This window comes from Paenibacillus turpanensis, assembly GCF_011421635.1.
Taxonomy (GTDB): domain Bacteria; phylum Bacillota; class Bacilli; order Paenibacillales; family YIM-B00363; genus Paenibacillus_AK; species Paenibacillus_AK turpanensis.
In genome coordinates this window covers 173,015-230,685 of sequence record NZ_WTLI01000002.1, presented here as the reverse complement: position 1 = coordinate 230,685, position 57,671 = coordinate 173,015, and the positions used below count along the sequence as shown (strand labels likewise).

Genomic DNA, 57,671 nt, shown 5'->3' with positions numbered 1-57,671 from the left:
TCCAGAGCTGATCGAAGCGGGCGTGGACAGCTTCAAAATCGAGGGACGGATGAAGAGCATCCATTACGTCGCTTCGGTCGTTAATGCTTATCGGCAGGCGATCGATTCGTATATGGCTGATCCGGAAAATTATACGCTGAAGCAAGAATGGCTGGAGGAAATTCAGAAGGCGGCTAACCGTCCGGTGAATACAGGCTTCTTCTTTGACGAGCCGGATCATGAGGACCATATTTACGGTCCGGAAGAGAAAGCAGCGCCTTACGACTTTGCCGGCGTTGTGCGCGGGTATGACGAGGCGGCGGGCGTGGCGATCGTAGAGCAGCGCAACCATTTCCGCATCGGCGCCGAGGTGGAGTTTGTTTCCCCGGGAGCGGACACCTTTAAGCAGCAGGTTGAGGAAATGTGGGATCATGAAACGGGGGAACCGTTGTCCGTTGCCCGCCACCCGATGCAGCTGCTGCGGATTAAAGTGAAGCAGCCGGTGAAACCATTCGACATGATGCGCAAGAAAATATAGGTCCTTTCCAAAACCGCGGCTGCGAAGCCACGGTTTTTTTGTGCCAATTACAGGAAAAACGGATCAGTATTGTAGTGCTTTTTCCCTTATTTATTTCCAAAAAGTGGGGTTCCACTTACAGGAAATACGAATTCATGAAATAAAATAGTATCCAATGTCGAAAAATGCGTTTATAATAGTGACAGATGTAAGTGGTTTCATCCATACATAGGCAAACGGGAGGCTTTTATGAAACGCAAACTTCCACGGATTCAATTTAAATTTAAACTTCCAAAAGAGAAACTTTCAAAATTATCGAATGTGAAATGGGGTCGAGCTCTTGTAAGCGCTGCAAAGCAGACAGCAGCACTCGTACGGAAGGCTCGGATTCCGGAGCGCACAAAGCCATTACTTCAGAAGCTCCTCCAAAAGAACGGAGAAGTGAAGCTTTCTTCTATGAAGGGCTTCAACCCGCTAAAATCCGTTGGAACACAGCTTTTTGTGTTATTTTTAGCAAGCATCCTGATCTGTGTGTTGACAGTCGGTTTGCTATCCTATTCGAAATCGAAATCGATTATTGAGGAGAAGGTAGCCGGCGCCTCTCACCAAACGATCACGCAATCTGCAGAAAAGCTTGATTTAATTTTTAAACAATTTGATCAGCTCTCATTTCAAATTTTTCTTGATCCGCAAATCAAGGGTAATTTAGCAAATATGAAGGATCCAAATTTTTCGGATTACGATAAGATGCTGGCGGGAAAAGCCGTTGAAGAGAAGCTAAGCTCCTTTATGTTTTCGAATAATTCAATCAGTGGCATTTATATGATCTCTTTAAAGCCCGAGCTGCGTAACCTGTACAGCTCCGGATCGATTTCCAGTTTTGACATGTCAAATGAGCCGTGGTTCCAAAAAACCAAGGAGCTCGATGGAAAGCTGTATTGGGTCGAAACGAAGAAAGAGGGTCATATCGTAAAGAATAGTCCTACTTTCGGTGCGGCTAGAGTCATTAAGGACGCAAATTCAGGCTCCGGCGATTATGTGATGTTCCTTGAAATTAAGCTCGATATGCTTTCGAAGGAGATCGAATCTGTAAATTTGGGCGAGGGCAGCGAAATTTTCATGGTTGGTACGAGCAATAACATTATATTGTCCTCTCATGTCGATCAGATTGGCTCTGCATCAAGCATCGAATTAAAAGCGGACTCCGAGGATGTACCAGGAGAGAGCAAACAGGACGGAAAGCTGATTGTGTTTGATCCGTCGGAATCCACAGGCTGGACGCTGGTCGGTCAGATTCCGGTGAACGTACTCGTGAAAGAAGCGCAGTCCATATTTACTTTGACAATGATCATTGCCGTTATCGCTGCGATCATGGCTGTTGCCATTGGTTTTCTGGTTGCACGCCGGATCGGTACTCCTCTTGTACAGCTTAAAGAGCTTATGCAGCAGGGAGAGCAGGGCGACCTGACGGTTCGCTCGAACTTCAAGCGTGAAGATGAGATCGGTCTTGTCGGAGACAGCTTCAATCAAATGATGGACAAGATTACGCTGCTGCTGCAGCAAACGGCGAATACGGCACAAAGCGTGCTGGATACGGCTGGCGAGCTTTCCGATGTATCGAAGAAAACGGCGATATCGGCCCGGGAAATATCAGTCGCTACGGAAGAAATCGCAAGCGGCGCGTCCAGCTTGGCTACGGAAGCAGAGCGCGGCATGGATTTAACGACCATGATTGAGACCCGTGTCAAGCAGGTAGTGAGCGCGAATGCGCATATGGCCGGCGCTTCCCAAGAAGTCCAGCAGGCAAGCTCCAAGGGAACAGTCTACATGGTGGAATTAACGGCGAAGACGAATCAGACAGAGGAAATGACCCGTTCCATGGTGGAGAAGGTCGATAAGCTCAAGGAAAGCACACAGTCGATTCGTAAAATTTTGGAGATGCTGACTGGGATCTCGAAGCAGACCAATATTTTGTCCCTGAATGCCACGATCGAGGCGGCTCGGGCTGGTGCAGCCGGTAGAGGCTTCATGGTCGTTGCCGATGAAATTCGCAAGCTTGCGGATCAATCGAGGGAGTCCATCGATGTCGTCGGACAAATTACGGATAAGATTCAAGTGGAAATCGATGAGACGGTTAGTGTGCTTACGGAAGCTTATCCGATGTTCCAGCAGCAAATTCAATCCGTGAAAGAAGCGAGCGAGATCTTTGACCAAGTGGAGGAACGGATGGCCGGCCTCGTAACGCAGCTGGATGAGGTGACTGGATCGGTATCTGACCTGGAGAAATCGCAGCGCGTTCTGACGGATGCAATGAGTAACGTAAGCGCTGTGGCCGAAGAGTCGTCTGCAACCTCACAAGAGGTGGCGTCGCTGAGCACGGAGCAGCTGAGCATCAGTGAAGGCCTGGTACGTTTGTCGGACAAGCTGGAATCGGTGTCGGTTACGCTGCGCGAATCGTTGTCCCAGTTTAAAGTATCGTAATGGCATGCATAATCGGGAGGCGGCTAGGAAAAACTGGAACGGATATTTCTTGATCCGAAGGGTGATTCCGAATGCGCCAGCACCGAATATTTATTGCACTTCTATCTATATGCATCGTTTTTGCCGTGCTCGCGGGGAGGCTGCTTTGGCTGCAAACCGCGGGCACGGCTCTTTTATCGAGGGCATCCGTTGACCAGCGGAAAGCCGGTTTTATTTTGGATACCGGGCGGGCGCAGTTTTACGATCAGAGCGGCGCTCCGTTGACCGGGTACCTGGAACATCGGGCAGCGCTTTTTCCAGTTCTAGAGCAGCGCTCGCTGCAGCCTTCGCAGCACAAGGACATAGCGCGGGTGCTTAACGTTCCGGTGCGGCAGTGGATTACCTTCTACCAAGAGGTACAGAGAACACTGCAGCCGGCCATGTGGAGTGCAGCTTTGACGAAAGACCAGCAGCGCCAAATCCGGGAGGCGGATTTTCCCGGCCTCCGAGTGGTCGAGGTGAACCGGCGCTACGCTCAGGACGGGCTTGCTTCCCATCTAATCGGTTATATGAGCGAGCAGCCGATCCTGCTAAAGCAGTATAAGGAGGATCTTCAACGAGGGATTTTGCGCGAATCGAGTCCTTTGGGCGCATCGGGGCTGGAACGTTCGCTGGATCGGCTGCTTCATGGCATTGGTCCAACCACGGTATTCTTCTATACCGATGGCTTAGGAAGGCCGATGCATGGACTCGATTTGCGATATTCAGCGCCGCAAAGCAGTTATTATCCGTTAAAGGTCATGACCACACTGAATAAGGAGCTTCAAGCGGACGTCGAACGCATATTGCAGCGTAATGGCATCCGGCAAGGAGCGGCAGTAGTGCTGGAGGCGGAAACCGGCAGCGTTGCCGCTATGGCCAGTGTGCCTGAATTTACACCGGAATCCGTCGATCCGGATGACGAGCATTGGGCAAATCGCGCGTTAAAGGCAATTACCCCGGGATCCGTCTTTAAGCTTGCCGTCGCGGCTGCGGCGCTCGAGCATCATGTCGTCTCGCCGGATGAGCAATTTGAATGCAGCGGGGAGTGGGGCAAGTACGGCTTTTCCTGCTGGAAAAAAGGCGGTCATGGACAGCTTAGCTTCGAAGAAGCGTTTGCGCATTCGTGCAACATTGTGTTTGGCAAGGTCATGCTTAGGCTTCCGGAAGGCGCTGTATCGCGCGCGGCGGAACAGCTGGGGCTGGTTCATCCGGTCGGATGGAAAACCGATGCGTTCCGCGATGGGCAGCCGCTCGTTCAATTTGCCGAGGAGGAAAGCGGCACGATTTTTGCCGGAGACGTAAGCACAACAGATGAAGGGATCCTGCTGCAAACGGCCATCGGTCAGCGGGATGTACGGATTACGCCGCTGCAGGCGGCAAATGCAGCCGCCTCCATCGCAGCGGGGAAAGCTCCCCAGGCAGTGAGAGCCGTTCAAGAAATTCGCTATGCGGATGGACGCCTGCAGGCCAGATTCCCTTCTCAGCCTGCGCGAGAAGGCATTTCGCCTTTGTCGGAGGCGACTTACTCGGCACTGCGCCGTATGATGCGGCTGACGGTTACCGATGGTACCGCATCCTCGCTGAAGAGCAGCATGCTGCCGGTTTCCGGCAAAACAGGAACGGCCCAGGTTGGCGGCGGTTCGGATCGGGTGCATCAGTGGTTTGTCGGGACGGTAGAGGTGAAGGGAAGGCGCTACGCATTGGCTGTCGTTGAGGAAAACCGCAGCCCGAACAGTGCGAGCGCGGCCTTGGCCGCGGTGAAAGATATTGTCTCTGTCTTGAAAAGTAGGCTATAATGACTAGGATAGCGCACCACGAAGGGAGAACAAGCAGTGGGCAATCTGCTGATATGGCTCTTTTATTTCTTTTCGTTATATGCCTTTTTGCCGGGGCTGGTCAGCCGTTTGTTCGGTTACAGGGTGTTGAAACGGGGAGGCGTGGGTTCGGGCATCGCACTGACGTTTGACGACGGCCCTGACCCCGTCTATACGCCGATGCTTCTGGATTTGCTGAAACGGCACAAGGTGAAGGCAACGTTTTTCATCATTGGCAGAAATGCTGAGCTTTACCCCCACATCATTAAACGGATGCACGAGGAAGGTCATATCATCGGCATACATAACTATACGCATCGCAGCAATTGGCTAATGCAGCCAAAAACCGTTAAGCAGCAAATTGCGAAGACAGCCGAGATCATCCATTCGATAACAGGAGCTCAGCCTGTTTTCTACAGGCCGCCTTGGGGGATTTTAAATCTTTTCGATTTTGCCACCCGCCACCATTACCAAATTGTATTATGGTCCGTGATGGTTGGAGATTGGAGGAGCAGGGTCGGGACGAAGCGTTTGAAGGAGCGGCTGCTGAAGCGCCTCCGCGCCGGTCAAATTATTCTTCTGCACGACTGCGGCCTTACCTTTGGGGCAAATGAGGATGCACCGAAGTACATGCTTGAGGCGCTGGAGGAGTACATTCCCGAAGTCACTCGGCAGGGATACCGTTTTGTCGGTGTAGACAGCTTAGTGCAGGATCGCAGCTCCGCACCCGGACGTCTCAGCTTGTTGGGAAAAGAATTGCTCGTTTCGCTGTGGTTGGGCTGGGAAAAGGTTTATCATGTCTTATTTAAGCTCAAGCCCGTGTCGCCGAAGGACAGCTTCCTGCATTTACGGATAACAAGGTATTCCGGTCCGCCGATCCGTCTCAACAACGGTGAAGTGCTGCAGAGCGGTGATAAGGTGGCGGAAATTCATCTCGACAACGGAATCCTTTATCAGCTTGGATCGAAATCCCGTTCGTCCATGCATTTGGCGATTCAGCTGATTCGAGCGATGGATCGGGCCTTGCCTCACTTAGTTGTGATGCTGCGGCAGCGTTCGGATCTCGCGCAAATTAAAGCATTGTACGGAGTTACGATGATTAACCGGGGGGTAGAGCAGTTCGGTTTTACGGTGACTGAACTGCCCAAAGGAACATTTGCGGTCTTATCGAAATGGTATTTAACACTTCTTATGAACGTCATTCATCCACGGGGGAAAGAACGTCTTCATGAACGCAGCGAGCTGCTCGTTCCGAAAATTTTAGCGATGTCTATGACTGAGCTTACCGCACGGTACGGGGCGCAGGCCGAATCGGCGGCTACCCGAACTGCGCAATGATAGGCGGCCGACGGGGCCGCTTCTTTTTTTGTCTTGGTAGAAAGGCATTTTCTGGGGATACTAGCCCCATAGGATAGGAGAAGAAAACGACTATGGAAAACAATCATGAAAATGGACAAGCGATAACCCTGTATGAACATATTGGCGGGGAAACGACAATACGCCGTTTGGTGGATGCGTTCTACGACCGTGTGGCAGTCAATGAGGTTATCGGCCCCTTGTTTACCGGTGGTTTCGAAGAAATCAAACGGAAGCAATTTATGTTCTTGACCCAATTTACAGGTGGTCCTGCGTTGTTCACGATGGAATTTGGACATCCGATGATGCGCGCCCGCCATATGCGGTTTCCAATCACACCGGCCGCGGCCGAAGCTTGGCTTTCGTGCATGCGTGGAGCGATGGATGAAATCGGTTTGGAGGGGGAAGCGCGCAGCTTTTTGTACGAGCGGTTAACACAGGTTGCTCACTTTATGGTGAATACAGCAGAGGGAGGCGAAGCTTCGCAGTGATTCATGCCTATACACATGTGAAATGGTTTACGGGAAAATGGCAGGACCCGCTGCCCATGCCGGATGTAGTGACGGGCTCGTTTTTGTTTTGGCTCGGCGTAACGCTGGCAGGGCTTTTATTGTCCGCTGTGTTTAACGAACCGCTGCAGCGAATTTCCTTCATTGCGGGGATTCATCGCAGGCTCGACAGCGCTCAGCCGTATATTGCAGCAATCCTGCGCATTGGGCTTGCGCTTAGTATTGTGTTTCAGCTGATCACGAACAGCTTTCTTTCACCTGAGCTTGTGGCCGACCAGCCTTGGATAACGGTGCTGCTGGTGCTGGTATTGGCGGGGCTCGTGCTGCAAAGGACGCTGCCTTTAAGCGCTCTGTTCCTCAGTATCCTGTACGGAACAGCGATCGCTAAGTACGGCTTGTTCCATGCGCTGGACTACGTGTTTTATGTCGGCATCATTTACTTTTTGGTGGTATGGAATACGAAGCTTCGGCCCACGGCAACACCGGCTTTATATTTTTTTACGGGGCTTTCCCTAGCTTGGGTTGCTTTGGAAAAAATGACGATGCCGGAGCTTGCCTACGATATCGTGGTTGGGCACGGCATCCCGACCTTCGGCTTTTCGGTTGAGGATTTTGTACTGATCTCCGCATTTATTGAAATGGGGCTTGCTTGGACATTCATTGTGGGAATCTTAAGCCGGTTCATTTCGATCGTAGTGACGCTTGTATTTATTGCAACAACAACGGTGTTCGGCTTTAAAGAAATTGTCGGGCATACGATCGTTCACACCCTGCTCATTATGTTTCTTATCGAAGGAGAAGGGACTTTTAAAACTCCGTTTCAATTTCATCGCTCTCCGGGACTGCGATACTTGTTTGTATTAGTTAATTTTTGCCTACTGTTGTTCGGTTTAATGGCGCTTTACGTGGCGATGGCGCCTCAATCATGATAAAATGAAAAAATCAAACACTGGTTAACTATTCCAAGCCGTAGGAGGAAATACGTTGAGAGACCCTCGTTTCGTCACCTTTGCGAAAAATATTTTGAATTATTCTGTTCGGCTTCAGCCAGGCGAAAAGCTGCTGATCGATTTAATCGGGCTGAAAGATCATGAGGTTGCAAAATGCTTTATCGAAGAAGCTTACGCCATCGGTGCGCAGCCATTTGTACATATCCAGGACCCATCGTTAAACCGTTCGTTGTACATGAAAGCGGGCGAAGAGCAATATAAAAAGCAGGCTGAATTTGACCTGTACCGGATGAAGCAAATGGACGCTTATGTGGCTGTCCGCAGTGGAGATAACGTATCCGAGCTGTCCGATGTGCCCGAAAAGCAGATGCAGGCGTTCCTCAGCTTTGCACAGCGTCCGGTATACGACGAACGAATTAATAATACCAAGTGGTGCGTGATGCGCTACCCGAGTCCGAATATGGCGCAAATGGCCGGCATGAGCACGGAAGCGTTCGAGGATTTTTATTTTAAAGTGTGCAATTTGGATTATGGTAAAATGTCGGAGGCGATGGATCCTCTTGTGGATTTGATGCAGCGGACCGATCAAGTCCGAATTACAGCACCTGGCACGGACCTGACCTTTTCGATAAAAGGCATTCCGGCGATCAAATGTGCAGGCGCAAACAATATCCCGGACGGCGAGGTGTTCACGGCGCCAGTGAAAAATTCCGTAAACGGCACGATCACCTACAACACGCCAACGGTGTACGAAGGCTCGAATTTTGAGAATGTAAAGCTTCGCTTCGAAAACGGAAAAATTGTTGAGGCGACAAGCAGCGATACGAAGCGGTTGAATGATATTTTGGACACGGATGAGGGCGCTCGATTTATCGGAGAATTCGCAATTGGCGTAAATCCGTTTATTCAAAAGCCGATGCGCGACATCCTTTTTGACGAGAAGATTGACGGAAGCTTCCACTTTACCCCAGGTAAGGCATATGAGGATGCGGATAACGGCAATCGTTCTTCCGTCCATTGGGACATGGTGCAAATTCAGCGTCCGGATTACGGCGGCGGCGAAATTTATTTTGACGGCGTGCTGATCCGTAAGGACGGTCGGTTTGTTATCCCTGAGCTTCAAGCGCTGAATCCAGAAAACTTGAAGTAACGAACAAAAAGCGGTTACCGGAGGCATCGTCCTTGTCCGGTCCGCTTTTTTTAATACAGCTCTGGTTTTTTGATGTGATCATGCATCATGTCGATATAAATGCCGCCCTGCGCATCAAGCTCCATTAAAAAAATGCGCTCCGGCCGTAAATTACCGCGTATGCGAAGCGTATCATGAAGCCACTCTGTGGTAAGGTTAGCATACTTTAAATTGTTATATTGGATTTCACCATCCAGCACTAGAGGCAAACAGATGCTTTCCTTTGGAGTCGGAAGCTCGAGATCCTTCGCTTTTAATGGGCGCTCCTGCGACTTAGGGATAACCGACAGACTTCCGTTCGGTTCGATTAAGGCAAATTCGACCTCCGAGATGCTGGAGTATCCTTGGGAGCGAAGCATGGATAAGAAGAACGGAAGGTTGATATTTGTTTTGCGCAGCGCTTTTCGGTCAATTTTTCCTTGGACTACGATGACATCCGGCTGCGAATCCAGCTTATAAAACCATTTGCTGAGCGCCATCCAGCTCACTAGATAGGTGCAAAGGCTAATGACTAAGACGCCGATCGTTGCCTTAAAGGGCACCTTATAGGAGATCGGCTCGGCAGCAACCGTGGCCAGCAGAAGCAGCCCTGCGAGCTCATAACCGGTCATCTGGGCGATCGTTTTTTTGCCGAGAAAGCGAATGCCCGTCCAAGCGGCGACAAACATGACCAGGCAGCGGCTAATGTAAACGATCAATTCGGACAGATCGGCTGCACACTCCTTTGGCTCAAGGTTCGGGGATCCACTTCAGCAGCGTCTTCCATTTCTCCTGCATCACATGTGCTTCAATGACTGCCTCGGCTTCATCTTTGGAACGGACGGAGCCTTGCAATCGGCTTAAGCTGTCCTCAATCGATTCAAAATCTTCTGTTGCGAAATGAAACATGGCCAGCATCCGCAGACGGCGCCACAATTGGTTTGTCTCCTCCACGGTTTGTTCCGCTTGATCCCACGCCTGCTCCTGCGATTCCTGAATTAGGTTATCCATGTAAGTAAGCAGAGTGGGCTCCTTTCGGAACAACGTTTGCTGCACCGCAAAGAACCCGCCGAATAGAAGCAAAATGAAAGTAAGAAGAGAAAAGGTAATCCATTTGGTGCGCAAGAGTACCAGCCTCCATTAATGGGTCTCTTGTCCGAAAATCGGGTTATTTTCACCCGGATTGAGCTTATCGTGATTTTTTAGAACCTGCTCCGCATGCTCAGAAGCATTACGAGTATCGGTCTTCGCCTTCGGAGCGTTCATATTTTTGTTTTTGTTCATACGATCACCTCCCATCGATGAGAGTAGTTTTTGTAACCATCGTAAAAATATGTAATAGGATGAAGGCCAAAAAATCCGCTGACCTGTAATCAGCGGATAGGCTTGGAAACTTATTGATGCATGTGGTTGTTCATGCCATGCATCGTGTTCATTGTATTCGGGGAACGCATTGCATTTGTATTCATCGTATTGTGCATGTTGTTCATGCCCATACCGCCCATGTGCATCGCATTCATCCCCATCATTGCACCTTGAGACGGCTGGTAAGCTTGAATCATGTTTTGCGTCGTTACTTCTTTCATTGTCGGAACTTGATAGTATCCGTTTTGATTCATGTATTGCCATACTTCATATGCCATTTCCGCACAATTTATTGCACTTTGCTGCATGATGCGGCGAAGATCAGGGTCGGAGCACTCAAGCGCACCGATCATTTTGAAAGCAGCGCCGGATTTATGCAGGCTCAGCATTGCGCAGGAAATATCTTGATCGTTTAATTGATTCATCGATTGGTTCGGCGCAAGCGGACCTGGGTTGCGCAGGCCGTATTGCGGCTGGAAATTTTTCGGCGCACGGTAAGGTACTGCATCAACGCGGCCTTGACCGTTTAATGCTTGAACCATCAAGTTGTATTCATCGTTGACAAAAGCGAGCTGATGGTCGAGGATTTGCGCCAGTTTTGCGTCCTGAACATGCGGACGGTACAACTGTAGGTTGTTGATCATGTTAATGCCTTCGGACAAAACCTCATGGACTTCCAATACTTCATGTGCGCCTAACTTATGGTTCATTCGGGTATAGCCTCCTACATTAAATTGGTATTTCTTACCGTCAAATAGTATTCACGGAGATAGGGTCAACTATTCATCTCAGAATGCATTTTTCTAGTGAGCCTTTCTAAGTAAGCTATTACTGCAAATGCTTCGGAACGGGCTTGGCATGCTGCTTTGTTTGGGTTTCTACAAACAGCGGCGGGTAGTCGTTGCTCGGAAGCTGGGCATCCGGCTTTGGCAAATGCAGCTGTTCGGCCAGCCATAATTTAAGATTGTCCAGATCTTCTTTGGTAGCGGGCTGTTTCGCCGGCTTCAAGGAATAACCGAGCTGGCCATTCGTTTCCAGTGTTGCGTATGCGACGTCATCGATCGATTTGATGCCGTTTTGTCTCAACCTTGTTTCTAAGCGGTCAACGGAAATGCGCATTTTTTTCATTTGCTTCTCTTGAATTTTTCCGTTGATTACGATAGGGACGCCTTTGCCTGTAACGAGAGATTCAAACCAGTCGACCTTAGTTTCCAGGTATTCGGTAAGTACCATAGCGAGGACCAAAATAAGACCGACCCCGAAAGTAACACCTAAGCCTTGGCCGGTCAGCGGCTGAATCAGTAAGGAGCCGATACCGATCATTACAACAACCTGTGCAAGATTCATTTGTGAAATGGACTTTCGTCCGCCGATCCGCAATAGGAGCGTGCCCACGAAGAAAACGAGAAGTGTTTGCCACACCCAACTCCATTGCATAGTGCGTATCCCTGCCTTTCTGTAAGGTTGAATTTTACAATTAGCGTTTCCCTTTCCAGAAAACGAGATACATTCGATGAAAACTTTGACCATTCGGAGAAAATAATAGTAACTATTTTTGAAATATGTCGAATTAGAAGGTTTGAGTGAGCTTTGTGTCGAATCCTATAGGATTGCAAAATTATGACAGCCGGGAGTGAATGTTTATTTATGTCATTAATGTCGTCGGAACAATTCGTGGAGCTGCACAAAAGAAACAGATTGATGATTATGTTACTATTCGGGGCTATTCTCCTTGGAATGGGGGTAGCTTCAGTATCGATTAAAATCACGCTGGCGATCTTCGGTTTGCCTGTTGGAGTCCTTTGCTTGATTTTGAATTGGAAACGAATCGCCGTGCCTTATATCATGTATTTAGTATCCTTAGGGCTAAGTATTTTAACATTTTTCTTCATTAAAGACGCTGCTCAATTCAGCAATTTATTAATTTTATTTTTTGCCTTCGCGCTTATTTCGATTTATCAGAACTATCGTCCGCTGCTAGTCAACGGTGTGATGGGCATTGCCATGATCAATTATTTTTTACATACGAATGAAATTTTTCAAGCAGAAAAAGCACTGTATATGAATGTGTATTTGGTCATTATATTGGCTTCCTTACTGGCACAGTGTATCATTGGCGAGAAAATAGCAAGGAGACAGGAGGCTGCGGCCGCCGCATCGGAAGAGGCCAAAGCGCGTGTGGAGAAAGTGTTGACGGAGGTTAAAGCTTCCGTCGAGGTGTTAGGGAAATCGGTAGGGATACTTAATAAAAATGCGACAGATACAGGGGAAATCACGAATCAGCTCGTCTCGGCGTTCGACGAAATCGCGAGAGGAATTGAAACACAATCGGCAAGTGTATCAGATATCTCTGATGCCATTCAGCAGGTAAATGACAATGTGCGCACGGCAACGGACGCCTCTATTCAATTAAGCGATAAAGCAATAACGACCTCGGCATATACAACGGAAGGACAAACAAAGATGGAGGAGCTGTCCGGGAAAATCGAAGAAATTAACGACATTGTTGTCAATACTTCCGGTGTAATGAATGAGGTGAATGAAGAAAATCAAAAGATCGGGAGCATTGTATCAACTATCCGGGAAATCGCGGAACAAACCAATCTATTGTCCTTGAACGCTTCCATAGAAGCCGCGCGGGCAGGCGAGCACGGGCGCGGATTTTCGGTTGTCGCCACGGAAATTCGCAAGCTGGCGCAGCTTGCGCAGGATGCATCGACCGATATATCGGGCATTCTCGGCTCGATTCAACAACGTGTGCAGCATGCCTCTTTGCTCGTGCAGAACGGACTGGACGCTACGGAAGTAGGGAAAGCCTCGGCTCATAATGTAGAACGTTTATTCGCCGAAATTAATCTCAATACGGCTGAAGTGATGGAGCAGGCGGAGCAAATCCGCGATCAGAACAGCAGGCTGCAGCAGTCTTCGCAAACCGTTGTGCAGGAGGTATCCACGGTTGCAGCATTTACAGAGCAAACGGCCGCATCGGTTCAAGAGGTATTGGCAAGCTCCACAGTACAGCAGCAGCATATGAATGAAATTGTGGAATCGATACATCGGCTGAAGGATATGATGAGAAGATTAGAAGAGGTTGTTCAGTAGGTTCGGTATTGAATGTTAACGAGCTTTCTTGTGAACGAACAGTAGCGAATGGATACGGCTAGAATACAAACGGAGTGCAGACGTCTTTGGTCCGCACTCCGTTTGTTTTTTACGTTATCTATAATCGAAAATGGTTACTTTCTCCAAGCCGCTTCATTCCAGCGGAGCTCGCTGCGGAAACGAACCGGGGAGGTGTCTTTGTCGATCACGACGGTCTCGATCCCCATCATTTCGGCCCAATCCAACAGCTGCTCGGTAGTTACTTCGTAGGAGAATACCGTGTGGTGTGCGCCGCCGGCGAGAATCCAAGCTTCCGCAGAATCGCGCAGAGACGGCTGCGGCTTCCACAGCACGCGAGCAACCGGCAGGTTCGGCATTTCCTGTGTCGGCTCTACAGCATCAACCTCGTTGACGAGTAAGCGGAAACGATGGCCGATATCGATAATGGAGGCGTTCAAGGCTTTGCCGCTGCGGCCGTTAAAGACGAGACGCGCCGGATCGGCCTTGCCGCCGATGCCGAGCGGATGCACCTCAACCTTCGGCTTCGTCGCCGCGATTGTCGGGCAAATTTCCAGCATATGTGCGCCAAGCACAAGCTCGTTGCCCGGCTCCATATGGTAGGTGTAATCTTCCATGAAGGAGGTGCCTTCATTGCCGGCAATGATTTTCATCAAACGGACTAGCGCCGCCGTTTTCCAGTCACCCTCGCCGCCAAAGCCGTAGCCTTCGGCCATGAGACGCTGTACAGCGAGACCAGGGAGCTGCTTCATGCCGTGTAGGTCCTCGAAGGTGGTCGTAAAGGCGCCGAAGCCGCCTTCGGTCAGGAATGCTTTCATGCCGAGCTCGATGCGCGCCTGCTCGCGGATCGAATCGCGTACAGCGCCGTCCGTGCGGCCTGCAGGAACGATGTCGTACAGCTCCGCGTATTCGTCCATGAGGCGGTTCACCTCAGCGTCCGAAATTTCGTTCATCTTGGCGACAAGATCGCCGATGCCGTAGCCGTTCACCGACCAGCCGAAGCGGATTTGCGCCTCCACCTTGTCGCCTTCGGTCACGGCGACCTGGCGCATATTGTCGCCGAAGCGGGCGACCTTCAGCTTGCGGCTTTCCGTGGCAGCGACAGCCGTACGCACCCAGCCGCCGATGCGGGCGCGAACCGCAGGGTCCTCCCAGTAGCCGACGACAACTTTACGGGCAACGCCCATACGCGCGCCGATAAAGCCGTATTCACGGTCGCCGTGCGCCGCTTGGTTCAGGTTCATGAAATCCATGTCGATGGAATCCCACGGAATATCGCGGTTGTACTGCGTGTGCAGGTGAAGCAGCGGCTTACGCAGCTCGGAAAGGCCGGCAATCCACATCTTCGCAGGGGAGAACGTATGCATCCACGTAATGATGCCTGCGCAGTTTTCGTCTGCATTTGCTTCGAGGCAAAGCCTGCGGATGGCATCCGGTGTCGTCAGCACCGGTTTAAATACGATTTTGCAGGGGATTGCCGAATCCTGGTCCAGACCCTCGGCCATTTCGCGGGAGTGGGCCGCGACCTGCTCGAGCGTTTCCGGGCCGTACAGATGCTGGCTGCCGGTTACAAACCAAAATTCATAAGCCTTAATAATATCGATCATGGATGATTCCTCCTTAAATAATGACAGCGTTATGCTGGAGAATGGAGAAGCTTGGATGAAAAGTGGATCAAAATGGATCAAAACGGGTTACGCCGGTGCCAAGTGCCGAGCGCCGAATGGCGAGTGCTGAGCCCCGGGCACCAGACGGGTTGAAGCTATAAATTAGGAACGTGCCAAATCACGGATCGATTTCAAACGCTTCATCACATCATTGGCGCCGCGTCCGAAATAATCATGCAGCAGGCGGTATTCCTGATACAGCTTTTCGTAAATTTCCGCGTTTTCCTTAATCGGCTTGAACGTTTCCTCACGAACGCGGGCCATCTTCTGCGCCGCTTCGACGATCGTATCGTAGCCGCCGTTCGCCGAGCCGGCCGCGACCGCGCCGAACATCGCTGCGCCAAGCGCCGGAGTCTGCTTCGAATCGGCGATCTTTATTTCGCGGTTCGTTACGTCCGCGTAAATCTGCATGAGCAGCCGATTCTTTTGCGGCAGGCCGCCGCAGGCGTACAGCTCGTGTACCTCCACGCCATTGGAGTGGAAAGCGTCGATAATCGTGCGCGTGCCGTAAGCCGTCGCCTCAAGCAGCGCGCGGTACATTTCCTCCGGCTTCGTCTGAAGCGTATAGCCGAGCATTAGACCGCTCAGCTCGGTATCGACGAGAATGGAGCGGTTGCCGTTCCACCAGTCGAGTGCGAGCAGCCCGGATTCGCCCGGACGATACTGGGAAGCCTGCTTCTCCAGCCAAACGTGCACGTTCACGCCTTCCTTTGTAGCCGCCTCATGCACGTAAGCGGGAACGCACTGCTCCACGAACCAGGCGAAAATATCGCCGACGGCGGATTGGCCGGCCTCGTACCCGAGGTAGCCCGGGATAATGCCGTCCTCGACGACGCCGCACATGCCCTCCACACGCTGCTCCTTCGTGCCGAGCAGCATGTGGCAAATCGAGGTGCCCATCGCCATCACGAGCTTACCTGGGGTAACCACTCCGACGCCCGGCACAGCCGCGTGGGCGTCGACATTGCCAACGGCCACGGCGGTGCCTGGGCGAAGGCCCATATGCGCGGCCATCTGCTCCGTGAGGCCGCCAGCCTTGGTGCCGAGCGGCACGACCTCGCCGCGCAGCTTCGTTTCGATCAGCGTTTCCAGCCGCGGATCGAGCGCCTTCAAAAACTCGGCCGCAGGGTAGCCGTCCTGCTTATGCCAAATCGACTTGTAGCCGGCGGTGCAGCTGTTGCGCAAAATCGTACCGGTCATTTGCGACACAACCCAGTCCGTCGCCTCGAGGAATAGATCCGCCTTCTCGTATACGTCCGGCGCTTCGTCGAGGATTTGCCATACCTTCGCAAACATCCATTCGGACGAAATTTTGCCGCCGTAGCGCGGCAGGAACGCTTCGCCGCGCTCCTCGGCGATCTGATTTAAGCGGTTCGCCTCATCCTGCGCCGCGTGATGCTTCCACAGCTTTACCCAGCTGTGCGGGTTGTCCTTCCACTCCGGGGCAAAGCACAGCGGCTCCCCCTGCGGATCCACAGGCAGCATCGTGCAGGCCGTGAAATCGATGCCGATGCCGATGACATCGTCGGGGTTCACGCCCGACTCTTGCATGACTGCCGGCACGGAACGCTTCAGCACCTCAAGGTAATCGTTCGGATGCTGCAGGGCCCATTCATGCCCGAGCTTAATGCCGCTTTCCGGCAGCGCCTCGTCGATGACGCCGTGCGGGTAAGGCGTCACATGCTCGGCAACCTCTGTGCCGTCGGCCAAGTCAACTAATACCGCGCGTCCCGACTCCGTCCCGTAGTCGACTCCAATTGCGTATTTTTTGCTCATTTTGTGATCCCTCCGGTTTGTCCGTAATAGGCATTGGCGCCATGCTTTCTAAGGAAATGGCGGTCGAGAAGCACCTGCTGCATCGGCTCAGCCGCCGGGTTCAGCGCGAACGTATGCAGCGCCATCTTGGCGACCTCTTCCAACACGACCGCGTTATGCACCGCGTCGTGCGCGTCCTTTCCCCATGCAAACGGGGCATGGGAGTTAACCAGCACGCCGGGCATCTGCACCGGATCGATTCCCGCCTCGCGGAACGTCTCAATGATGACATGGCCGGTTTCCAGCTCGTATGCTCCCTGGATCTCCGCCTCGGTCATGCGGCGGGTGCAGGGGATGGTGCCGTAGAAGTAATCGGCGTGGGTCGTACCAAGCGCCGGAATGTCCTTGCCGGCCTGCGCCCAGCTCGTTGCCCAAGGGGAATGCGTATGCACGATGCCGCCGATTCCAGGAAACGCGCGATACAGCGCGAGGTGAGTCGGGGTGTCGGAGGAAGGCTTCAGGTTTCCTTCGACCACTTCACCGTCTAAATTAAGTACGACTAGGTCGTCTAGCTTCAGCTTTTCGTAGGGAACGCCGCTCGGTTTAATGACGACGAGACCGAGTTCACGATTGACACCGCTTACATTGCCCCACGTAAACGTAACGAGGCCGTACTTTGGCAGATCAAGATTTGCTTCCAGTACGGCCTCTTTTAGCGATTTGAGCACCATAGATCAACTCCTTAAAAAGGTCGTGAATAGATTCTATGGTCATTATACACTTGTACGTACAACTTGACTACAACTTTTTTGTGGAGTTCCGTACAATCAGCTCCGGCTTATACAGCTTACAGAATTCCGCCGAAGCGGGAGACCGGCCTTCGATCATATCGATCAAAATCTGCGCAGCGTCAACGCCCATCTGCATTTTCGGGTGGGAAAGGGTGGTCAGCTTTACTTCCGTAGCCGTTGCGAGAGAGGAATCGTCAAACCCGATAATGGATAAATCGTCAGGGACGGAAAGCCCGCTCTGCCGCGCCGCTTCAAGTAAATGTACGGCCAACTCGTCATTATAGCACACAAAAGCGGTCGGTCTTGCGCTGCCTGACGCCAGCAGCTGCATTGCGATTTCATAGGGACGGGTCCATTTCTCATCCGTCTTATAATGGATGACCATGTCGGGAGACAACGGACAGCTGCGCTCCTGATGCGCTTTAATAAAGCCTTTTAAACGGTTAACGCCCTGCAGGTCATCGGTTTTAAAAAAGCCGGCGATCCGCTGGTGACCGAGAGAGAGCAGATGATCAGCCGCCTGGAAGCCGCCGTCCTCGTCATCGACCATAAGGTACGGACAAGTGATCTCCGGGTAGCGCTGGTTAATCATGATAAAGGGGATATTTTGATACGAGAGGGATAAGTAAAGGCTGACGTTCGGATTTCCCTCGGCACTGCGTGTCGGCTCGATGATCAGCCCGCTGAGCGGCTCGCTCAGCATCATTTCTAGCGCCTCGCGCTCCCGCGCTTTGTCGTTGTCGGTGCTGGAAAGCATCAGGCGGTAGCCTTTTTCCCGGACAGCGGATTCCGCGCCTCGCACAATATGCGGAAAAATATAATCCGAGATGTAGGTCGTCAGGATGCCGACGGTCTGCACCTCATGCGTCTTGGCTGCTGGAGACTGCTCGGAGACAAAGGTTCCTTTGCCCTGCAGCCGGTAAAGTCTGCCCTCCTGCTCGAGTAAGCCGAGCGTTTGGCGTACTGTTTGTCTGCTCATATCGAAGCGATCGGCGATTTCGTTCTCGGACGGCATCTGATCGCCGGGGCGGATGGCGCCGGATTCGATGAGCCCGAGCAGCGTTTCTTTTAATTGTATATATTTCGGTATTTTCTTTTCGATTGTTATGCACCTCAATGTAATTCATGAACTGATTGGTCTATTAAAATCAATATCGGTAATTATAGCATTCACTGAGCTTGTATGTACATGTTGGGCCACCTAAAAAAATTACATAAAAACCTAAAACGGGAGGGTTGGGAACCCGCGCTTTCATCGCATACAATGCTACTATACACAAAATGAAAACACTTACAAAACAGAGGGGTGAGGGCTTTGGAGCAATTAAAACGAATAGCGATACTGTTCGACCGGATCGTCGAAGCGATTGTGCTTTGTATGATGGCGGCGATGACTGTAGTCGTTGTTGTACAGGTTTTTACGAGAAAGTTTGCCAATTACGTGTTCCCGTGGTCCGAGGAGGTGACGCTGCTGCTGCTGGTCTGGTTTTCGTTCCTCGGGATCGCCATCGGCTTCCGCGAAAGGCTTCATCTGGCGATGGATTCTTTCACCAACCGTCTGCCGAAGGGCTTTAATGTCGTTTTGGACAAAGTGATTGCCGCCTGCACCTTTGCGTTTGGCTTCTACCTCGTATACTATGGCTGGGATTTTACGAAGCTGATGCATGCCAACAGCATGCCGGCAACCGGGCTGCCAAGCAGCGTGCAGTATCTCGTGATGCCGCTCACCGGCATACTCGTATGTATTTATTCCCTGCTTCAGGCCTTTAACATCGATACGAGAAGACATGGAGATATGGAGGAGCCTGCCGAATGAATACCACAATCGCCGTCATTATTCTTGTCGCCAGCTTTATCGGCTTTATGCTGCTCCGTTTCCCGATCGCACTGACGATTGCCGGATCAACACTCTTAACGATTTTATATTTGGACATCCCAATGGCCGTGGTCGGACAGCGTATGATTCAGGGCATGAACTCCTATTCCTTATTGGCGATTCCTTTCTTCATATTGGCTGGACAAATTATGAGCGAAGGCGGCCTAGCAATACGTCTCATTAATCTGGCGCAGCTGGCGGTCGGGGCCATACGCGGCGGTCTTGCGCTGGTCAACTGCGTCGCTTGTATGCTGTTCGGCAACATTTCCGGCTCCGCGGCGGCTGACGTATCGTCGATCGGCTCCGTGATGATTCCGACGATGAAGAAGAAGGGCTACGACGCTGATTATTCGGTGGCCGTTACCTCGTCCGCAGCGATTCAAGGCGTCGTTATGCCGCCAAGCCATAACATGATTTTGTATTCCCTTGCCGCAGGCGGCGTTTCGATTTCAAGCTTGTTCCTGGCCGGTATTGTACCGTGCTTGATCCTGCTTACTGTATTAATGACGACAAGCTACATCATTGCCAAAAAGCGCGGTTATGAGAAAGGCGAGCCCGTACAATGGAAGCAGGTTCCGAAAATTATCATGGACGGCTTTTTATCGATGATGACCGGGGTTATTATTCTCGGCGGAATTTTCAGCGGCTGGTTTACGGCAACGGAATCCGGAGCGCTTGCGTGTCTCTATGCTTTTATTATTACGTTTTTCGTTTACCGCGATTTGCCGCTTTCCCATATGTGGGTCATTCTCCGCAAATCGTTCCGTACGGTTGCCATGGTGCTGTTCTTGATCGCGGCCTCCGATGCTTTCGGCTGGGTGCTGGCATACTTGAAAATTCCGGGCATGATCACCGATATGTTCTTAGGAATTTCCGACGATAAATTCGTCATCCTGCTCATGCTGAACATCCTGCTTCTCATTCTTGGCGCTCCGATGGACATGGCGCCGCTGATTTTGATCATGACACCGATCCTGTTCCCGGTTGTCACTTCGCTTGGCGTTGATCCGGTACATTTTGGCGTTATTATGATCTTGAACCTTGGGATCGGGCTGCTCACCCCGCCGGTCGGAACCGTGCTCTTTGTCGGGTGTGCGATCGGAAAGGTGTCTATCGAACGAGGGACCAAGGCGCTCATGCCGTTCTTCCTGGCGATGATTGCCGTTCTGCTGTTGCTCACTTACGTACCGGGCATTGTCATGTGGCTGCCGAATATGTTCAGCGGATCGTGACGATTTCTAAAAAAATTACACAAACAGCTAAAAACGTTTCATAGGGTTTGTATCCGTTTTCATCTATAATGAAAGCGTTCACAGAAAAGCGTTGCAGATTCGTAAAAGGGGAGTGTTATTCGATGAAAATGAAAAAATTCGGCAGTGCACTTGGACTTATTTTAGCTGCGGCACTAACAGTAGCAGGCTGCGGCGGCGGTACGGAGCAGAAGCCTGCAGCGAATCCGGGCGGAGGCGAGAAGCCGGCTGCGGAGGGGCCAAAATATACATTCCGCTTGGCGGAAACGCATCCTGCGGACTACCCGACCACGAAGGGCGATAAGAAATTTGCCGAGCTTGTAAATCAGAAATCAAACGGCCGGATTACGATCGACGTCTTCCCTTCCGCTCAGCTGGGTGAAGAAAAAGCGGTGATCGAGCAGGTTCAGCTCGGAGCGATTGAATTTACCCGCGTCAGCACCGGCGCTTTAGGTGACTTTAATAAAGACTACGGCGTGTTCAGCTTGCCATATATTTTTGACAATGACGATCATGTGTGGAAGTTCCTTCTGAGCGATGACGGCAGCAAGCTTCTCGACAGCCTGGAATCGTCCAAAATGAAGGGTCTTGCTTACTACAGCTCCGGCTCCCGCAGCTTCTATTCCAGCAAGCCGATTACGAAGCTGGAAGATTTGAAGGGCATGAAGATTCGCGTTATTCAAAATAAGATCAACATCGACTTGATGAAGGCACTTGGCGCCAGCGCGACGCCGATGCCGTACGGTGAAGTGTTCAGCTCGCTGCAAACGGGCGTAATCGACGCGGCGGAAAACAACTATCCAAGCTACTATTCCTCTAAGCATTATGAGGTTGCAAAGCACATGCTACTTGACCATCACCAGCGTGTGCCGGAAGTTCTCTTGATCAGCAAAACGACCTGGGATAAGCTTTCCGAGGGCGACCGTAAGATCATTAAGGAAGCTGCCGTAGAATCGATCCAGTACCAGCGCGACGAGTGGAAAAAGTACGAGAAGGAATCAGAGGACAAGGTTCGTGCGGCGGGCGCGACGATTACGGAAGTGAAGGACATCAAGCCGTGGCAGGAAGCGGTAAAACCGATGATCGAAAGCTACCGTGGAGAGTACGGCAAGGTTCTCGACGCCATCGACAAGGCAAGAGCGAAGTAAGGAATCGTAGGAGAAAGAGGCTGCTCTATGGGCCTCTTTCTTCTTGTTTAAGAGGAATCGGGAATGGCGGTGTCGAACTACAAATGTAAACGCTAACATGAAAGTGAGACTCGCTCATGTGGAATCGGCTTCAACACAATATACTGCATATTTTATTTTTGCGGAACTGCTCGCTCTATGTCCGGATGATTATGTACTCGGCGGTGCTTGTTGTCGTTCCGATGGTTGTTGTTGGGGTTGTTTCTTATCATAAGTCCTCGAAGGTGCTGGAGGAGGAGACGGAGCGTTACAGCCTGCAGCTGATTGATCAAGTGAAATATCATGTGGAAGATTATATTCGCGATATTGAAATCAATATGATCAAAATTACGAATAACCCGGATGTCATCCGGTTTTTGCGCATGCGGACATCAGAGGAGATCGTAGAAAGCGGGATTCGCGAGCAAATACGCCAGGTGCTTATGAATGCCGCCTATTCGCGTTCGGATATTTCAAACATCACGCTGTTTCTCGAGGATGTGCAAATTATTGACTCCTCGTTTCGAGGCACCCACTATCCCGCTGCCAATGTCGTGAATGAGTATTGGTATCAATCGCTGCCGATGAACGGAGAAACGAAGGTCATTTCCCGGGTGATAAAGCTCCAGGAGCGGGAGCAGCCGGTAATTACCATCGTCAGACGTTTGTTCAGCCCGCAGACGCTGGAGCCGGTCGGTTTAATTATGTTTGATGTCAACTTTAAACGGTTGGAAGAGATGGCGAAGCTGATTAATGTGGGCCGGACTGGGTATATGTTCATTTTGGATGAGCAGGGTCACTATGTGTATTCTCCAGCCTTGGGCAATATCGGGAAGCCATTTGAGCTCTTTTCGGCGGAACAGATGCAGAAGGCGGGCAGGGGCTCCTTCATTCTTGAATCGGAAACACCTTACTTTTATATATTCAGCCACTCCTTCTCGCTCAAATGGACCTTGGTAACTGCGGTGCCCTATCGCGAGCTGACGGAAAATATCGGGCATATCGGCAGGACGATTTTGATTACCGTTACGATCACCTTGATTCTTGCTTATTTGCTGGCGGCTGGCCTTGCGGCAAGTATAGTGAGACCGATTCGCAAGCTGCAGCAGGTGATGAAGCGGGTGGAGGTCGGCGATTTTGACAATAAGGTGGATATTGAAGCAAAGGATGAAATCGGCTATTTATCCCATGGCTTTAATCATATGGCGGCGAAGCTGAGAAATTTGCTGGAGGAGGTTTATGTCTCCAAGCTGAGAGAAACGGAGCTCTCCTTGCGGCAGCGGGAAACCGAGCTGAAGGTGCTGCAGTCCCAGATGAACCCGCATTTTTTATACAATTCGCTTGAAACGATTCGCGGTATGGCCTTGATGCATGACCGGGACGAAATCGCTGATATGTCGGCGGCTTTAGCGAAGCTGATGCGCTACAACGTCAAAACAAGAGCGTCGACCGTCACGCTGGAGCAGGAAATGAGGATGTGCGGCGTCTATTTGACGATACAGAAATACCGTTACGAGGATAAGCTTGATTATGTGTTTGATATCCCGGATTGGGCGCTGGATCAGCTGTTGGTGAAGTTTTCGCTTCAGCCTTTAGTAGAAAACTGCGTCGTTCACGGTGTGGAAACCGGAGTAGACAAAGTATCGATCCGGATTACCGCAATAAAAGATTCGGACAGCTGCTTTATCGTTGAGGTACATGATGACGGGGCTGGAATTACGCCGGAACGGCTGCAGTTTATTTATGAAAAGCTGGAGGATGACGATGTATCCAGCGGCGGCGCTCACATCGGCGTTGCCAACGTGCATCGGAGAACGCAGTTTATTTTTGGCGAAGAATATGGAATTACGATTGAAAGCGGCGGGGAGCTAAAAGGGACGGCTGTACGCATACGATTACCTTATCGTGACATCGTGAAGAAGGGGGAGGCTTCCGGATGAAGTTCCGTATATTAATTGTCGACGACGAAAAATGGGTTCGCAGCGTCATTCGTAAAATGGTGGAGAAGACGGGGCTGCCTTTTACCGTTGTTCATGAGTGTGCAAATGGGGTGGAGGCGCTGGACTGGCTTCAAGAGCATACAGCGGACTTATTATTGGCAGATATCCGTATGCCCGTGATGGACGGATTGTCTTTTATCGAGCAGCTCGGCGCGAAGGCTGGTTCGACTGATGTGGCGATTATTAGCGGTCATGACGATTTTGAATATGCAAGACAGGCGATTCGCCTAGGGGTTGTTGATTACCTGCTGAAGCCGGTTGACGAGCAGGATATGAGAAAAATGCTGACAAAGTGGATGGGACGCAGAGCAGAGTCGGAAAAGGAAACGGTTCAGCGTGAGATCGAGGATTGCGCAGGGTTATCACCGGTTGAAAAGGTCATGCAATATATCGGGGAGCATATGACCAGCGGTGAGATTACCCTTCAGGATGCTGCCAAGCATGTTCATCTCAATCCGAGTTATCTCAGCCAACTGTTTAAACAACAGACAGGGCAGAACTTTGTCGATTATGTAACCGGCTTGCGGATGAAGGAAGCGCAAAAATGGCTGCGGCATACGTCGCTGCGCATTGCCGAGATCGCGGAGCGGCTTGGTTATTCGGATCAATCGTACTTTAGCAACCAATTCCGCAAATGGACGGGGTATACGCCCTCGGAGTATCGAAAGACGGCGCAAAGCGTGGAAACTCGTGCGATAGAGCAATAGGAAATCAAATAAAGCGATTAGCGCAGTGGTAAGAAACCGATGGCTGATCCTCTAATAAGCTGCTCCGAATGCGGATGCAGCTTTTTTGCTCTGTTGTTCTCGGTGGCGGGAAGAAAGGAGGGAGCTGCGTTGAATGGAGGAAAAAATGGGACAATCGCAGCATAAGAGTAAATTATATGTTAAATTAGTTAACACAACTAACGCTTTTTGGATATTTGTGTTATATAATATTACATATACTTGGGTTTTGGTTTGAAATGATGGGAGGGGCAGCTATGCAACTAACGGTGGAAGAGGCGCTATCCATATATCCTTTATCTCAAGCGAAGCTGGTTGCAGGCCGCGGGGGAACCGCTCGGGTCATGCGTTCCGTCAATGTTATGGATGCCCCGGATATTGCGGATTGGACGAAATCGGGCGAGATGCTGTTTACAACTGCCTTCTTAATGAAGGATGCGCCGGATGAAGCGCATTTCCTGCTGAAAAAGCTGAATGACCGGGGCTGTGCTGGGCTCGGCATCAAGCTCGGCCGTTTTTGGAATGAGATTCCGGGCACGCTGGTGGAAGAGGCGGAACGTTTAGATTTTCCGCTGCTGGAGCTTCCGTTTCAATTCACCTTTTCCGACCAAATGAATGCTTTATTTAATGCGGAATATGCGCGGCATACAAAGATGCTGCACGCTGTGCTGGAAAAGCAAAAACGGTTAATGCAGTATGCGCTGAAGCAGGACGATCATTTAAATGTGTTTCATATTTTATCCGGTATTCTCGGGTATCCGATTGCTGTCGTCGGAGCACGAGGTCATGTCCTCTATAATACGACGTCGTCTACGGATGCACAGCTTTTAGCGGGCTGGCCTTGGAAGCCGGTTTATTATCGCGGTTACGGGGAGACGGCCCAAACGATTCGAGTTCCGATCGGTAACGGAGAAGAGTGCTACGGCTTTCTTCTTGTACACGCACAGGGCTGGTCGCGGAATAAGGCGGAAGAAGGGCTGTTTGTGCAGGCGGCCGAGGTGCTTGCCTATCATATGGGGGTCATGCACAGCAGTTACATGCAGCATACCGTACAAAATGATCTTGGCTCGCTAGTGAATCAATATTTACGGAAATCGATAGATGCAGAGGAGCTCGTGCAGCGCTCAACGGAGGCGGGGTATACGCTTCTGGGGGAATCCTTTCAATGTGTCCTTGCGGTAAGCGGGGAACGGAAGGCGCAGGCGCATTCCTCCAAGACGCTTAAGCAAATTCGGCAGGAGCTGCAGTTTCACTCCAAGTCCCAAACGCTGAAAGGTCAGCATGTACTTACTGAAGATGGACTATTATCGGTTTATTCTTGTCCCGACAATCAAGATCGTTCGGCGGAACTGGCGCGAATGATGCGGAAGCAGTTTGGCGATATGCTGGGTGCGGAAGGCGGTGGCGAGGCGCGTTTTTACATTAGCAGAGTCAAAATGAAGCCGGATGGTCTGTACGAGGCGTATCAAGAGTGTTTAGAGACTGAGCGATTGTCCGTGCTGCTTGGGATCAAGGAGCTGGCGCTGCCATTTGAATCGGTAGAGCTGGCCTATGTGTTTCAGCACGTTCCGAAGCAGGCGATGGAAACCTACTGCCGTAAAATTTTGCAGCCGCTGCTCGTCAAGGATGAGGACTACGCACAAGAGATGCTGCGTACGCTTCAGGCATTTGTAGAGAATGACGGCCAGGTTAATGAAGCGGCGAAGCAGTTGTTCATCCACCGAAATACGGTTACCTATCGGCTGGAGAAGATGGGGGACCTGCTGCAAATTGATTTCAAGAAAATGAACGACCTGCTGAAGCTGAAAATCTTGTTTTTGTTCCGGCAATTTATGTAGCTGAGAAGCGGCCTTGATGGCGGCAACGGATAATTAGGCACACATGCTTTGGGGGGCGAGGGAATGGCGGATGTAGTCGATATTCTAAGCCGAGCGGTTCGCGCAGGCGATGAAGCTGTTTTGGCGACGCTTGTACAGGTCGAGGGCTCTTCTTACAGGCAGGCGGGAACGATGATGCTGCTGCAGCAAGGCCATCCTGGGTTTGGGATGCTGAGTGCGGGATGCTTGGAAGCTGATTTGTGCGCAAGAATGGAAATGGGAGGCGGAGCGGCTACGGCCCCCGGACTGCATATGTACGATATGAGTGCGGAGGATGACCTTGGCTGGGGGGCCGGAGCGGGCTGCAACGGCGTGCTGCATATTTTGACGGAGCCTCTTAGTTTCCCGCTGCGCGCTGCGCTTTCCGAAGCGGAGCTGCTCTTAAAGGCGGGGCGTTCTTGTACGTTTATTCGTACGATTTCAGCTGACTGGACAAAAATTGAATATGAGGTTTGGGATACAGGCGGTTCTATGGCTCGCGAGAATCAAGCACACCAGGGACAGGAGCCGTGCTGGGAGCAGCAAATGGACGGTACGCAAACAATTACGCAGCATTTCGATCCGAAGCCGAGATTGATCGTTTATGGCGCGGGTGCGGATGCAAAGCTTGTCGTGACGCTTGCCGCCGCTGCGGGCTTTCAGGTTTGGCTTTGCGATTGGAGAGAAGGATTGCTGCGGCCCGATAACTTTCCTCAGGCGCATCGTTTCGTGGCTGCGGGGTCCGCTGCTGGACTGGCCGATGCTGTTGGGGTTAAGGAAACGGATTATGTGCTTGTGATGACTCATCAATATGATCGGGACCGGGAGCTGCTTTTTATATTGAAGGAACGTCCGCCAGTCTATGCCGGGCTGCTCGGTTCAAGACGCCGCGCGGAGAAGCTTCTCGCTGGGGAGCCTGCACCGGAATGGCTTCATGCCCCGGTAGGGCTTGAGATTGGAGCGGAAGGCCCGGAGCAGATTGCAGTAAGCATTGTAGCGGAATTGATCCGAGTAAAGCAGTACAGACATCGAGGAGGGGTGCAATATGAAAGGGAGCGAAGGTCCGGTGGTGGCGATTTATCTCGCCGCCGGATCTAGCAGTCGGATGGGCGAGCCGAAGCTGTCTTTGCCGGCAGGCGAGGCGGCACTCGGTACTTTGGCGCTGCAAGCCGTGCTGGATTCGGAGGTGGATCACACGATTGTGGTCATACAGGAAGATCGCGAGACCGGATGGATCGGCCGCTTTCTAGGGGAGCGGCTCGACGGTACTTGGTCGCTCGTCGTATGCCGCGAGGCGGAATCGGGCATGGCTTATTCCATTCGCTGCGGCATTAAGGAGGCGGTCGCCAAAGGAGCGCGGGCGGCCGTATTTGTTCTGGCCGACCAGCCGTTTATCACACGATTGATGATCAATCGGCTGCTTCGGGCAGAAAGGGATAACCCCGGGGCAGGGTTTGTGGCTTCGGGCGACGATGGCACTCCGAAGCCACCGGTCTGGTTCAGCCGGAGACTGTTTCCCGAGCTGCTGCGTCTTGAAGGGGACGAGGGCGCACGGAAATTGCTTCGGCAGCCGGAGCAGTTCGGAGGGGTGCGGGTGGATTTCGCGGAACGCCGGTGCTTTATGGATATCGATACGCCTGAGGATTATGCAAACGCCCGCCGTTATTTTGGCATGGAATGAGAGGGGGGCGGAGGTTATTGGAGGAAGCTGCGGAGCTGCGGAATCTGCCTAATGGGACTGCCCTTGTCGTATAGATCCCGACTGAAATAATGCCGCTGGCAGGGAATTTGTCAGCGGCTTTTTGCATGTGAGGGAAAGGGCGCACATCTTGTTTGCACGAACCTAACCGCAGCTTGTATGCGTTTGTAGAGAGCGGATGGCGGATGTCGTAAGGCGGTTCGCCAACGATACTGGCCGAGTGATCGTGCGCCATTCACAAATGGAGAGGCCCGTGTTAGATAAATTAACAAAAAGCGCTGTTATTCGTTGTCGCCTGTCTTGCTGCTTCTTACAATGAGAACAAAGAGGAGGTGCTCCCTTGTTTCGTTATACAGGAAATGCTTATGACCGCAAGTTTTTACCGCGCTTAACCACTGTCGAAGTTGCGTCACTTCCCAAAGACGGCACACTGCTCGTGCTGCCTGTTGGTGCAGTAGAACAGCATGGCGCCCATTTGCCGGTGTTTACGGATACGCTTCTTGGAGAAGCGATGCTGTACGAGGCGTTTGAACGGCTGCCGGAGGAGGCCCCCGTTTGGCTGCTGCCCTCGGTCAGCTATGGGAAAAGCGGCGAGCACCTCGGGCACGCAGGGACGATTACCTTATCGGCGCAAACGATGATGGCGCTGCTGCTGGACATTGCCTCCAGCCTGCAGCGAAGCGGGTTTCGGAAGCTGGTGCTTTTTAATACGCACGGGGGCAATGTTGATGTTCTCAATATGATGGCGCGTGATATTCGCATCGCGACAGGGCTTGCCGTGTTTCGGCTTGATCCGGGGACGCTTCAGCTGTCCGAAGGGCTTGTTACCGATGAGGAGCAGCGCTGCGGAATTCATGGCGGCGATGTGGAAACCTCGCTGGTGATGGCGATTCAGCGCCACTGGGTGCAAGCTGGGCATGCGGTGAAGGAAATCCCGGAATTCCCGGAAACGAAAGCCATGTCGCTGCGGCAAAAATCGTTTGCCTGGACGACGAATGATATATCGTCCAGCGGTATTGCCGGAGACGCGACGGCTGCAACGGAGGAAAAGGGGAGGGAGCTGCTGCGGAGGGCAGGGGCTGTCATTGCCGAGTCTTTGCTGGAAATGGCCGCGTTTGAGATGACATCGATCAAACGGGAGGGTGTGATGCGATGAGTACGGCAGAGGAATGGATCGGGGGCTGCAGCGGGATCGCTGTTACAGAAGGGAATTCGGGGTCAGAAGCGGAGAACCGGAATGTAGAAGCCGGGCCTGCGCTGGTGCGGATGGAACGGCTCGGAAAAAGATACGGAAAGCAGATTGTCGCCGTTCAAGATGTAAATTTGACGATTCGCGAAGGCGAGTTTCTGTGCTTTGTCGGCCCGTCCGGCTGCGGAAAATCGACGATTTTTAAAATGATCGCGGGCCTAAGCGGGCCAACCTCGGGGACGCTCGAGGTGCTTGGCACCTCTGCGAAGGAGGCGCTTAAGCAGAGCGATATTGCATTCGTATTTCAAGAGCATACGCTGCTCCCTTGGAACACCGTCATTGATAACGTGATGCTGCCGCTGGCGCTCAAAGGGACACCGAAAAAAGAGCGGCGGCGGGAAGCGGAGCGGGTGCTGGAGATGGTCGGGCTCAAGGATTATATGAATGTGCTGCCTCGTCAGCTGTCCGGCGGCATGAAAATGCGCGTGTCGATCGCCCGGGCTCTTGTTTCCCGCCCGAAGCTGCTGCTAATGGATGAGCCGTTTGGAGCGCTGGATGAAATTACACGCCAATCGCTGCAAACCGAGCTGCTTACGATTTGGCGGAAAGAAAGCAAGATGACGGTTTTATTCGTCACTCATAACGTATTTGAAGCCGTCTTTCTATCAACGCGGGTTGTGGTCATGACCCCGCGTCCGGGCAAGGTTTCCGGGATCATCGATATCCCGGTGCCGTTTCCGAGAACCGGCGAGTTCCGCACCTCGAATGAATTCGGCGAGCTGGTTCGGACGGTATCCGAATCGCTTCAGCATTAAAGGGAGGGAAAAGGCATGTCCACGAACGCTGCTTGGAAGAATGAGATGGCTGGCGCACTGGGCCGCGGGCGCCTGCTGATGGACGACGTGTCGCTCAATCGGTTGTCCAAGGATTATTATTGGTATTCCCCCGTGTTGGAACCGCTGCTGAAGGACAAGACGGCGGACAGCATCGTCACAGTCCAAGAGGAACGTGATGTCGCGGATGTGCTTGCATTTGCTTACCGGAAGGGAATCCCCGTCACGACGCGCGGAGCCGGAACGGGCAATTACGGGCAGGCGGTGCCGCTTCATGGCGGAATTGTGCTGGATATGAGCGGTTTGGACCGGGTTCTCGAAATTGGCGATGGCTTTGCCCGCGTGCAAGCCGGTGTCCGGCTCGGTGCTTTGGAGAGGCAGGCGAGAGCCTGCGGGCAGGAGCTGCGCATTTACCCGAGCACCTATATGAAGGCGACGGTGGGCGGTTTTGTATGCGGGGGCTCCGGGGGCATCGGCTCGATCACTTGGGGGAATTTGTGGGACGGTAATGTCCTGCGGGCCGTCGTGTATACGATGGAGGAGACGCCGAGACGCCTTGAGGTCGAGGGAGACGATGTTCTTGATTACATCCATAATTACGGTACCACGGGCATTGTTACAGAGCTGACGATACCGCTTGCGAAACGGGTGGAGTGGATGCAGACGATCGTACTGTTTGACTCCTTCGGGAAAGCGGCCCGCTATTCGGAAACGGTCGCAGCGGATGAACGGATTACGAAGCGCCTAGTTACCACGTTGGAATGGCCGATCCCGACCTATTTTAAACCGATTGCCAAATATTTCTCTCCCGGCTGCGCCGCCGTTCTGCTCGAATCGGAAGAAGGGACAATGCCATTGCTCGAAGAGCATGCCGTAGCTTATGGCGGTCAGATTTCGCACAGTATCCCGGCGGAGCAGTACCGAACCGTGATAGGGCTTTCCGATTTTACTTGGAACCATACGACCCTTTGGGCGCTTAAGACGGATCCTTCCATTACGTATTTGCAGGCCGGCTTCGATCCGGCAAGGTATAAGGAGCAAGTTGTGGCGATTAAGCAGCAATTCGGCGATGAGGTGCTGCTGCATTTGGAATGGATCCGTTCCGGCGGGAGACTGACTCCATCCTCCCTGCCGATCGTCAAGTATACGACAAAGGAACGGCTTTATGAAATCATTCACTTTTTTGAAACGAACGGGGTACGAATTTTTGATCCGCATGTATGGACACTGGAGCGGGGCGGACGGGGAGAGCTTGCCAGTATGATTCGGTTGAAACGGGAAAATGACCCGCTTGGACTGCTCAATCCGGGCAAGCTGGCGGAGTCGCTCGGATAGCCGGAAGAGGGAGGGGATTTATATGGGGTTTCAATTAACGAAAGCGCAGCTCGCAGACATCTTGGCGGATGAGATTTATCCGGGCAGGGAGCCGCGCATCCGTTTGATGCGGAACGTCTCGGAGGAACCGGTGAAAACAGCTGCACAGCAGCTCGCAGCTATCCTTCCTCCGGTGATCGCTTTTGTCATTTTTATCGGAGGTTGGGAGATCGTCTGCAGACTGATGTCGGTTCCGCCGTATTTGCTGCCGAAGCCGTCGGATATCGTCGAGGCGGCGTCCGCAAATTGGAACGGGCTTATGGTTTCGGTCACGACAACCATTGTGGAGGCGGTGGCTGGCTTCTTGCTCAGCATTGTATTCGGGGTGTCGGGGGCGATTTTGCTGGCAAGCTCGAAGCTGATTGAAAAAAGCGTTTATCCGTATGCGATCATTTTACAAACGATTCCGATTGTGGCGATTGCGCCGATCATTGTCATTTGGTTCGGAGCGGGGCTAAACGCGATTGTTATTATTGCTTTTTTAATTGGCTTTTTCCCGATGCTTTCCAATACGCTGATCGGCCTGAACTCTACGGATCATAACATGAAAAACTTATTTTACCTGTACAACGCCACAAAGCTGCAAACGATGATTCGGCTGCGTATTCCCGCGGCTCTGCCCTATATCGTCGCCGGATTAAAGATCTCCTGCACGCTTGCGGTGATCGGGGCGATCGTCGGTGAGTATATTGCTGGCATCGGGGGCGGCAAGGGCGGCTTGGGGTATGCCATTACGGTAGCTGCGAGCAGGCTGCAAACTCCTTATTTATTTGCCTGCGGGCTGTCGGCTTCGGCGCTTGGTATTGTATTTTTCCTCATTGTTAACGGGTTTTCGAAATGGATGCTCAGCTCTTGGCATGAATCGGAAATGAAATCCGAGGGGTGACAGGATGGGCTACGATTTAATCGTACACGGGGCGCGGCTCGTTCGAGGCGGCGGGCAGCCGGTTCGGGCGGATGTTGCGGTAGCGGATGGGCGTATCGCTGCGATTGGCGATTTGCAGGGCGCAGAGGCGGCTCGTTCCATGGATGCGCAGGGGATGCTGATGCTTCCGCCGCTTGTCGAAACGCATATTCATCTGGACACCGCGCTTACCGCGGGGCAGCCGAGATGGAATGAATCCGGGTCGCTGTTTGAGGGGATCGCCATATGGTCGGAACGTAAAAAAGAGCTGACGAAAGGGGATGTGCTGCGCCGAGCCTTGGAGACGGTGAAGATCCTTGTGTCCCACGGAGTGCTGGCGATCCGGGCGCTTGCGGATATTTCCGATCCGAAGCTTACGGCGTTGTCCGCATTGCTTGAGCTTAAGGAAAAGCTCGCTCCTGTGGTCGAGCTGCAGGTCGCAGCTTTCCCGCAGGATGGACTGTGGTCTGCGCCGGCTAACCGGGATCGCATGGAGGAGGCGCTGCGGATGGGGGCGGATGCGGTATCGGCCGTACCTCATCTGGAACACTCCAGAGAGGATGGCGTTGCGTCGCTAGCGTATGTGTTTGAGCTTGCGGAGCGGTCCGGCGCTTACGTCCATCTGTTTGCCGATGAGCTGGATGATCCGCATTCGCGCTTTTTGGAGACGGCGGCCGCCATGGCGATTGCCTCGGGGCTTCGGTCGCAGGTGGCGGCGGCGCATGCGAGCGCTTCTGCTTATTACCCGGAAGCGTATTTTCGCAAGCTGCTTGGGCTGTTGGCCGAGTCTCAAATTCACATTGTCTCGTGCCCGTTAATTAACACGGCAATGCAGGGCCGGTTTGATCCGCCGCCAAAGGGGCGAGGGGTCGCCAGGCTGAAGGAGCTGCTGGAAGCGGGTGTCAATGTGGCCGTATCGCATGATGACTTGCGATCGCCGTTTTATCCGCTTGGATCGGGAAATCCGCTTCAGGCGGCGCACATGGCTGTACATGCGGCGCATATGACGGGCCGATCGGAGCTTCGCGAAGCGGTAGCTATGGTGACCGGGCGTGCGGCGAAAGTGATGGGGCTTGACGAGCGTTTTCGATTCGAAGAAGGAGCGAGTGCCTCGTTTGTGCTTTTTGGAGCCGAAGACGAGGCGGATCTGCTTAGCAGGCAGCCGCCATGCAGGTATGTCTTTTCTAAAGGGCTGGTGGTGGCCGAGACGCCTGCGCCGAAAACGGTTTGGCATACGGAGCTGGGAGGAGCGCTATGCGGAAACGATGGACACTTGCTGAGCTGAATGGAATGGATAAAGCGGCGTTCGTTGAGGCGCTGAACGGTATTTATGAGCATTCACCATGGGTGCTGGAGCGCGCATGGGAGAGAGGTCCTTTCTTCAGCTTGAAGGATGTAGCCGGTGCGTGTGCTCATGCAATCCAGTATTCCTCGAAGGAAGAGCAGCTTCGACTGCTTCTGGCTCATCCGGATCTCGGGGCGAAAATGGTGATGACCTCCGACTCGCGCGGAGAGCAGGATGGAGCGGGGTTGAACCGGTTAACGCCATTGGAGTATGCGGAGTTTTCCGAGTTAAATACCAAATATGTTCGCAGGTTCGGCTTTCCTTTTATATTGGCGGTTAAGGGACATTCCAAGGATACGATTCGCATCGAGATGCGGGTTCGTCTCGTGAATAGCGCGGAGGCGGAATGGGAACGGGCGCTGCATGAGGTGAACCGGATTGCACGGTTCCGGCTGGAAGAACGAATTTTTGAAAGGAGTGAAGGCGATGAAGCATGCGGAAGCAGTGATGGGCAGCGGGGCGGCGATGGGAGACGGATCTAAACGGACGGTTTACTACGGAAAAGGCGATGTGTGGGTGTACCGGACCTACGCAAAGTCTTTGGCGGTGCCGCCGATCCCCGAATCCGCATTCACGGGAAAGGACAATGTGCTGTTTGGCATGAACATTAAGGTTGCGGTAAGCGGAGAAGCGTTCCTTCCTTCGTTTACAGAAGGAGACAATTCGGCGGTTGTAGCAACCGACTCGATGAAAAACTTTATTTTGCGTCATGCCGGGAGCTATGAAGGAGCGACTGCGGAAGGCTTTATGGCTTACGCTGCGCGCTGTTTTCTGGAAAAATATCCGCAGATGAGCGGGGTGCGCATGGAAGCGAGACAAATTCCGTTTGACGCGCTTCCGGTACCGCAGGCGGATGGCCCGCCGCAGCCGGGCTCTCTGGTGTATCGTTACTCGAATAATGCCTCACCGACTGCTGTGGTGGAGCTGGTCCGCGGTGCTGACGATTCGATTGCAGTGTCGGTGCAGCAGTCGGGGGTGACGGGATTGAAGCTGATTAAGGTTAAAGGCAGTTCATTTACCGGTTATGTAAGAGATGAATATACGACGCTGGCGGAAGCGTCGGACCGTCCTTTATTTATATTTTTAGATATTCACTGGCGGTACGGCAAAGCTGCCGATGCCTTTGATGCGGATCAAGGGCGGTACGCGCCCGCCGAGCAGGTGCATGATATCGCGGCGGCCGTTTTCCATGAAATGAACAGCCCGTCTATTCAAAATTTGATTTGGCATATTGGAAGACGGATTTTGCAGCGTTTCCCGCAGCTGGAGGAAGTGTGGTTTGAATCGAACAACCGGACGTGGGACACGGTGCTGGAGGCGGTGGAGAACGGCAATGGGAAGGTGTTCACGGAGCCGCGTCCGCCTTACGGCTTCCAGGGCTTTTCGCTGACGAGGGCGGACATTCGGGATTTAGAGGAATAGGGAATAGGTAAAGCTTTGAGCGACTTAGTCAGGTATCGTTCGGACGGCGCTCCGCGCCAAAGAAGTGGAGGGAATGAAATGCTGACGACGCATGTTCTCGATTTAGGGGCAGGGCATCCGGGGAAGGGGATAAAGGTTCAGCTGTGGCGCTGCTGGGGCAGCGGCTCCGAGGCAGCGGCGGTCGATCCGATCGATGCTGCCGGAGGTGAGCGGCTGCTCGCGGAGGCGGTCACCAATGCAGACGGACGGCTGGACCGCTCCCTTCTGAGCGATGGAGAAGCGTTGGCGGGCTGCTACGAGCTTCGGTTCGCTGTCGGCGATTATTATCGGGAGCTTGGGGTATATCCCCCGGAGGGCGGTTTTTTGGAGGTGGTTCCAGTACGCTTTAGGATCGAGGACGACGGCCGTCATATGCATGTTCCTCTGCTGGTGTCTCCGGGAGGATACAGCACCTATCGCGGGAGCTGAGTCTCCTGCAAATGGAGATGGCGTTGGCGCACATCGCATCGGGGAGGGGTCATATGATCGGGATCGATACGCATCGGATCGCTGAAGAGATAAACTGTCTAGCCCGGTTCGGCGCTCATCCTGGAGGCGGTGTAACCCGTTTGCTGTATGATGAGTCATGGCTGGCAGCACAGCGCTACTTAGCCGGGAGAATGGAGTCGGCTGGTTTACGCGTACGTTATGACGAGGTCGGTAATTTGTACGGCACACTTGAAGGAACAGACCGCAGTTTGCGGCCTGTCTTGACCGGCTCCCACGTTGATACCGTTGTGCAGGGAGGAATGTACGACGGGGCATACGGAATCGTTGCAGGAATCCTTGCTTTAGAGGCTTTACAGGCTCGTTACGGCCGGCCGCGGCGCTCCCTGGAGGTTGTTTCCTTGTGCGAGGAGGAGGGCAGCCGTTTTCCGACTGTGTTTTGGGGCTCCGAATACGCAGCTGCATACGATGAGCCGGAGAGAAATGCGGAGCGTTTCGGTGCGGCAGAGAGTTTGTACGATGCGAAAGGGCTGACTCTAGCGGAAGCGATGGCTTCGTGCGGGTTCGGACCGAATGGTGACTATGTCACCGGTCTGGAGCGTCGGGGCCGGCGTGAAGCACCCTATGCCTTCATTGAGCTGCATATTGAGCAGGGGGGCGTGCTGGAGGCGGAAGGCCGCAGCATCGGTATCGTGACGTCGATTGTCGGGCAAATCCGCGCGGTCGTTGCTGTGGAGGGTTGCGCGAATCATGCCGGTACGACCCCGATGAAGCTGCGAAAGGACGCACTGACTGCTGCGTGCGAGATGATACTTTGGCTGGAGGAGCGGGCGCGCAGATCGGAAGAGGGGCTTGTAGCTACAGTCGGCTCTTTGCGGACGCTTCCGGGTGTGGGCAATGTGATTCCGGGACGAGTAGAGTTTACCGTGGACATCCGGCACTCTGCCCGAGATGCCCTGCATCGCTTTGCCGTGGAAACCGCGACCGGCTTCAATCGTATCGCGGCGGATCGCGGGGTTGTAGTCAGCTGGCAGGAATCGCTGAGCGTCGCGCCCGTACCGATGGATAGCGGGCTGGTTCGGAAGTGGGAGGCAGTATGCCGCGATGAAGGCGTGGATTACCGGCTTATGAGCAGCGGTGCCGGGCATGATGCGATGATCTTTGCAAGAGTGTGTCCCGCGGCAATGCTGTTTGTTCCAAGCAGGGACGGAATCAGCCATCATCCGGATGAATATACGGATGCCGGTCAACTGGCGCTGGGTGCTTGCTTGCTGGCTGAAACGATGTATCGAATGGGCTACAAGGTGGAGGAGGACAGCAATGAAACGATATAACGATTTAAATCCGCCGCCGCGAACGATTATGACTCCAGGGCCGGTGGAGGTAGACCCCCGTGTGCTGAGAGCGATGTCGATGCCGATTCTCGGACAGTTTGACCCGGCATTTACCGCATTAATGAACGAAACGATGGAAATGCTTCGTGAGCTGTTTCAGACTGAAAACCGATGGTCTTATCCGGTGGACGGCACCTCACGTTCAGGGTTGGAAGCGGCGCTTCTTGGCTTGATCGAGCCGGGTGACAAGGTGCTGGTGCCGATTTACGGTCGGTTCGGTCATTTGCTTGTCGAGATTGCCGAACGCTGCGGCGCACAGGTGGTGACGCTGGAAACCGAATGGGGCGGGGTGTTCGATCCCGAGCAAGTTATTTCCGCAATAAAAAGAGAATGCCCGGCCTTGGTGGCGATTGTTCACGGGGAAACCTCGACTGGACAGCTGCAGCCGCTGAAGGAGATTGGCCGCGCCTGCCGGGAGCTCGGGGTGCTGCTTGTCGTAGATGCAGTTGCCACGATCGGTGGTGTCCCGGTTGACACAGATGCATGGATGCTCGACGCTGTGGTGGGCGGCACACAAAAATGCTTATCTGTGCCGTCGGGTATGGCGCCGCTTACTTATAACGAACGTGCAGAAGCGAAGCTGCTTCGGCGCAAGCGGGTGGAGCGCGGGCTGCGGACCGAACATGTCCCGTCGCGGTTCCGTCCGATACAAAGCAATTATTTGGACTTGTCCCAGCTTCAAGATTATTGGAGCCCGGAGCGGCTCAACCATCATACCGAGGCAACGTCGATGCTGTATGCGCTTCGCGAAGGCTTGCGAATTGCTTTGGACGAGGGGCTTGAAGCTCGCTTTGCCCGCCACAAGCAAAACGGCGAAGCGCTCGCCGCAGGCTTGGAGGCCATGGGGCTTACGCTGTTTGGCTCGCGTACCAGCAAGCTTCCGGTGGTGGCTTGCATCGAGATTCCGGAGGGTGTCGATGGGGAAGCCGTCCGTTTCATGCTGCTGACCCGATTCGGCATCGAAATTGCCAGCTCCTTTGGTCCGCTAAAAGGCCGGATTTGGCGCATCGGCACCATGGGCTACAGCTGCAGTGAAAAAAATGTGCTGCATGTGCTCGGGGCGCTGGAAGCGGCTCTGATTCATCAAGGCGGCAGAGTGCAGGCTGGGGACGCGGTACAGGCTGCGTTGGTGGTATTTGACCGGAGGGGGGCGGAGTTATGCTGAATGCGATGCCAAGGGGTGCCGATGGAATGGTGGCCACGCCGCATTATTTGGCCAGCAGTGTTGGCTTTTCCATCATTCAAGAGGGGGGCAATGCGTTTGACGCCGCTGTAGCGGTCAGCGCTGTCCTAGCGGTCGTTTATCCTCATATGACGGGGCTTGGCGGCGACGCTTTTTTTCTGATGTATCCGGCGCAGGAAGGGAAGGTGATCGGTTATAACGGAAGCGGCGGCGCAGCGGGACTAGCCACTAGGGAAAGATTCGCGGCATTGGGGCATCAGTCAATTCCGCAGCGGGGACCGCTCAGCGCAATCACGGTCCCCGGCATGGTAGATGCGTGGTGGGAGGTGTGGTCCCGTTACGGTAGGCTGCCATGGGCTCGGCTGCTGCAGCCGGCGATCGCATATGCGGAAGGCGGTTTTCCCGTTTCGCGTAACCTGGCGTATTGGATAGCCAAGGATGAGCGTTTGATCCGAGCTGACCGTTCGCTCGCTAAGTTATGGGTTGCCAAGGGCGGACAGCTGCTGGGCGAGGGCGAGCGGGCGGTATTGCCGGAGCTGGCGGCTTCTCTTCAACAGGTGTCCGCTCAGGGGCGCCGCGCTTTCTACGAAGGGGAGCTGATGCGGGCAATCGTACGTTCCGTTCATGAGAGCGGCGGTTTCTTACGTGAAGACGATTTTGTCGATCATCATGGGGAGTGGGTTGAGCCGGTCGGAGTCGATTACCGCGGATACCGGATTATGCAAATGCCGCCGAACTCGCAGGGTGTTTCGCTGCTGCTCATGATGAATATGCTGGAAAACATGGATGTGTCTGCACTGCCCAGATCATCCGACGCCTTTTTCCATGTGATGACCGAGGTGATCAAGGCTGCGTTTCAGGACCGCGATCTATACGTAACCGACCCGAAGTTTCATCCTGCGCCGCTCGATGAGCTGCTTTCGAAGGAGTATGCCGCACAAAAGTGGGCGAAGCTCGATTTGTTTGGAAAAGGCGCTCATGCCGCTCCGGTCACCTCGATGGCCATGGGGCAGGATACCGCTTATGCGGCTGTGGTTGACCGGGAAGGTAATGCGGTGTCGTTTATTCAAAGTTTATACTTCGACTTCGGTTCCGCTTACTCTGCTGGCGGGACGGGGATTGTGCTGCAAAACCGCGGTTCTTTCTTTTCGCTGGACCCCCTTCATCCGAATACCTTGGAGCCGCATAAACGGTCGTTTCATACGCTGATGCCCGGGATGGTGCTGAAGAGTGGAAAGCCTTATTTGCTGTGCGGAACCCAAGGGGGCGAGGGTCAGCCTCAAACGTCGCTGTCGCTGCTGACGGCCGTTTTGGATTACGGCTGCTCGGTGCAGGAGGCGATTGGCTTACCGCGCTGGGTATACGGTAGAACCTGGGGGGAGGACGCAGATGAGCTTAAGCTGGAGAACAGGCTTCCTCTGGAGACGCTTGTTCGGCTCCGCCGCCGGGGACATCGGGTCGAGACGGTTGCCGAATGGGACGGGGTCATGGGGCAGGCTCAGGCGATTTTGATCGAAGACAACGGAATGCTGTCCGGCGCAGCTGATCCGCGCGGCGACGGCATGGCGATCGGGTGGTGAGACAGGGATGCTGGAGCTGTGGAAGTTGTTCTGGTCGTTTGGTACGGCGACACTGCTTGGATATGGCGGCGGACCCTCCATTATTCCGCTGTACGAAACGCAGGTCGTCGATAAATACAAGTGGATGACAACAGAGGAGTTTGGCAGTACGCTTGCGTTTGCCAATGCGTTTCCCGGGCCGATCGCGACGAAGCTGGCGGCGTTTATCGGCTTCAAGGTTGCGGGGTGGGGAGGCGCAGCAGCGGCTTTGACGGCTGTGGTACTGCCTACAGCGCTGCTTATGATCGCATTGTCGGGGGTACTGCACCGGCTGGAAGCGAACCCGGTGGTAAAGGGCATGGTTCGGGGGATCCAGCCTGTCATCTTTATTATGCTGGCCATGCTGGCCTTTGATTTTGTGAAATATGCTTTCGCGCCTGTACAGGGCGCTGTGCCGTATTTGCCGTTTTTGATCGCCGCAGCGTTTTTTATTATGGTTCATTATCTTCAGCTTCCTGCGGTATGGGGGATCATGGGGGCATTGGTTGTAGGCGCGCTTTTTCTCAGGCCGTAATCCATACATTTGATTTTATCGCAGCCGGACACGTTCCGGCTTTTTTTTGGTTTGGCGAGATCGTGTTCCAGACGAGTAGCCGTTTTTTCTTCGCTGCAAGTGTATTGGTTGCGTCGGCACAAACGCTGGATCTGGTTTTTGTTTTCGTGCACAAAAAGATGTTAGATATATTTACATGCATTTTACATAGAAGTATAGTATTAAAAAAGATTACGGAGTTCATTTGGATCAGGGCTGCAGTTGAGCCGGAACGAAGACGGACGTATTAAAGGGAGGTTGAACAATGGAGCACGAGGCAGTATCGAAGGCGGTTCCGCAAGAAGCGGGGCGTACGCCAGGGGAAGCAAAGGTATACAGGCCAAATACGCCCGAGGATGCTTGGAAGTGGATGCGCACTCTCGGAGAGGGCGCGAAGCTTTCGTCTGGTGCGACGCTTTTGCGATATCAGTGGGAATCCGGCGCTGCGGAGATGCCGTCGTATTTGATTTCGCTGGATTCGGTTGCGGCGATGAAAACGATCATTGTTACGGATACGGAGCTCGTCATTGGGGCGGGTGTGACCTTGTCGGAGTTGACGCTGTCATCGGCCGTAAAAGCCGCTTCTCCGCTGCTTTACACTGCTGCGCGTTCTGTAGGTGCGCCGTCGATTCGCAATATGGCGACAATAGGAGGCAATGTGGCATGGCTGATTGGGGATACGATTCCCGCCCTTCTTGCTTCTGAAGCATCTGTTGTGGTTTGGACGGAAAGCGGTAGAAGCCTGCTTTTGCTTGAAGCATGGCTGAAGGGACGAAGTCAGGCTCCGGGCGGAGCTGTATTAATCGAAAAGATCATTGTTCCTGTATCGAAGCAAAAATCGGAATTGTTATTTTATCAAAAGGTCGGCCGCAGAGAGACGTTTACCCCTTCTGTGGTAACCGTGGCGGCTTCCGGTAATTTGGATGAGCACGGATGCTTAGTAAACCTTAGATTCGCTGCCGGCGGCGGAGCTACCGAGGTAACACGTTTGCATGAGGTAGAGCGTGCGGCGGAAGGAAGAAGACCTGAAGAAGCGGTCACGTCGGTTTATCACGCGATGGTCGACACGTTTGATCCGGTATCAGATGCCTTTGCTCCCGCGTCGTATCGAAAGAAGGTTGCGGCAAACTTGGCGGCATCGGAGCTTCTTAAGCTCTCCAGGCGAAAAGCGGAATGGAGCGAGCTGGCTTAAGATTTTCGAAAAATAATGGAATGGGGGCGGTGACGATGCTTGTCAATAAGGAGAATTACGCGGCTCGCTGGAGGGTTCGTCAAGATGGAGAAGACAAGGTAAAGGGCGCGCTGTCCTATTTAACCGATCTTACTGCGCCGGAGATGCTGTTCGGTAAGGTGCTCCGCAGCATGCATCCCCATGCCCTCATTCTTACTGTCGACATATCCAAAGCCAAGGCGCTTCCGGGAGTGCTGGCCGTTCTAACGCATGAAGATGTCCCTGGCTTAAACGGCTTTGGCCTCGTGGTACCGGATCAGCCGGTATTTTGTAAGGAGCGCGTGCTTTATGAGGGAGACGCGGTAGCTGCGGTAGCTGCTGAGACTGAAGCTATTGCGGAGCGTGCGCTGGAGCTGATTGAGGTTCTCTACGAGCCGCTTCCGATCGTTGGCGACCCGGAGGAGGCGCTTCGCCCGGAGAGCCCGCTGGTGCAGGCGGGCGGCAATGTTGCGGCATCCACCCGTTACGAGGATGGGGACCCGGAAGCGGCGTTTGCCCACTGTGCCTATGTCGTGGAAACGACCTATTATACGCCTCGTCAAATGCACACGTATATGGAGATGGAGGGCGGCCTATTTGTACCCGAGGCGGACGGCAGCGGCTTAACTGTATATTCGGCAACGCAGCATTCGTTTAAGGACCGCATGCAGCTGTCTCGTATTTTGTCGATTCCGGAGGAACGCATCCGCGTAGTCTCTTCTCCGATCGGCGGCTCCTTCGGAGGAAAGGACGAATTGAATGTGCAGCCTTACGGTGCGCTGTTGGCGCTTGCAACGGGCAGGCCCGTGAAGATGCATAACTCGAGATGGGAATCGGTTCGGGCGGGGCTCAAGCGCCATCCGATGAAAATTACGATGAAGACGGGCGTCGCTTCCGATGGCAGGCTGCTTGCCCATACGGCGCGGATTATTGCGGATAAAGGCCCATATTCTACGCTGGGACCCGCCGTACTCACCTTCGCAACGGAACATGCGTCGGGTCCTTATCGGATTCCGAATGTGAAAATAGAAGGGACGTCGGTGTTTACTAACAACGGGATGTCCGGGGAGTTTCGCGGCTTCGGCGGGAATCAGGTTATTTTTGCGGTAGAGGGCCAAATGGATCGTTTGGCAAAATGCCTTGGCATGGATCCTTGGAAATTTCGGCGCTTAAACTTGCGTAGAGCGGAGGATAAAGGGCCGACAGGTCATACCATTTTAGCGACAAAGGGCGCTGAGCAGGTATGGGAGGCCATGGAGCGTTCGGCGATATGGGCCGGCCGTAATGCGGAAGGGTCCTTGGATCCGGAGGAGCCTTGGGTGCGGAGAGGCGTTGGGGCGGCGATCGTCATGCACGGATTTGGCTTCGGATATGGGCTGCTTGATCCTGCAGGTGGTCGCCTTCGTCTAACGATGGATGGAAAGCTGGAGGCAGCCTTTGGATTCGAGGAGTTTGGCCAAGGCTTGATTCCCGCCGTATATCTAATGATGGAGGATGTGTTTGGCTGCACGGAAACCGATATTACGGTTGTGATCGGAGATACGGCTCGCGTTCCGCATACAGGGTCCTCTACCGCTTCGCGCACCACGACGATGATTTGGATGGCGCTTACGAGGATGCGTGAAGAGTTTACCTCCAAGCTTCTGGGCGAGGCTGCCGCTGTGCTGCAAATGTCTGCATTAGCATTGCGGCTTGGGCCGGGAGGAATTTGGAATGAGGATGCCTGTGTTCTGTCGTATTCGGAGCTTGCCCGGAAGTCACAGGCGGAAATTCGCTCCGAATCGCGTTTTGATTTTCCTGTTACCCCTGACGCTGTGTTCGGGGGTCATTACTTGCATTCCTATGCGGCTGTTGCAGCAGAGGTGGAGGTGAACCTTCTGACTGGGCGAGTCAAGCTCCTGCGTACCGATCACGCTATCGCTGCCGGCCCGGTCGTGAATCCGATGGGATATGTCGGGCAAATCGAGGGTGGAGCCGGGATGGCGCTTGGTTTTGCATTAACGGAAGATGCCGTGATGGAAGAAGGAGTATACCTGACCAAAAATTTAGACTCCTATTTGATCCCCACGATTCGGGATGTCCCGTTGGAGGTTCAAGTGGAGGCGATTGAGGAATTGCCGGAAGGCGATCTTTATGGGCCCCGCGGGATCGGCGAAATTGGCTCTATTGGACTCGCTCCGGCGATTGCCGCAGCCATTCATCAAGCAGTAGGTGTCTGGGTAGAGCGCCTTCCAGTTCGTCCCGAACAGCTGCTTGACGGAACGACGGGGATGCGACCCTTCGATCTGAAAAAGACAGAGCATGCATCATAAGGGGTGAGGGCTGTGATTTCCTTTTTCATTAATGAAAAGAAGTATCAGTGTACGGTGTCGGAGACGATGCGGCTGATTGACCTTTTACGCGGAGAGCTTGCACTGACCGGCACGAAGCTATCCTGCGAGATTGGGCGCTGCGGCTCTTGTATGGTACTGCTGGACGGTAAGCCGGTCAATTCCTGTCTTACCATGGCCTATCAATGCGACGGAAAGAGGGTAACAACGATTGAAGGCTTGGCGGAAGGAGAACAGCTGCATCCCGTGCAAGAGGCTTTTCTGCAGGAAGGTGGATTTCAGTGCGGTTACTGCACCTCCGGTATGGTGATCTCGACAGCGGCCCTGCTTGATGCTGTGCCAAATCCCGACCAGGAGCAGGTACTGGAGGCGCTCTCCGGCAACCTATGCCGCTGCACTGGATATGGATCGATTTTAAGGGCGGTCGGTACGGCTTGTACACGCGTTTCCAAAGAGAAGAAGGAAATGAGCGGATAAAAGAATAGGCGCTTTTGGGCCCGGTGCAAAGGGGGAGATGGCGTGGATAAATGGATCAAGGGAGGCCTCGTTGTTCTGCGGGATCGAACGGCCCGAATGGATATCGGTATTCAGGATGGAAAAATAGCTGTTCTTACCGAAGGGGAGCCGGTTCGGCAGGAGCTTCCGTATGGGAAATCAAACGGCGGCAGCGTATTTCGCAGTGTACCGGCAGTAGACGGTGTAGAGCTTGATGTAAGCGGATGGATCGTGATGCCGGGAATGGTTGACGCCCACGTCCATTTGAATGAACCGGGGCTTGGGCATTGGGAGGGCTTCGTGTCAGGCTCGTCTGCACTTGCAGCCGGGGGGTGCACAACCTATATCGATATGCCGCTCAACGGAATCCCTCCGACGGTTACTGTTCAGGCGCTTGAGCAAAAGCTTGCATTAGCAAACGGCGCCTCTGCCATCGACTTTGCGCTATGGGGCGGTCTAGTGCCAGGGAACTTGGATGAGCTTTCTGCTTTGGCGGAAGCAGGTGTCGCCGGGTTTAAAGCTTTTATGTCTGATCCGGGAGGCGAGGGAGAGGGAATATTTCGAAATGTGGACGAGCTGACTTTGCTGCGCGGCATGCAGCTGATCTCACGGACGGGGAAGGTGCTGGCTATTCATGCCGAGGACGAAGTTAGTGTGCGCCGATTAGCTGAGCTGGCCATTGCCGAGGGCCGTACGAAGGCGCGCGATTTTATTGCCTCCCGAACGGCGGAAGCGGAGGCGAAGGCGGTTCGTAAAGCGATTGAGCTCGCCGAGATTTCGGGCTGCAGGCTGCATTTTGTGCATATTAGCAGTGCGCAGTCGATACAGCTGATCCAAAACGCAAAAGCAAGGGGGATCGATGTTAGCGCAGAAACCTGTCCCCATTATCTAGTGCTCACCGATGAAGATGCGGAGCGGGTGGGTCCAGCTGCCAAATGCGCCCCGCCGCTGCGTTCGCGCGAGGAACTGGAAGCGCTCTGGACCGAGGTGCTGGCGGGGAATATCGATTGGGTTGCCTCCGATCATTCCCCCTGCCCGACTGAAATGAAGAGCAGTGAAAATTGGTTTGAGGCGTGGGGAGGGATATCCGGGGCCCAGCATACGTTAGAGCTCATGATCGATGAAGGAGTGAACAAAAGAGGGCTGCCGCTGCACCGGGTTGCGGCAATGACCTCCCTTACCCCTGCGCAGCGCTTCGGGCTGCATCCGCGTAAAGGTGAAATCGCCGTTGGTGCGGATGCAGATTTTGCACTGATCGATTTGAAGCAGTCCTATACGGTTTCGGAACAAACGCTGCTTCAGCGTCATAAGCATTCGCCTTACGTTGGCCGAGAGATCGGCTGCCGTGTTCGGATGACGATCCTCGGGGGGGAAATCGTTTATCTGGCAGAAAACGGAATATGTACATCCGGGTTCGGAAAATGGCTGCGTCCGATGTAAACAAACTCAGCACTCTCTTATCATGGAGGGTGCTGTTTCTTTTTTTACGATAGAGAGGACCATTTTTTTACAACTGATCGTGCGCTGCTCACAAAAACGAAACTTCATGTTAGATAAATTGACAATTGTTTATCCTGCACCTTGTTGGCTTGCCCGGATATTTCTAAAATGAAGGCGTGAGAAGGAAATTAAGGGGGTTGAACATGAGGAAAGGTGACATCACATTCATAAATGTCTCTTTACCACTTGAGGATCCAAACCATTTATTTGAATTATCGATTCGAGGCGGTCGTTGGAACACTGTTCAGCGACAACCGCATATCCAGGACTCCCTCACTCATATTCCCATTTCCAATGCAGGAGTAGAGCCATCCCCTGACGGTTTGATCGATTTGGAGGGGCGTATGCTTTTGCCGGGATTTGTGGATGCACACATGCATTTGGATAAAGCTTATTCCATTTATAAAGTCGGCAATAAGTCAGGTACGCTGCTGGAGGCTATCGATAATTACCGGGAATCGGTGCAGCTTTTCAGTAAGGAAGAAATCACGAAACGGATGGTAAAGGCAGCCATGCGGGCGGCGTCGTTTGGTTCGGTAGTGCTGCGCAGCCACTTGGATTTTCCGGCTCGCTGGGGGAAGGAGGTTGTATTTCGGACCATTGAGGCCGCGCTTGAGGCTAGAGAAAAGGTGCGTCCCTATATTGACCTGCAATTTTTCCCGATGGTGCCCTATGATCCGGAGCAGCAAAACGAAATCAACGATTGGGTGGAGGAAGCGTTCCGTATGGGGATCGACGGCTTGGGTGGAGCTCCACACTTATCCCCGGATCCGGCCGCACATGTGGAATGGGCATTCCGTAAGGCTGTCAGGCATGATAAAAGCTTGGATTTGCATGTGGATGAAAGTGATGATCCCATGGTGCAAACGATCGACGATATATGCCGTGAAACGATCCGGTGGGGGTACCAGCACAAAGTGAATGCGGGACATCTTTGCGCTTTGGCTGCCCGTGAACAGGAAGACGCAGAGCGTGTCATTTCCTTGATGGCGGAAGCCGGTGTCGGGGCGATTACACTCCCGGCCGTAAATTTGTATTTGCAGGGAAGGGGCGATAAAGGGACGGTCCGCAGGGGGGTTACAAGAGTGAAGGAGCTGCTCGGTGCTGGAATCCCAGTTGCCGCAGCTTCAGATAACATCCAAGATCCGTTTCATCCTTTTGGAAAAGGGGATCTTGTGCAGATTGGACTTGTCACCGCTTATGCTGCACATATGGCGGGTGAGCGGGAAATGTACGACTTGCTTCACATGATCACCTCTCATCCGGCACAGCTAACGGGTCTTACGGATTACGGTGTTAAACCGGGGAACACGGCTCGTTTCGTCGTGGTGGACGCTTGTCATCCTAGAGAGATGTTTACCGAGGTGCCGGGGAACCGTTGGGTCTACAATCACGGTCGGTGGATTTCCGTAATGACACAAGCCTCAGTGTGGCCCGATTTTGATAAAAATGCTGCTGCTGTTTTATAGCCTGCGCTTGATGTCGATCCGGCGATCTCCGGGTTTACATACACATTCAAGAGAGCGATATGGAGGGAGAAACATGAAGGAACGAATTTCATGCTTTTTACACAGTGGGATCGGTATGCGTTCTGCCGGGGTTTTGCTGCTTAGCTTGTTTGTTATGCTTGCTGGATGTGCCCCTAAGGAAACCAGCGCGCCTCCATCGGAGCCAGCTGGTGCAGGAACAAATAAGAATAGCGCTGCAGCGCCTGAAGCAAAGAAGCTTACGTCAGTAACCCAAGTGACAAACTGGTTTGCTGAGCCAGAGCATGGCGGACAATATGCTGCACTTGTGAAGGATTTCTATAAAGAAGCTGGATTGGACATGACGATTCAATCCGGCGGTCCTGGTGTTTCTTCCACTCAAATTGTGGCTTCCGGTAAGGCTCAGTTTGGTATGGGGCAGGCCGATGAGGTGCTGCTGGCGAGGCAAAACGGTATCCCTCTCGTCGTTATCGCCGCTACCTTCCAAACGAATGCACAGGGAATTATGTTCCATAAAGGGAAGTACAAAAGCATCGAGGACTTAAACGGTCAAAAGGTGTACGTTGCCAGTGGTGTTGCGTACTGGGAATATTTTAAAAGGGCCTATAACCTGGATCAGGTCCAAGAAATGAAGTATACCGGCTCTCTTGCCAATTTTGTAAGTGACCCGTCTGCAGCTACCCAAATCTATGTTACGGCCGAGCCGTTTGCGATGAAGGAACAAGGTGTAGAGGTCGATTATTTCCTGAATGCGGACTTCGGTTATAAGCCATACGGAAATGTGCTTTATACGACTGCGGATTATATTAAAAATCATCCAGATATCGTTAAAGCCTATGTAGAAGCCTCGATTAAAGGATGGAACTACTATAAAACTAACTCTGAAGAAATTAATAAATTTATTCACGAGAAAAATCCGGATATGTCTCTGGAGCATATGAAATACGGCGCCGAAGCGCAGCTTGATCTTGTTTATGGAGGAGATGCGGAAACGAATGGAGTCGGCTACATGGCAAAAGAACGGTGGGAGACGCTGCAAAAGCAGCTGCTTGATATCGGCTTGCTGAAGACGGCGGAGCCGCTGGATCAGGTGTACACGAACGAATTTTTGCCGAAGCCGTAGAAAAGGGAGCTTTAGCAATGGCTAATATTGCAATTGTTTATTACAGCGCGTACGGGCATGTGTTTGAAATGGCGAGTGCTGCTGCTGAAGGTGTGCTGGGTGCAGGAGACCATCAAGTTAGAGTGGTGCGTATTCCGGAGCTTCTTTCCATAGAAAATAGAACTGCTTATCAGGACCGCCCGAAGGCAGGGGGCGAAGAGCTTAAGGAAGAGGCGGGACTGGCGGGACGGTTTCGAGTCGGAGCCCGGTGGGAAAAATATGAGGCTGCGCAGGACCGGCAAAAGGACATTCCGCAAGCGACTAACCAAGATTTACGTTGGGCGGACGGTATTGTCTGGGGGTTCCCCACTTATTATGGAATGATGCCGGCTCAGGTCAAGCTATTTTTGGATTTTGCCGGTAAGCTTTGCAGTGAAGGGGAGCTGGAAGGAAAGCCTACTGGAGTGATGACGAGTGCTGGCTCCATTCATACTGGACATGAGGCGACGATCCTCACCTCGATTGTCCCCTTGCTTCACTTTGGAATGGTTTATGTGGGGCTTCCCTATTCCCAAAATCCTGAATACTTGACGGCAGAACCGATTGGCGGGTCTCCTTACGGACCGTCAACCCTGGCTGGTCCTGACAGCTCGAGAATCCCCGAGGAGCGGGAGCTGGTTTTGGCTGCGCGGTTAGGTGCGCGAGTTGCACGATTTGCCGAAGCGACGAAGGATATTAAGTAAGTATATGTGAGCTTTACCGTGAACTGTGAACCGTGAACTGCTTCGATTCTTTGAGGGTCGAGGCAGTTTCTGTTTATATTGAGGATAGTGTATAGTTTCGGGTTTGCGCTTCGGATAGCGGCAGTTGTATCATGAAAGAAGCATTTTTATATTTTGCGGAAAGAGGTCATGGTATGCTAGCAGCTGAGCGGTGGCATAAGATCGTTGAGATCGTAAATGAACGCGGGAGTATCCGGGTTACAGAGTTGAGCGAGCTGTGCGGGGTAACGGAGGAAACGATTCGCCGCGATTTGGACCGATTGGAAGCCGAGGGAAAGTTGATGAGAAGCCATGGCGGAGCTGTGTGCTTAAAGGACAACCAGCCCGAGCTTTCATATACGATTCGGGAAGCGACGAACCTAACGGAAAAACAAAGAATAGCTCGGGAAGCTGCTCGTCTCGTTGAACCGAATGATCGCATTATCCTGGATGCCAGCTCAACTGCTTGGTGTATGGCGGCGATTTTACCGGATATTCCGCTGACTGTTCTTACGAATTCAATCCGCGTAGCGCTTGAACTCAGCTCAAAGGAAAAAATTCAGGTGATCTCTACGGGTGGAATTGTTTCATCCCGATCATTATCCTTTGTTGGACCGCTGGCCGAGCGTTCCTTGCAGCAATATCACGTTGATAAAGCTTTTATCTCATGCAGAGGAATTCATCCTGAACGGGGGATTAGCGATTCTAATGAGCTTCAGGGACGGATTAAGCAGCAGATGATTGCAATAGCGGACCGTGTAATCCTGCTGGCGGACTTCAGTAAATTTGGAGTACAGGCGTTTGCGCAGGTTGCCGATTGGGAACAAATCGATACGGTTGTTACGGATGAACAAATGGACCGAATGTTTACGGAGAACATTCGAGAGCTCATTATTGCACGTTAGGTTAGAGTGTAGGGCTGCAAATGAGCTTTTTTCGAACGATAATCATGATAATCATTAGATTAGATTGGTAAATACACGATAATTGTAGAGCAGTAAATGATAATTATAGATGTTAGAGTCAAAAGAAATAGGGAAAAAGGCGAAGGATGAAAATCCTCGCCTTTTCCTTTTCTTGGACAGCTAAAAACATATCTCTATTCAGAGACACCATACTTGGTGCGGTATTGTCCCGGCGTCATCCCTTCCTGTTTGCGGAACGAACGAATGAAGTTTTGCGGGTTATTGTAGGTTAATTTCTGGGCAATATCTTTGATTGGCATATCTGTTTCTACCAGCCATTTTTTGGCCATGTTAAAGCGATACATCGACAAATATTCACTGAAAGACATACTCGTTTCTTTTTTAAATACGCTGCTCAAATAGAACGAATTGTAGTGAAGCTTGGAGGCGCATTCCTCCAACGTTAAATCCGTATCAAAATGTTTCTGAATCATATCGATAATTTGTTCCGATAAGTTCTGGTACTGGGAGTCGCGGCGATCCCTAAACACTTGAATCATCGGCATGATGATTTTGGTTTTAAACCACGCTTCAATTTCTGTATTCACATACAGCTGGAGCAATTCCTCATAGATCGGGCCTTCCTGTAAATCCAGCTGCTGCAATCGAATTCCCGCCTCCTGCATCACAATCATAAGATCGTTGAGCAGCCGCATTAATGAGATTTGATACTCGTGCGGGGAGCGCTCCATATGAAAAACTTCGTCAAGCCATTGTCTGAGCAGTTCAAGGGCCTTTTCTTCGTCCGCAAGCTTGATGGAATCGATTAATTCATTTTCGAGCAGCGAAGGGAACGGATAAATAAGGGTATGCTTTCCCGAATTGATGCTCGAGAAAGGAATGATGACCCCTTTACCGAGTTTTAGACGTTGTTTTAACGCTTCGATGCCTTCCTGATAAGCTCGTGCCGTTTTATGAAGCGATTTGAATGGAAGGCTTATGCCGATGCTGACATCTAAATCCAAAAATTGTTTGATTTTTTGTTGGATGGTTTCGGTTAACTTATAAATGTCGTCTCCGACTTGATCGTTTTTCGTGCTAAGGCTGCGAGACCGGACCATCGTAACCTGTGTCTGGTCCAAAATGACCGGCGGAAGCCGTTCTTCCTGAGGAACAATTTCTTCAATTATATTATTGATCGCAAACAAAAGAAGGTCTAAGTCCTTGCTGTCATATCGGGTTTGACCAAGCAGATCAATTTGCAGGGTAAGCACGACTTGACTTTCCCAGTCCTGCGTGTGGGCGCTAAAACCGAACAATTCAGCCTTTTGCTCGATTTCCGTCTTCGTTACGTTGCCCTGAAACAGCTTTGTTAAGAAAAAGGTCCGAACCTGCTGCGAATGCTTCGTTATTTCTTGTTTTAAGCTTGAGTTTGAGGTGAAAAGCTCATTCAAATGCTCGTTAATGATTTGGAATTCGTCTCTTTTTGTTAACTGCGGGTCGGGAATTCGCTCGGAAATGGCCGTTAAAATTGTTTTTACCGGCGTGTACATTTTACGGCTGCCGAACCACACTGCCGTTAATGAAACTCCGATCATTAAAATACAAACAAAGAGTGTAAACCAACCGATTGCACGCGAATCTTTTTTGATAACATTGAGCTCTGTAAAGGAAACATAAACCCAGTCATTAAAGCTGGAATGGGTATAAGTGACTGATTTTGCCCCGGAAGCAGTATTGATTTCAAATTGTCCGGTTTTTTCCGACATTTTCGCTGCGTCTTGTTCATTGAAATAACCAGCTTCGGCTAATGTAAGACCAACCTTTGATTCATCTGCATGAATAATAATCTGGTTTTCTTTATTGACGATCATGACCTCTCTTGCTTCTTGATGATTCTCCATTTCGGACGCTAAGAGGCACGCAGGGATCGTTGCAATCGCTAAACCGCGCTTTTCAAAGGTATGGTAAGGCATTTTTTTAACCAGATTAATCGTATATTTACAGCCGTAGCTCTCTGCGTCTGACTTGCCCAGTTCTCCGGTTTCGAGCAGTACCCAATTGGAGGTATAGGGCAGCTTAAACATATCGAGCAGCTTGTCCATCGTCGGATAGGAGTTTAATGGATATAAGCCATTGTTGTTAATAATCCAATTATTGTAGGCATTCAAAATAATTACATCGGTTACCTTTGTATCATAAGATTGAAGATGGCTTAATTCTTTTCTTATATTATTGTAGGTTTGAAAATCCAAATACGTAATCTTACGGTATGTTGCATCAAGCATCAAGTTTGAATTGACGACGTAATTCAAGGTATGGTCGATCGTTTTTAAGATTTGTTCTACGTTTCCGTTTGTTTGGCGGATGAGCTGGATGTTGCTGCGATCCACTTGTTCTTGAATAGCTTTAGAGGATTTCATATAGGAAAAATATCCTAAAATAATCAATGGGATAATGCTAATTATGCAGCCGTAAACAACCATTTTTCTATATAAAGAAAGTCGATTCATGTCATGCACCTCTCAGTTGAAAACGATGATAATCATTTATAGCTCAACATTCTTATTCTAATTTTTATGATAATCAAGGGCAATAATCATTTTATGGTGGATGATCATCAGATTAGATTGGCTGTAATTGTAATGCGTTTTGCGGTTCTCGCCTCTATTTATAAGGGAAGTACAGCCTGCGCTTCGGTTCCCTTATGCGAGGATTATATACGTAATTGCTGGCCTCTTGTTATATTGAGATCAGCAAGTCACCAACCAACAAACATTACAGAAAAAATGGAGGTCAACCCATGAACAAAAAACAGGTAAGCTTATTGCTTTCCACAACGCTTGCAGTTTCATTAGTTGCTGGTTGCGCGTCTGGTACTAAAGAAGCAGAACAACCAAACGCAGCTGGTGGACAGGCTGAAGCACCAAAAGGACCTACGAAGATCAGCATCATGGCGAACTTGCACACACCTGAAGTACCATCTGACATGATTGAAAAGCTTGTTGAAGAAAAAGCAAATGTTGACTTGGATATCCAATGGGTACCGGACGGCAGCTACGAAGAAAAGTTGAACGCTTCCTTTGCAACAGGAACACTTCCGCAAGTTGTTTATATGAAGAACCAAACTTCCTTAATTATGTTCCGTGACGCGATCCGTAACAACCAGTTCTGGGAGATCGGGCCTCTTTTGAAGGACTACCCGAACCTGAGCAAGCTGGATAAGAACGTATTGAACAACGTATCGGTTGACGGAAAGATTTACTCCCTGTATCAAGAGCGTCCGCTGTCCCGCCAAGGCTTGATCTACCGTAAGGACTGGGCTGACAATCTCGGCTTGAAGGCTCCGACAAATACGGAAGAATTGTACGCAATGGCGAAAGCGTTCACAGAGAATGACCCGGACAAAAACGGCAAGAAGGATACAATCGGCATTACTGACCGCAGCGATTTGGTTTACGGCGCTTGGAAGACCGTTGCATCGTACTTCGGCGTACCGAACAACTTCGAAGTGAAGGACGGCAAAATTCAGCCGGAATTCATGAATCCGAACTATGTGGAAACATTGAAATACTTTAAGCGTCTTCACTCCGAAGGCCTGATTAACAAGGACTTCCCTGTAACAAGTAAGACGGACCAGCAAAACCTGTTCATCACTGGTAAAGCAGGTATGTACATCGGCTCCATGGGAGACGTAGTAAGCTTGCATACCAAAATGATCGATGTTAACCCTAACATTGTACTCGATGTTCAGAACGATATCAAAGGGCCGCAAGGAACATTCCAAGTCTGGGCAATTCCAGGTTACGGTTCCGCAACATTGTTCCCGAAATCTGCTGTAAAAACAGAAGCTGAGCTGAAAGCTATTCTTTCCTTCTATGACAAATTGATGAGCCCTGAGCTCGGCAACCTGATTTACTGGGGCGTAGAAGGTCCTCACTATAAGAAGGAAGGCGACAAGATCGTTCCTTCCGAAGATAAGAAGCTGACTGATCGCGAAGTTAAAGCGTACCAAGCGCTTCAAGTTGGTGGCGAAAGCTCGATCGATATGTTCGTTCCGATCCACACCCTTCCTGCAAAGGATAAGGCAGAAAAGCTAGTTAAAGATAACAACAAATCCTTGATCCATGATCCAACTGCACCGCTTGATTCCAAGACGTATGCAGAAAAAGGCGCAAGACTTCAAGAGCTGATCAAAGACGCTACGTACAAGTACATTCTTGGCAGCATCGACGAAGCAGGCTTCCAGAAGGCTGTAGATCAGTGGAAGTCTGAAGGCGGAAACGCAATCATGGAAGAGTTCACAGCTTCCTACAACGCAGCAAAGAAATAATAAAAATAAAAAAACACAGAAATCGTGAATTATGGGACGCGAATTCAATCGCAAAGGCTGTTGAGATCCAACAGCCTTCCCCATGGTTCATGAATAGGAGAGGAAGATCGAATCATGAACGATACGGCCGCAGGAACCTCGATGGTACCAAAGGCGAAGCCAAAAGGCGAATCGGGACTCATGAGAAGGATAATCAAAAACCGGGCACTGTACCTTATGATTTTGCCTGGCATGCTGTACTTTATCATTTTCAAGTATATCCCGATGGGCGGATTGGTTATCGCTCTACAAGATTACAAACCATATCTGGGCATTACAGGCAGTGAATTTGTAGGCTTTAAACACTTTGAACGTCTCTTTACAGAACCGATGTTCTGGACCATCTTACGTAACACACTCTTATTGTTTGTCATGAACTTATGTTTTTATTTCCCAGTTCCGATTATTTTAGCGGTCATGCTTAACGAAGTGCGCCGCGAAGCATTTAAGAAAATCGTACAAACGCTTGTTTATATCCCTCACTTTATGTCTTGGGTAATCATCGTTTCCATCACATTCGTTATGCTGTCCATGGACAGAGGTTTAATTAACGAATTGCTAGTTGTGATGGGCTTTGAAAAGATTAACTTCTTGCTTTCGAATGAGTGGTTCCGCCCGATGTACATTCTTCAAGTCATTTGGAGAGAAGCGGGCTGGGGTACAATTATCTATCTTGCTGCCATGGCTGCAATTGACCCAGGTCTTTATGAAGCAGCGAAAATGGATGGTGCAGGTAGACTGAAGCAAATTTGGCATATTACGCTCCCGTCGATCCGCAGCGTTATCATCGTATTGTTGATCCTGAAAATCGGCGACGTATTAGAGCTTGGCTTTGAACATGTGTATCTACTCCTGAACTCGATGAACCGTGAGGTTGCGGAGATTTTAGATACTTACGTATATACAGCCGGCTTGAAGCAAGGTCAGTACAGCTTCAGTGCCGCGGTTGGCTTCTTCAAATCCTTCATCGGTCTAGTTCTTGTAATGGCAGCGAACAAGCTGGCGAAGAAAGTCGGAGAAGAAGGCGTTTATTAAAAATAGAGCATTTTAGGAGGGCAGGAGACCCATGCCGAAGGATACTACACTCGGAGGCCGCATATTTGATGCGGTAAACTATACGCTTCTTACCATTATCGGTTTAGTTACTGTATTGCCTTTTATCCACGTAATCGCCGGCTCGTTCACGACTGTACAGGAGTTAGCGGAAAAGCAGTTTGTTATTATCCCGACCGTCTGGTCACTGGATGCTTATAAATACGTATTCTCCACAAACGTTATTTTTAAAGCACTTGGAGTTTCGATCGGTGTTACCCTGTTAGGTACATTGTTCAGTATGTTCCTAACTTCTTTGATGGCTTACGGTTTGTCCCGCCGCGATTTGGACGGACGCAGAACGATCATGTTCGCTGTCGTATTCACAATGCTTTTCAGCGGCGGTATGATCCCTACGTTCCTTGTTGTTAAATCGATGGGATTGATCGACACTTATGCAGCACTCGTTGTTCCGGTTGCCATTAATGCATTTAACTTGATTATCATGAGAAACTTCTTCCAGAACCTTCCAGATGGTATTGAAGAATCTGCGAAGATTGACGGCTGCAGCGACTGGGGAATTTTGTTCCGTATCGTTATTCCTCTTTCGATGCCGGCAATTGCAACCATCTCCTTGTTCTACGCTGTAACGTACTGGAATACGTACCTTCAAGCGATTTTGTACTTGAACGACGCTGCAAAATGGCCGGTACAGGTTATTCTTCGCCAGATCGTTATCTTGGCGAGCGGCCTTGCTGCTGATACTTCCGGTTTCGACGATAGCTTCGTTGCACCGCCGGAGCAAACGGTTAAGATGGCTGTTATCGTAGTAGCGACACTTCCAATCCTTATCGTGTACCCGTTCCTGCAAAAGCACTTTGCAAAAGGCGCACTGCTTGGTTCGATCAAAGGTTAAGGCATATCTGATCTTCAATTTAAGAAACCACGAACCCATCCATGTTTAACGGGTGGGTTCGGTTTTCTATAAACGATAGTAGAGAGAGGAAAGGGACCTAGGATGAGCGCTGTTAAAGAACACATTAGAGAAATGCTGACTGAAATGGATACTTCTTTTAACGGATTCTTCGAATGGCTGGAAGCGCAGTATGATCCGGCTAGCGGAGGTTTTTTTTATGCGCGCAGCTCCAAGCTTTCCGAAAAATTTACGCCTGACATCGAATCAACGGCTCAAGCCTTGAATATCATCGAGCGCTGCGGATTATTAGGTAATCTGGACGAGCAGATGAAGCAGGGCTTGATCCGTTTTTTTCAAAGTAAGCAGGATCCGAGCACCGGGTATTTTTATGATGCCGATCTGAATATGAAGGATGATGAGGTCATGGTCGGGCGCGCGATTTCTTACAGCGTGGGCTCGATTCGTAAGCTCGGCGGGAATGTGCTTTACCCGCTTCCCAACTCAAACAGCGCGGCGCCGGATTACATACGGAGTCCGCAGGCTTATGCGGAGTGGCTCCGCAGCATTGATTTGTGCAACAGCTGGAGAGGCTGTGACCGCTTGTGCAATTCCTCGCCTTATTTGAGGCAGATGGATGCGAAGACAAGAGAGCCCTTCCTGCGGGAAGCATTAAATTACTTCGCTGAAATTCAAAATCCGGAAACGGGTCTATGGGGTGAAGGCTCGTGGTATGTGAGAGTATCCGGAACCTTTAAGCTGCATACGTTCTACGGCAGCTTTGATGTTCCGATGCCACGACTTCAGCAAATGTATGAAAGCCTAAAGTATACACTCGAGCATGACATTGCCAAAGATATGTGCTATATCCGTAATCCGATCAATTTGCTTCACTCGATGCAAATTGATATTTCGGATGAGGATCTTGAGTTTATTACGGAGGTCACGCTAAAAAATCTACTAAAGCTTAAGCAATCCGACGGCGGTTTTTCGCGTGAGCTTGATCATTCGCCGACTGCGCCGAATGTGGCCCAAGTGAAAAAGAATGAGTTCTACCCTGATATGCCAAAGCCGGTTCATCTCGGGTTAGGTTTACGGGAAGGCGATATGAATGCGGGTACTCAAGCGACCCTCATTCGCTGGTCCTTGTATGATCTTGCAGGCTTGGAGAAGCCTAAGCTGGAAATTCCTCCGTACTTATTTGCGGGATACCGCAAG

Annotated in this window: 50 protein-coding genes (2 of these 50 running past the window's edge); 40 read left to right on the top strand and 10 right to left on the bottom strand. The window is 51.8% G+C overall.

Annotated elements, in window-relative coordinates:
- The 7 genes from GQS10_RS02665 to GQS10_RS02635 form a co-directional block, all read left to right on the top strand.
- Positions 1-517 carry the 3' end of a peptidase U32 family protein gene (locus tag GQS10_RS02665; RefSeq protein ID WP_166238928.1) on the top strand. Its footprint begins 695 nt before the window's first position, so 517 of the gene's 1,212 nt are visible here — the last part of the coding sequence; its start codon lies beyond the left edge, outside the window; the stop codon is at positions 515-517.
- A gap of 300 nt (positions 518-817) precedes the next feature.
- The gene (locus tag GQS10_RS02660) at positions 818-2,977 is read left to right on the top strand and encodes a methyl-accepting chemotaxis protein (RefSeq protein WP_341804996.1); all 2,160 of its coding nucleotides are present in this window, start codon (positions 818-820) and stop codon (positions 2,975-2,977) included.
- 71 nt (positions 2,978-3,048) lie between these two features.
- Positions 3,049-4,794, top strand: coding sequence for a peptidoglycan D,D-transpeptidase FtsI family protein (locus tag GQS10_RS02655; RefSeq protein WP_166238722.1), 1,746 nt, complete (start codon positions 3,049-3,051; stop codon positions 4,792-4,794).
- A 36-nt stretch (positions 4,795-4,830) separates the two neighbouring features.
- Entirely contained in the window at positions 4,831-6,150 is a 1,320-nt protein-coding gene (locus tag GQS10_RS02650; protein ID WP_166238720.1) for a YkoP family protein, read from the top strand.
- Between the two features lie 92 nt (positions 6,151-6,242).
- Positions 6,243-6,659 (top strand): globin domain-containing protein, encoded by a 417-nt coding sequence (locus GQS10_RS02645; RefSeq protein ID WP_166238718.1) that lies wholly within the window; start codon positions 6,243-6,245, stop codon positions 6,657-6,659.
- Entirely contained in the window at positions 6,656-7,606 is a 951-nt protein-coding gene (locus GQS10_RS02640) for a hypothetical protein (RefSeq protein ID WP_341804995.1), read from the top strand. The genes GQS10_RS02645 and GQS10_RS02640 overlap by 4 nt, the downstream gene beginning before the upstream one ends.
- Before the next feature lie 55 nt (positions 7,607-7,661).
- The gene (locus tag GQS10_RS02635; protein WP_166238716.1) at positions 7,662-8,777 is read left to right on the top strand and encodes an aminopeptidase; all 1,116 of its coding nucleotides are present in this window, start codon (positions 7,662-7,664) and stop codon (positions 8,775-8,777) included.
- 50 nt (positions 8,778-8,827) lie between these two features.
- Here the strand turns inward: GQS10_RS02635 and GQS10_RS02630 are convergent, their stop codons facing one another.
- From GQS10_RS02630 to GQS10_RS02610, 5 genes are all read right to left on the bottom strand, one after another.
- Positions 8,828-9,514 carry a DUF421 domain-containing protein gene (locus GQS10_RS02630; RefSeq protein ID WP_166238714.1) on the bottom strand — a complete coding sequence of 229 codons (687 nt, stop codon included), beginning with the start codon at positions 9,512-9,514 and terminating at the stop codon, positions 8,828-8,830.
- A 31-nt stretch (positions 9,515-9,545) separates the two neighbouring features.
- Complete coding sequence (locus GQS10_RS02625) at positions 9,546-9,920, bottom strand: DUF4363 family protein (RefSeq protein ID WP_166238712.1); 375 nt, start codon at positions 9,918-9,920, stop codon at positions 9,546-9,548.
- A gap of 15 nt (positions 9,921-9,935) precedes the next feature.
- Entirely contained in the window at positions 9,936-10,079 is a 144-nt protein-coding gene (locus GQS10_RS02620) for a hypothetical protein (RefSeq protein WP_166238710.1), read from the bottom strand.
- Positions 10,080-10,189: 110 nt separating this feature from the next.
- The gene (locus GQS10_RS02615; protein ID WP_166238708.1) at positions 10,190-10,870 is read right to left on the bottom strand and encodes a spore coat protein; all 681 of its coding nucleotides are present in this window, start codon (positions 10,868-10,870) and stop codon (positions 10,190-10,192) included.
- Positions 10,871-10,988: 118 nt separating this feature from the next.
- The gene (locus tag GQS10_RS02610) at positions 10,989-11,597 is read right to left on the bottom strand and encodes a DUF421 domain-containing protein (protein ID WP_166238706.1); all 609 of its coding nucleotides are present in this window, start codon (positions 11,595-11,597) and stop codon (positions 10,989-10,991) included.
- Positions 11,598-11,861: 264 nt separating this feature from the next.
- On the opposite strand from GQS10_RS02610, the gene GQS10_RS02605 reads away from it, so the two are divergent.
- Positions 11,862-13,262, top strand: coding sequence for a methyl-accepting chemotaxis protein (locus GQS10_RS02605; protein WP_166238704.1), 1,401 nt, complete (start codon positions 11,862-11,864; stop codon positions 13,260-13,262).
- Between the two features lie 134 nt (positions 13,263-13,396).
- On the opposite strand, the gene araA is transcribed toward GQS10_RS02605, so the two are convergent.
- From araA to GQS10_RS02585, 4 genes are all read right to left on the bottom strand, one after another.
- On the bottom strand, positions 13,397-14,887 hold the full coding sequence (gene araA / locus GQS10_RS02600; RefSeq protein ID WP_166238702.1) for an L-arabinose isomerase: 1,491 nt from the start codon (positions 14,885-14,887) through the stop codon (positions 13,397-13,399).
- A gap of 162 nt (positions 14,888-15,049) precedes the next feature.
- On the bottom strand, positions 15,050-16,723 hold the full coding sequence (locus GQS10_RS02595; RefSeq protein WP_166238700.1) for a ribulokinase: 1,674 nt from the start codon (positions 16,721-16,723) through the stop codon (positions 15,050-15,052).
- Positions 16,720-17,430 (bottom strand): L-ribulose-5-phosphate 4-epimerase, encoded by a 711-nt coding sequence (gene araD, locus GQS10_RS02590; protein ID WP_166238922.1) that lies wholly within the window; start codon positions 17,428-17,430, stop codon positions 16,720-16,722. Before araD ends, GQS10_RS02595 begins: the two co-directional genes overlap by 4 nt.
- A gap of 70 nt (positions 17,431-17,500) precedes the next feature.
- Positions 17,501-18,601 carry a GntR family transcriptional regulator gene (locus GQS10_RS02585; protein WP_341804999.1) on the bottom strand — a complete coding sequence of 367 codons (1,101 nt, stop codon included), beginning with the start codon at positions 18,599-18,601 and terminating at the stop codon, positions 17,501-17,503.
- A gap of 207 nt (positions 18,602-18,808) precedes the next feature.
- On the opposite strand from GQS10_RS02585, the gene GQS10_RS02580 reads away from it, so the two are divergent.
- The 28 genes from GQS10_RS02580 (at position 18,809) to GQS10_RS02445 (ending at position 50,136) form a co-directional block, all read left to right on the top strand.
- On the top strand, positions 18,809-19,309 hold the full coding sequence (locus GQS10_RS02580; RefSeq protein ID WP_166238698.1) for a TRAP transporter small permease: 501 nt from the start codon (positions 18,809-18,811) through the stop codon (positions 19,307-19,309).
- Positions 19,306-20,601 (top strand): TRAP transporter large permease, encoded by a 1,296-nt coding sequence (locus GQS10_RS02575; RefSeq protein WP_166238696.1) that lies wholly within the window; start codon positions 19,306-19,308, stop codon positions 20,599-20,601. The genes GQS10_RS02580 and GQS10_RS02575 overlap by 4 nt, the downstream gene beginning before the upstream one ends.
- 122 nt (positions 20,602-20,723) lie before the next feature.
- Complete coding sequence (locus GQS10_RS02570; RefSeq protein ID WP_166238694.1) at positions 20,724-21,767, top strand: TRAP transporter substrate-binding protein; 1,044 nt, start codon at positions 20,724-20,726, stop codon at positions 21,765-21,767.
- A 185-nt stretch (positions 21,768-21,952) separates the two neighbouring features.
- On the top strand, positions 21,953-23,725 hold the full coding sequence (locus GQS10_RS02565; protein WP_166238693.1) for a sensor histidine kinase: 1,773 nt from the start codon (positions 21,953-21,955) through the stop codon (positions 23,723-23,725).
- Positions 23,722-24,492 carry a response regulator transcription factor gene (locus GQS10_RS02560; protein ID WP_166238691.1) on the top strand — a complete coding sequence of 257 codons (771 nt, stop codon included), beginning with the start codon at positions 23,722-23,724 and terminating at the stop codon, positions 24,490-24,492. The genes GQS10_RS02565 and GQS10_RS02560 overlap by 4 nt, the downstream gene beginning before the upstream one ends.
- A 275-nt stretch (positions 24,493-24,767) precedes the next feature.
- Positions 24,768-26,348: a PucR family transcriptional regulator gene (locus tag GQS10_RS02555; protein ID WP_166238689.1), complete on the top strand. Its 1,581-nt coding sequence runs from the start codon at positions 24,768-24,770 to the stop codon at positions 26,346-26,348.
- Between the two features lie 63 nt (positions 26,349-26,411).
- The gene (locus tag GQS10_RS02550) at positions 26,412-27,464 is read left to right on the top strand and encodes an XdhC family protein (RefSeq protein ID WP_166238687.1); all 1,053 of its coding nucleotides are present in this window, start codon (positions 26,412-26,414) and stop codon (positions 27,462-27,464) included.
- The gene (locus GQS10_RS02545; RefSeq protein ID WP_166238685.1) at positions 27,412-28,047 is read left to right on the top strand and encodes a nucleotidyltransferase family protein; all 636 of its coding nucleotides are present in this window, start codon (positions 27,412-27,414) and stop codon (positions 28,045-28,047) included. The genes GQS10_RS02550 and GQS10_RS02545 overlap by 53 nt, the downstream gene beginning before the upstream one ends.
- A 358-nt stretch (positions 28,048-28,405) precedes the next feature.
- A complete protein-coding gene (locus GQS10_RS02540; protein WP_166238683.1) occupies positions 28,406-29,221 on the top strand; it encodes a creatininase family protein in 816 nt (271 codons plus the stop codon).
- A 110-nt stretch (positions 29,222-29,331) separates the two neighbouring features.
- Positions 29,332-30,069 carry an ABC transporter ATP-binding protein gene (locus GQS10_RS02535; protein WP_243734926.1) on the top strand — a complete coding sequence of 246 codons (738 nt, stop codon included), beginning with the start codon at positions 29,332-29,334 and terminating at the stop codon, positions 30,067-30,069.
- A 15-nt stretch (positions 30,070-30,084) separates the two neighbouring features.
- The gene (locus tag GQS10_RS02530; RefSeq protein WP_243734900.1) at positions 30,085-31,422 is read left to right on the top strand and encodes an FAD-binding oxidoreductase; all 1,338 of its coding nucleotides are present in this window, start codon (positions 30,085-30,087) and stop codon (positions 31,420-31,422) included.
- 106 nt (positions 31,423-31,528) lie between these two features.
- Positions 31,529-32,347 (top strand): ABC transporter permease, encoded by an 819-nt coding sequence (locus GQS10_RS02525; protein WP_207952103.1) that lies wholly within the window; start codon positions 31,529-31,531, stop codon positions 32,345-32,347.
- 4 nt (positions 32,348-32,351) lie between these two features.
- Positions 32,352-33,650 carry an amidohydrolase family protein gene (locus GQS10_RS02520; RefSeq protein ID WP_166238677.1) on the top strand — a complete coding sequence of 433 codons (1,299 nt, stop codon included), beginning with the start codon at positions 32,352-32,354 and terminating at the stop codon, positions 33,648-33,650.
- The gene (uraD, locus tag GQS10_RS02515) at positions 33,620-34,192 is read left to right on the top strand and encodes a 2-oxo-4-hydroxy-4-carboxy-5-ureidoimidazoline decarboxylase (protein ID WP_166238675.1); all 573 of its coding nucleotides are present in this window, start codon (positions 33,620-33,622) and stop codon (positions 34,190-34,192) included. Before GQS10_RS02520 ends, uraD begins: the two co-directional genes overlap by 31 nt.
- Positions 34,137-35,132, top strand: coding sequence for a factor-independent urate hydroxylase (gene pucL, locus GQS10_RS02510; RefSeq protein WP_243734898.1), 996 nt, complete (start codon positions 34,137-34,139; stop codon positions 35,130-35,132). The genes uraD and pucL overlap by 56 nt, the downstream gene beginning before the upstream one ends.
- Positions 35,133-35,210: 78 nt before the next feature.
- Positions 35,211-35,600, top strand: a complete 390-nt coding sequence (gene uraH, locus GQS10_RS02505; protein ID WP_166238673.1) for a hydroxyisourate hydrolase — start codon at positions 35,211-35,213, stop codon at positions 35,598-35,600.
- Positions 35,601-35,653: 53 nt separating this feature from the next.
- The gene (locus GQS10_RS02500; RefSeq protein ID WP_166238671.1) at positions 35,654-36,952 is read left to right on the top strand and encodes a Zn-dependent hydrolase; all 1,299 of its coding nucleotides are present in this window, start codon (positions 35,654-35,656) and stop codon (positions 36,950-36,952) included.
- Positions 36,939-38,177: a pyridoxal-phosphate-dependent aminotransferase family protein gene (locus tag GQS10_RS02495; protein ID WP_166238669.1), complete on the top strand. Its 1,239-nt coding sequence runs from the start codon at positions 36,939-36,941 to the stop codon at positions 38,175-38,177. Before GQS10_RS02500 ends, GQS10_RS02495 begins: the two co-directional genes overlap by 14 nt.
- Positions 38,171-39,775: a gamma-glutamyltransferase gene (gene ggt / locus GQS10_RS02490; RefSeq protein WP_166238667.1), complete on the top strand. Its 1,605-nt coding sequence runs from the start codon at positions 38,171-38,173 to the stop codon at positions 39,773-39,775. The genes GQS10_RS02495 and ggt overlap by 7 nt, the downstream gene beginning before the upstream one ends.
- A 7-nt stretch (positions 39,776-39,782) precedes the next feature.
- Positions 39,783-40,328 carry a chromate transporter gene (locus tag GQS10_RS02485; RefSeq protein ID WP_166238665.1) on the top strand — a complete coding sequence of 182 codons (546 nt, stop codon included), beginning with the start codon at positions 39,783-39,785 and terminating at the stop codon, positions 40,326-40,328.
- Positions 40,329-40,611: 283 nt separating this feature from the next.
- Positions 40,612-41,538, top strand: a complete 927-nt coding sequence (locus tag GQS10_RS02480; protein ID WP_166238663.1) for an FAD binding domain-containing protein — start codon at positions 40,612-40,614, stop codon at positions 41,536-41,538.
- A gap of 35 nt (positions 41,539-41,573) precedes the next feature.
- Positions 41,574-43,868: a xanthine dehydrogenase subunit D gene (pucD, locus tag GQS10_RS02475; RefSeq protein ID WP_166238661.1), complete on the top strand. Its 2,295-nt coding sequence runs from the start codon at positions 41,574-41,576 to the stop codon at positions 43,866-43,868.
- Positions 43,869-43,934: 66 nt separating this feature from the next.
- Positions 43,935-44,363, top strand: a complete 429-nt coding sequence (locus GQS10_RS02470) for a (2Fe-2S)-binding protein (protein ID WP_207952102.1) — start codon at positions 43,935-43,937, stop codon at positions 44,361-44,363.
- Between the two features lie 42 nt (positions 44,364-44,405).
- Positions 44,406-45,821, top strand: coding sequence for an allantoinase AllB (gene allB, locus GQS10_RS02465; RefSeq protein WP_341804993.1), 1,416 nt, complete (start codon positions 44,406-44,408; stop codon positions 45,819-45,821).
- A gap of 203 nt (positions 45,822-46,024) precedes the next feature.
- Positions 46,025-47,350, top strand: coding sequence for an amidohydrolase family protein (locus GQS10_RS02460; RefSeq protein WP_166238657.1), 1,326 nt, complete (start codon positions 46,025-46,027; stop codon positions 47,348-47,350).
- A gap of 73 nt (positions 47,351-47,423) precedes the next feature.
- Entirely contained in the window at positions 47,424-48,491 is a 1,068-nt protein-coding gene (locus GQS10_RS02455; RefSeq protein WP_166238655.1) for an ABC transporter substrate-binding protein, read from the top strand.
- 17 nt (positions 48,492-48,508) lie between these two features.
- Positions 48,509-49,213, top strand: a complete 705-nt coding sequence (locus tag GQS10_RS02450; RefSeq protein WP_166238653.1) for an NAD(P)H-dependent oxidoreductase — start codon at positions 48,509-48,511, stop codon at positions 49,211-49,213.
- A gap of 173 nt (positions 49,214-49,386) precedes the next feature.
- The gene (locus GQS10_RS02445) at positions 49,387-50,136 is read left to right on the top strand and encodes a DeoR/GlpR family DNA-binding transcription regulator (protein ID WP_166238651.1); all 750 of its coding nucleotides are present in this window, start codon (positions 49,387-49,389) and stop codon (positions 50,134-50,136) included.
- A 194-nt stretch (positions 50,137-50,330) separates the two neighbouring features.
- Here GQS10_RS02445 and GQS10_RS02440 read toward each other — a convergent pair whose 3' ends face one another.
- Positions 50,331-52,649: an AraC family transcriptional regulator gene (locus GQS10_RS02440; protein WP_166238649.1), complete on the bottom strand. Its 2,319-nt coding sequence runs from the start codon at positions 52,647-52,649 to the stop codon at positions 50,331-50,333.
- Positions 52,650-52,939: 290 nt separating this feature from the next.
- Here GQS10_RS02440 and GQS10_RS02435 point away from each other — a divergent pair, with 290 nt between their 5' ends.
- From GQS10_RS02435 to GQS10_RS02420, 4 genes are all read left to right on the top strand, one after another.
- Positions 52,940-54,469: an extracellular solute-binding protein gene (locus GQS10_RS02435; protein ID WP_166238647.1), complete on the top strand. Its 1,530-nt coding sequence runs from the start codon at positions 52,940-52,942 to the stop codon at positions 54,467-54,469.
- Positions 54,470-54,583: 114 nt separating this feature from the next.
- Positions 54,584-55,543 (top strand): ABC transporter permease, encoded by a 960-nt coding sequence (locus tag GQS10_RS02430; protein ID WP_166238645.1) that lies wholly within the window; start codon positions 54,584-54,586, stop codon positions 55,541-55,543.
- 31 nt (positions 55,544-55,574) lie between these two features.
- Positions 55,575-56,456, top strand: a complete 882-nt coding sequence (locus tag GQS10_RS02425) for a carbohydrate ABC transporter permease (protein WP_166238643.1) — start codon at positions 55,575-55,577, stop codon at positions 56,454-56,456.
- Positions 56,457-56,558: 102 nt separating this feature from the next.
- Positions 56,559-57,671, top strand: partial view of a prenyltransferase/squalene oxidase repeat-containing protein gene (locus GQS10_RS02420; RefSeq protein WP_166238641.1) — the 5' portion only. It continues 6 nt past the right edge of the window; 1,113 of the gene's 1,119 nt are visible here — the first part of the coding sequence; the start codon lies at positions 56,559-56,561; its stop codon lies beyond the right edge, outside the window.

What these genes read in the sequence shown, in the direction of transcription:
- GQS10_RS02430 (WP_166238645.1), top strand. Translation starts at nt 54,584, where the DNA reads ATGAACGATACGGCCGCAGGAACCTCGATGGTACCAAAGGCGAAGCCA.
- GQS10_RS02550 (WP_166238687.1), top strand. Translation starts at nt 26,412, where the DNA reads ATGGCGGATGTAGTCGATATTCTAAGCCGAGCGGTTCGCGCAGGCGAT.
- GQS10_RS02520 (WP_166238677.1), top strand. Translation starts at nt 32,352, where the DNA reads ATGGGCTACGATTTAATCGTACACGGGGCGCGGCTCGTTCGAGGCGGC.
- GQS10_RS02480 (WP_166238663.1), top strand. Translation starts at nt 40,612, where the DNA reads ATGGAGCACGAGGCAGTATCGAAGGCGGTTCCGCAAGAAGCGGGGCGT.
- pucD (WP_166238661.1), top strand. Translation starts at nt 41,574, where the DNA reads ATGCTTGTCAATAAGGAGAATTACGCGGCTCGCTGGAGGGTTCGTCAA.
- GQS10_RS02610 (WP_166238706.1), bottom strand. Translation starts at nt 11,597, where the DNA reads ATGCAATGGAGTTGGGTGTGGCAAACACTTCTCGTTTTCTTCGTGGGC.
- GQS10_RS02495 (WP_166238669.1), top strand. Translation starts at nt 36,939, where the DNA reads ATGAAACGATATAACGATTTAAATCCGCCGCCGCGAACGATTATGACT.
- GQS10_RS02460 (WP_166238657.1), top strand. Translation starts at nt 46,025, where the DNA reads ATGAGGAAAGGTGACATCACATTCATAAATGTCTCTTTACCACTTGAG.
- GQS10_RS02645 (WP_166238718.1), top strand. Translation starts at nt 6,243, where the DNA reads ATGGAAAACAATCATGAAAATGGACAAGCGATAACCCTGTATGAACAT.
- GQS10_RS02440 (WP_166238649.1), bottom strand. Translation starts at nt 52,649, where the DNA reads ATGAATCGACTTTCTTTATATAGAAAAATGGTTGTTTACGGCTGCATA.
- GQS10_RS02450 (WP_166238653.1), top strand. Translation starts at nt 48,509, where the DNA reads ATGGCTAATATTGCAATTGTTTATTACAGCGCGTACGGGCATGTGTTT.
- uraD (WP_166238675.1), top strand. Translation starts at nt 33,620, where the DNA reads ATGCGGAAACGATGGACACTTGCTGAGCTGAATGGAATGGATAAAGCG.
- GQS10_RS02615 (WP_166238708.1), bottom strand. Translation starts at nt 10,870, where the DNA reads ATGAACCATAAGTTAGGCGCACATGAAGTATTGGAAGTCCATGAGGTT.
- GQS10_RS02425 (WP_166238643.1), top strand. Translation starts at nt 55,575, where the DNA reads ATGCCGAAGGATACTACACTCGGAGGCCGCATATTTGATGCGGTAAAC.
- pucL (WP_243734898.1), top strand. Translation starts at nt 34,137, where the DNA reads ATGAAGCATGCGGAAGCAGTGATGGGCAGCGGGGCGGCGATGGGAGAC.
- ggt (WP_166238667.1), top strand. Translation starts at nt 38,171, where the DNA reads ATGCTGAATGCGATGCCAAGGGGTGCCGATGGAATGGTGGCCACGCCG.
- GQS10_RS02485 (WP_166238665.1), top strand. Translation starts at nt 39,783, where the DNA reads ATGCTGGAGCTGTGGAAGTTGTTCTGGTCGTTTGGTACGGCGACACTG.
- GQS10_RS02470 (WP_207952102.1), top strand. Translation starts at nt 43,935, where the DNA reads ATGCGGCTGATTGACCTTTTACGCGGAGAGCTTGCACTGACCGGCACG.
- GQS10_RS02620 (WP_166238710.1), bottom strand. Translation starts at nt 10,079, where the DNA reads ATGAACAAAAACAAAAATATGAACGCTCCGAAGGCGAAGACCGATACT.
- GQS10_RS02435 (WP_166238647.1), top strand. Translation starts at nt 52,940, where the DNA reads ATGAACAAAAAACAGGTAAGCTTATTGCTTTCCACAACGCTTGCAGTT.
- araA (WP_166238702.1), bottom strand. Translation starts at nt 14,887, where the DNA reads ATGATCGATATTATTAAGGCTTATGAATTTTGGTTTGTAACCGGCAGC.
- GQS10_RS02575 (WP_166238696.1), top strand. Translation starts at nt 19,306, where the DNA reads ATGAATACCACAATCGCCGTCATTATTCTTGTCGCCAGCTTTATCGGC.
- GQS10_RS02500 (WP_166238671.1), top strand. Translation starts at nt 35,654, where the DNA reads ATGATCGGGATCGATACGCATCGGATCGCTGAAGAGATAAACTGTCTA.
- GQS10_RS02605 (WP_166238704.1), top strand. Translation starts at nt 11,862, where the DNA reads ATGATTATGTTACTATTCGGGGCTATTCTCCTTGGAATGGGGGTAGCT.
- GQS10_RS02445 (WP_166238651.1), top strand. Translation starts at nt 49,387, where the DNA reads ATGCTAGCAGCTGAGCGGTGGCATAAGATCGTTGAGATCGTAAATGAA.
- GQS10_RS02595 (WP_166238700.1), bottom strand. Translation starts at nt 16,723, where the DNA reads ATGAGCAAAAAATACGCAATTGGAGTCGACTACGGGACGGAGTCGGGA.
- GQS10_RS02565 (WP_166238693.1), top strand. Translation starts at nt 21,953, where the DNA reads ATGATTATGTACTCGGCGGTGCTTGTTGTCGTTCCGATGGTTGTTGTT.
- uraH (WP_166238673.1), top strand. Translation starts at nt 35,211, where the DNA reads ATGCTGACGACGCATGTTCTCGATTTAGGGGCAGGGCATCCGGGGAAG.
- GQS10_RS02455 (WP_166238655.1), top strand. Translation starts at nt 47,424, where the DNA reads ATGAAGGAACGAATTTCATGCTTTTTACACAGTGGGATCGGTATGCGT.
- GQS10_RS02555 (WP_166238689.1), top strand. Translation starts at nt 24,768, where the DNA reads ATGCAACTAACGGTGGAAGAGGCGCTATCCATATATCCTTTATCTCAA.
- GQS10_RS02655 (WP_166238722.1), top strand. Translation starts at nt 3,049, where the DNA reads ATGCGCCAGCACCGAATATTTATTGCACTTCTATCTATATGCATCGTT.
- GQS10_RS02530 (WP_243734900.1), top strand. Translation starts at nt 30,085, where the DNA reads ATGTCCACGAACGCTGCTTGGAAGAATGAGATGGCTGGCGCACTGGGC.
- GQS10_RS02525 (WP_207952103.1), top strand. Translation starts at nt 31,529, where the DNA reads ATGCGGAACGTCTCGGAGGAACCGGTGAAAACAGCTGCACAGCAGCTC.
- GQS10_RS02560 (WP_166238691.1), top strand. Translation starts at nt 23,722, where the DNA reads ATGAAGTTCCGTATATTAATTGTCGACGACGAAAAATGGGTTCGCAGC.
- GQS10_RS02545 (WP_166238685.1), top strand. Translation starts at nt 27,412, where the DNA reads ATGAAAGGGAGCGAAGGTCCGGTGGTGGCGATTTATCTCGCCGCCGGA.
- GQS10_RS02570 (WP_166238694.1), top strand. Translation starts at nt 20,724, where the DNA reads ATGAAAATGAAAAAATTCGGCAGTGCACTTGGACTTATTTTAGCTGCG.
- GQS10_RS02535 (WP_243734926.1), top strand. Translation starts at nt 29,332, where the DNA reads ATGGAACGGCTCGGAAAAAGATACGGAAAGCAGATTGTCGCCGTTCAA.